The 57,671-nt window shown below is 29.2% G+C and carries 49 protein-coding genes and 7 tRNA genes (1 of these 56 running past the window's edge); 49 read left to right on the forward strand and 7 right to left on the reverse strand.

The window, feature by feature from the left end; translation table 11 throughout:
* The first annotated feature begins 655 nt into the window (after positions 1–655).
* Both CLTEP_RS05615 and CLTEP_RS05620 read left to right on the forward strand, forming a co-directional pair.
* A complete protein-coding gene (locus CLTEP_RS05615; RefSeq protein ID WP_066823882.1) occupies positions 656–1,528 on the forward strand; it encodes a DUF4351 domain-containing protein in 873 nt (290 codons plus the stop codon).
* Between the two features lie 138 nt (positions 1,529–1,666).
* A complete protein-coding gene (locus CLTEP_RS05620; RefSeq protein ID WP_066823884.1) occupies positions 1,667–2,911 on the forward strand; it encodes a Fic family protein in 1,245 nt (414 codons plus the stop codon).
* Between the two features lie 405 nt (positions 2,912–3,316).
* Here CLTEP_RS05620 and CLTEP_RS05625 read toward each other — a convergent pair whose 3' ends face one another.
* The gene (locus CLTEP_RS05625; protein WP_066823887.1) at positions 3,317–4,171 is read right to left on the reverse strand and encodes a CPBP family intramembrane glutamic endopeptidase; all 855 of its coding nucleotides are present in this window, start codon (positions 4,169–4,171) and stop codon (positions 3,317–3,319) included.
* Positions 4,172–4,969: 798 nt separating this feature from the next.
* On the opposite strand from CLTEP_RS05625, the gene CLTEP_RS05630 reads away from it, so the two are divergent.
* The 12 genes from CLTEP_RS05630 (at position 4,970) to CLTEP_RS05685 (ending at position 18,548) form a co-directional block, all read left to right on the forward strand.
* Positions 4,970–5,920 (forward strand): ABC transporter ATP-binding protein, encoded by a 951-nt coding sequence (locus tag CLTEP_RS05630; protein WP_066823889.1) that lies wholly within the window; start codon positions 4,970–4,972, stop codon positions 5,918–5,920.
* A complete protein-coding gene (locus CLTEP_RS05635) occupies positions 5,907–6,689 on the forward strand; it encodes an ABC transporter permease (RefSeq protein WP_066823892.1) in 783 nt (260 codons plus the stop codon). The genes CLTEP_RS05630 and CLTEP_RS05635 overlap by 14 nt, the downstream gene beginning before the upstream one ends.
* Positions 6,689–7,453 (forward strand): ABC transporter permease, encoded by a 765-nt coding sequence (locus CLTEP_RS05640; protein ID WP_066823895.1) that lies wholly within the window; start codon positions 6,689–6,691, stop codon positions 7,451–7,453. Before CLTEP_RS05635 ends, CLTEP_RS05640 begins: the two co-directional genes overlap by 1 nt.
* 387 nt (positions 7,454–7,840) lie before the next feature.
* On the forward strand, positions 7,841–9,334 hold the full coding sequence (gene glpK, locus CLTEP_RS05645; protein WP_066823897.1) for a glycerol kinase GlpK: 1,494 nt from the start codon (positions 7,841–7,843) through the stop codon (positions 9,332–9,334).
* A 222-nt stretch (positions 9,335–9,556) separates the two neighbouring features.
* Positions 9,557–10,261 (forward strand): MIP/aquaporin family protein, encoded by a 705-nt coding sequence (locus CLTEP_RS05650; RefSeq protein ID WP_066823900.1) that lies wholly within the window; start codon positions 9,557–9,559, stop codon positions 10,259–10,261.
* Positions 10,262–10,351: 90 nt separating this feature from the next.
* A complete protein-coding gene (locus CLTEP_RS05655; RefSeq protein WP_066823901.1) occupies positions 10,352–11,785 on the forward strand; it encodes an NAD(P)/FAD-dependent oxidoreductase in 1,434 nt (477 codons plus the stop codon).
* A gap of 22 nt (positions 11,786–11,807) precedes the next feature.
* Complete coding sequence (locus CLTEP_RS05660; RefSeq protein ID WP_066823902.1) at positions 11,808–13,064, forward strand: NAD(P)/FAD-dependent oxidoreductase; 1,257 nt, start codon at positions 11,808–11,810, stop codon at positions 13,062–13,064.
* A 23-nt stretch (positions 13,065–13,087) separates the two neighbouring features.
* On the forward strand, positions 13,088–13,456 hold the full coding sequence (locus CLTEP_RS05665; protein WP_066823904.1) for a DUF1667 domain-containing protein: 369 nt from the start codon (positions 13,088–13,090) through the stop codon (positions 13,454–13,456).
* 25 nt (positions 13,457–13,481) lie between these two features.
* Positions 13,482–14,042, forward strand: a complete 561-nt coding sequence (locus tag CLTEP_RS05670; protein ID WP_066823911.1) for a glycerol-3-phosphate responsive antiterminator — start codon at positions 13,482–13,484, stop codon at positions 14,040–14,042.
* Positions 14,043–14,364: 322 nt separating this feature from the next.
* A complete protein-coding gene (locus CLTEP_RS05675) occupies positions 14,365–15,225 on the forward strand; it encodes a DegV family protein (RefSeq protein WP_066823914.1) in 861 nt (286 codons plus the stop codon).
* 191 nt (positions 15,226–15,416) lie between these two features.
* On the forward strand, positions 15,417–17,030 hold the full coding sequence (locus tag CLTEP_RS05680) for an LCP family protein (RefSeq protein ID WP_066823918.1): 1,614 nt from the start codon (positions 15,417–15,419) through the stop codon (positions 17,028–17,030).
* 39 nt (positions 17,031–17,069) lie between these two features.
* A complete protein-coding gene (locus tag CLTEP_RS05685; RefSeq protein ID WP_066823920.1) occupies positions 17,070–18,548 on the forward strand; it encodes an LCP family protein in 1,479 nt (492 codons plus the stop codon).
* Here CLTEP_RS05685 and CLTEP_RS05690 read toward each other — a convergent pair.
* Positions 18,545–19,798 carry an MFS transporter gene (locus CLTEP_RS05690; protein WP_161938350.1) on the reverse strand — a complete coding sequence of 418 codons (1,254 nt, stop codon included), beginning with the start codon at positions 19,796–19,798 and terminating at the stop codon, positions 18,545–18,547. The genes CLTEP_RS05685 and CLTEP_RS05690 overlap by 4 nt on opposite strands.
* A gap of 204 nt (positions 19,799–20,002) precedes the next feature.
* Between CLTEP_RS05690 and CLTEP_RS05695 the strand changes: the two genes are divergently transcribed.
* From CLTEP_RS05695 to CLTEP_RS05720, 6 genes are all read left to right on the forward strand, one after another.
* The gene (locus CLTEP_RS05695; protein ID WP_066823923.1) at positions 20,003–20,641 is read left to right on the forward strand and encodes an NfeD family protein; all 639 of its coding nucleotides are present in this window, start codon (positions 20,003–20,005) and stop codon (positions 20,639–20,641) included.
* Between the two features lie 2 nt (positions 20,642–20,643).
* Positions 20,644–22,074: a flotillin family protein gene (locus CLTEP_RS05700; protein WP_201786596.1), complete on the forward strand. Its 1,431-nt coding sequence runs from the start codon at positions 20,644–20,646 to the stop codon at positions 22,072–22,074.
* Between the two features lie 153 nt (positions 22,075–22,227).
* The gene (locus tag CLTEP_RS05705; RefSeq protein ID WP_066823927.1) at positions 22,228–23,193 is read left to right on the forward strand and encodes a 3'-5' exoribonuclease YhaM family protein; all 966 of its coding nucleotides are present in this window, start codon (positions 22,228–22,230) and stop codon (positions 23,191–23,193) included.
* A gap of 13 nt (positions 23,194–23,206) precedes the next feature.
* The gene (locus CLTEP_RS05710) at positions 23,207–23,419 is read left to right on the forward strand and encodes a DUF3006 domain-containing protein (RefSeq protein WP_066823929.1); all 213 of its coding nucleotides are present in this window, start codon (positions 23,207–23,209) and stop codon (positions 23,417–23,419) included.
* 221 nt (positions 23,420–23,640) lie between these two features.
* The gene (locus tag CLTEP_RS05715) at positions 23,641–25,068 is read left to right on the forward strand and encodes an NAD(P)/FAD-dependent oxidoreductase (RefSeq protein WP_066823932.1); all 1,428 of its coding nucleotides are present in this window, start codon (positions 23,641–23,643) and stop codon (positions 25,066–25,068) included.
* Between the two features lie 80 nt (positions 25,069–25,148).
* Positions 25,149–26,435: an adenylosuccinate synthase gene (locus tag CLTEP_RS05720; RefSeq protein ID WP_066823935.1), complete on the forward strand. Its 1,287-nt coding sequence runs from the start codon at positions 25,149–25,151 to the stop codon at positions 26,433–26,435.
* Between the two features lie 119 nt (positions 26,436–26,554).
* Here CLTEP_RS05720 and CLTEP_RS05725 read toward each other — a convergent pair whose 3' ends face one another.
* Positions 26,555–27,790, reverse strand: coding sequence for a BaiN/RdsA family NAD(P)/FAD-dependent oxidoreductase (locus tag CLTEP_RS05725; protein WP_066823938.1), 1,236 nt, complete (start codon positions 27,788–27,790; stop codon positions 26,555–26,557).
* A 355-nt stretch (positions 27,791–28,145) separates the two neighbouring features.
* On the opposite strand from CLTEP_RS05725, the gene CLTEP_RS05730 reads away from it, so the two are divergent.
* The 7 genes from CLTEP_RS05730 (at position 28,146) to CLTEP_RS05760 (ending at position 29,031) form a co-directional block, all read left to right on the forward strand.
* Positions 28,146–28,220 (forward strand) — tRNA-Glu (locus CLTEP_RS05730).
* A 6-nt stretch (positions 28,221–28,226) separates the two neighbouring features.
* A tRNA-Val gene (locus CLTEP_RS05735) sits at positions 28,227–28,302 on the forward strand.
* 157 nt (positions 28,303–28,459) lie between these two features.
* A tRNA-Asp gene (locus tag CLTEP_RS05740) sits at positions 28,460–28,536 on the forward strand.
* Positions 28,537–28,559: 23 nt separating this feature from the next.
* Positions 28,560–28,634 (forward strand) — tRNA-Glu (locus tag CLTEP_RS05745).
* A gap of 6 nt (positions 28,635–28,640) precedes the next feature.
* A tRNA-Val gene (locus CLTEP_RS05750) sits at positions 28,641–28,716 on the forward strand.
* 157 nt (positions 28,717–28,873) lie between these two features.
* Positions 28,874–28,950 (forward strand) — tRNA-Asp (locus CLTEP_RS05755).
* Positions 28,951–28,955: 5 nt separating this feature from the next.
* Positions 28,956–29,031, forward strand: a tRNA-Thr gene (locus CLTEP_RS05760).
* Positions 29,032–29,065: 34 nt separating this feature from the next.
* On the opposite strand, the gene CLTEP_RS05765 is transcribed toward CLTEP_RS05760, so the two are convergent.
* Both CLTEP_RS05765 and CLTEP_RS05770 read right to left on the reverse strand, forming a co-directional pair.
* Complete coding sequence (locus CLTEP_RS05765; protein ID WP_066823941.1) at positions 29,066–30,049, reverse strand: ATP-binding protein; 984 nt, start codon at positions 30,047–30,049, stop codon at positions 29,066–29,068.
* Positions 30,042–31,028, reverse strand: a complete 987-nt coding sequence (locus tag CLTEP_RS05770) for a DnaD domain protein (RefSeq protein WP_066823943.1) — start codon at positions 31,026–31,028, stop codon at positions 30,042–30,044. The genes CLTEP_RS05765 and CLTEP_RS05770 overlap by 8 nt, the downstream gene beginning before the upstream one ends.
* A gap of 265 nt (positions 31,029–31,293) precedes the next feature.
* On the opposite strand from CLTEP_RS05770, the gene CLTEP_RS05775 reads away from it, so the two are divergent.
* The 7 genes from CLTEP_RS05775 to CLTEP_RS05805 all read left to right on the forward strand — a co-directional run bounded on the left by CLTEP_RS05775 (position 31,294) and on the right by CLTEP_RS05805 (position 39,080).
* On the forward strand, positions 31,294–31,506 hold the full coding sequence (locus CLTEP_RS05775) for a hypothetical protein (protein WP_066823945.1): 213 nt from the start codon (positions 31,294–31,296) through the stop codon (positions 31,504–31,506).
* A gap of 88 nt (positions 31,507–31,594) precedes the next feature.
* Positions 31,595–32,287 (forward strand): response regulator transcription factor, encoded by a 693-nt coding sequence (locus CLTEP_RS05780; RefSeq protein WP_066823947.1) that lies wholly within the window; start codon positions 31,595–31,597, stop codon positions 32,285–32,287.
* 1 nt (position 32,288) lies between these two features.
* The gene (locus CLTEP_RS05785; RefSeq protein ID WP_066823948.1) at positions 32,289–33,545 is read left to right on the forward strand and encodes a sensor histidine kinase; all 1,257 of its coding nucleotides are present in this window, start codon (positions 32,289–32,291) and stop codon (positions 33,543–33,545) included.
* Between the two features lie 62 nt (positions 33,546–33,607).
* Positions 33,608–34,270, forward strand: a complete 663-nt coding sequence (locus CLTEP_RS05790) for an ABC transporter ATP-binding protein (RefSeq protein ID WP_066823949.1) — start codon at positions 33,608–33,610, stop codon at positions 34,268–34,270.
* A 16-nt stretch (positions 34,271–34,286) separates the two neighbouring features.
* The gene (locus tag CLTEP_RS05795; protein ID WP_066823950.1) at positions 34,287–36,752 is read left to right on the forward strand and encodes an ABC transporter permease; all 2,466 of its coding nucleotides are present in this window, start codon (positions 34,287–34,289) and stop codon (positions 36,750–36,752) included.
* 26 nt (positions 36,753–36,778) lie between these two features.
* Positions 36,779–38,485: an ABC-ATPase domain-containing protein gene (locus CLTEP_RS05800; protein WP_066823953.1), complete on the forward strand. Its 1,707-nt coding sequence runs from the start codon at positions 36,779–36,781 to the stop codon at positions 38,483–38,485.
* 73 nt (positions 38,486–38,558) lie between these two features.
* The gene (locus CLTEP_RS05805) at positions 38,559–39,080 is read left to right on the forward strand and encodes a ferritin-like domain-containing protein (RefSeq protein WP_066823956.1); all 522 of its coding nucleotides are present in this window, start codon (positions 38,559–38,561) and stop codon (positions 39,078–39,080) included.
* Between the two features lie 41 nt (positions 39,081–39,121).
* Here CLTEP_RS05805 and CLTEP_RS05810 read toward each other — a convergent pair whose 3' ends face one another.
* Positions 39,122–39,472 carry a hypothetical protein gene (locus tag CLTEP_RS05810; RefSeq protein ID WP_066823959.1) on the reverse strand — a complete coding sequence of 117 codons (351 nt, stop codon included), beginning with the start codon at positions 39,470–39,472 and terminating at the stop codon, positions 39,122–39,124.
* A gap of 225 nt (positions 39,473–39,697) precedes the next feature.
* Here CLTEP_RS05810 and CLTEP_RS05815 point away from each other — a divergent pair, with 225 nt between their 5' ends.
* From CLTEP_RS05815 to CLTEP_RS05870, 12 genes are all read left to right on the forward strand, one after another.
* Positions 39,698–40,150 (forward strand): MarR family winged helix-turn-helix transcriptional regulator, encoded by a 453-nt coding sequence (locus CLTEP_RS05815; RefSeq protein ID WP_066823962.1) that lies wholly within the window; start codon positions 39,698–39,700, stop codon positions 40,148–40,150.
* A gap of 20 nt (positions 40,151–40,170) precedes the next feature.
* Positions 40,171–41,154, forward strand: a complete 984-nt coding sequence (locus CLTEP_RS05820; protein ID WP_066823965.1) for a beta-ketoacyl-ACP synthase III — start codon at positions 40,171–40,173, stop codon at positions 41,152–41,154.
* A gap of 39 nt (positions 41,155–41,193) precedes the next feature.
* Complete coding sequence (acpP, locus tag CLTEP_RS05825) at positions 41,194–41,424, forward strand: acyl carrier protein (protein ID WP_066823968.1); 231 nt, start codon at positions 41,194–41,196, stop codon at positions 41,422–41,424.
* A gap of 84 nt (positions 41,425–41,508) precedes the next feature.
* Positions 41,509–42,444, forward strand: coding sequence for an enoyl-[acyl-carrier-protein] reductase FabK (fabK, locus tag CLTEP_RS05830; RefSeq protein WP_066823971.1), 936 nt, complete (start codon positions 41,509–41,511; stop codon positions 42,442–42,444).
* A gap of 20 nt (positions 42,445–42,464) precedes the next feature.
* Positions 42,465–43,406, forward strand: a complete 942-nt coding sequence (fabD, locus tag CLTEP_RS05835; RefSeq protein WP_066824039.1) for an ACP S-malonyltransferase — start codon at positions 42,465–42,467, stop codon at positions 43,404–43,406.
* A 14-nt stretch (positions 43,407–43,420) separates the two neighbouring features.
* On the forward strand, positions 43,421–44,161 hold the full coding sequence (gene fabG, locus CLTEP_RS05840) for a 3-oxoacyl-[acyl-carrier-protein] reductase (RefSeq protein WP_201786597.1): 741 nt from the start codon (positions 43,421–43,423) through the stop codon (positions 44,159–44,161).
* A gap of 133 nt (positions 44,162–44,294) precedes the next feature.
* The gene (gene fabF / locus CLTEP_RS05845) at positions 44,295–45,536 is read left to right on the forward strand and encodes a beta-ketoacyl-ACP synthase II (protein ID WP_066823977.1); all 1,242 of its coding nucleotides are present in this window, start codon (positions 44,295–44,297) and stop codon (positions 45,534–45,536) included.
* A 2-nt stretch (positions 45,537–45,538) separates the two neighbouring features.
* Positions 45,539–46,012: an acetyl-CoA carboxylase biotin carboxyl carrier protein gene (gene accB / locus CLTEP_RS05850; RefSeq protein ID WP_066823981.1), complete on the forward strand. Its 474-nt coding sequence runs from the start codon at positions 45,539–45,541 to the stop codon at positions 46,010–46,012.
* 56 nt (positions 46,013–46,068) lie between these two features.
* Positions 46,069–46,521, forward strand: a complete 453-nt coding sequence (fabZ, locus tag CLTEP_RS05855; RefSeq protein WP_066823984.1) for a 3-hydroxyacyl-ACP dehydratase FabZ — start codon at positions 46,069–46,071, stop codon at positions 46,519–46,521.
* Between the two features lie 65 nt (positions 46,522–46,586).
* Positions 46,587–47,930 (forward strand): acetyl-CoA carboxylase biotin carboxylase subunit, encoded by a 1,344-nt coding sequence (locus CLTEP_RS05860; RefSeq protein WP_066823987.1) that lies wholly within the window; start codon positions 46,587–46,589, stop codon positions 47,928–47,930.
* A gap of 15 nt (positions 47,931–47,945) precedes the next feature.
* Complete coding sequence (gene accD, locus CLTEP_RS05865; protein WP_066823990.1) at positions 47,946–48,809, forward strand: acetyl-CoA carboxylase, carboxyltransferase subunit beta; 864 nt, start codon at positions 47,946–47,948, stop codon at positions 48,807–48,809.
* An 11-nt stretch (positions 48,810–48,820) separates the two neighbouring features.
* Positions 48,821–49,771: an acetyl-CoA carboxylase carboxyltransferase subunit alpha gene (locus CLTEP_RS05870; protein ID WP_066823993.1), complete on the forward strand. Its 951-nt coding sequence runs from the start codon at positions 48,821–48,823 to the stop codon at positions 49,769–49,771.
* A gap of 198 nt (positions 49,772–49,969) precedes the next feature.
* Here the strand turns inward: CLTEP_RS05870 and CLTEP_RS05875 are convergent, their stop codons facing one another.
* Complete coding sequence (locus CLTEP_RS05875; protein WP_066823996.1) at positions 49,970–50,206, reverse strand: alpha/beta-type small acid-soluble spore protein; 237 nt, start codon at positions 50,204–50,206, stop codon at positions 49,970–49,972.
* Between the two features lie 351 nt (positions 50,207–50,557).
* Here CLTEP_RS05875 and CLTEP_RS05880 point away from each other — a divergent pair, with 351 nt between their 5' ends.
* The 3 genes from CLTEP_RS05880 to CLTEP_RS05890 form a co-directional block, all read left to right on the forward strand.
* Positions 50,558–51,421, forward strand: coding sequence for a methionyl aminopeptidase (locus CLTEP_RS05880; protein ID WP_066824042.1), 864 nt, complete (start codon positions 50,558–50,560; stop codon positions 51,419–51,421).
* Between the two features lie 363 nt (positions 51,422–51,784).
* Entirely contained in the window at positions 51,785–57,193 is a 5,409-nt protein-coding gene (locus CLTEP_RS05885) for a diguanylate cyclase (protein ID WP_066823998.1), read from the forward strand.
* 207 nt (positions 57,194–57,400) lie between these two features.
* Positions 57,401–57,671 carry the start of a CehA/McbA family metallohydrolase gene (locus tag CLTEP_RS05890; RefSeq protein WP_084364687.1) on the forward strand. Its footprint extends 1,055 nt past the window's final position, so the window shows 271 of its 1,326 coding nt (coding positions 1–271); its start codon is at positions 57,401–57,403; its stop codon lies off the right edge, out of view.

Consider the following 57,671-nt stretch of genomic DNA (forward strand, 5'->3'; position numbering starts at 1 on the left):
CTGCGTTCCCAATTTGGGTACGCAGGTTATATTCCTTCTTTTTTTAATATATAAGTTGATTATATATCTTTTGAGTTTCCCGATTTAAAATCACTAAAACACTTACTATAAGTCAATTGAATATTAAGGTTTACATAGGTGGCGGAATTTTTACTGATACCTATTATAAAATGTGAAAGATTAAAGAATTTATTATTTTATTCTTAAATTTTAAAATCAGTCCACCAAAAAAACCACCGTAAAAGAGCAAAAATTAAATATATCAGAGTTATAACAAATGAAATACTATATTCAAAATACAGGTATATCAATACTTTATAGGATTGCAAATTTATCTAAGTTTATGTTAATGTGATATGGTTTATAATTCGTAATCAGTAGGTCAGGGGTTCAAATCCCCTCGGGAGCACCAAAGATTTATAAAATATTTAATATCAATGGTTCAGGCTGATTTTAGTCTGAGCCTTTTTTAGCTTTTAAAATTGTTTAAAGGTAAGAAATTAAACTACAAAGTTAATAAGAAAGCATAAGCAGATGAGCATGATTGATAAGCTGATTTAAGGTAGAGAATTATATGATCTAAAGCAAAGATTGTAATTTTTTCGTTATAATGTGGTAAAATTATAGTATACTAAATAAAAAAGGTGGAAAACAGATGGTTAAAAGAAAAATGAAAAATGTTGAAGATGCTGTTATGAAAAGTATTTTGGATGTTTTTAAAGAGGATGCACTGAAGTTTTTTGGAATAGATTCTAAAATAATAACTGCTGCAAGAACTGAATTAAAAGATTTGCAGATTAACACATCATTTATGGATTATACCTTTTTACTGGATGATGGTTCATTTATACACTTTGAATTTCAAACCACAAAAAATAGGCAAGATTTATCAAGATTTTTAGCATATGATGCTGTACTTCATTACAAAGAAAATAGACATGTTAATACAATTGTTGTGTATTCGTCAGGTATTAAGAATGCAAAAACAAGTATTGATCTAGGTTCTATTAAATATTCAGTTCAAGCATTCTATATGGATAGAATTGATGGTGATGAGCAGTATGAACATTTAAAAAATAAGATAGATCAGGGTGAAGCATTAACAAGACTGGATTTATTGGCATTGGTGTTTTTACCTATAATGCACAGTGAAAAAGATAAAAATGAACGTATTATAGAATCAATAAAATTGGCAAAAGAAATAAAAGATAAAGAAAATCAGATGAATTCATTGGCACTACTGTATGCCTTTTCAGAAAAATTTATTGATGATAAAAATATTGATAAGGTTAAGGAGGTTTTTAGAATGACTGAACTTGGAAAGTTGTTAAAAGAAGAAGGTATTGAAGAAGGCAGAAAACGAGAATTAGTAAGAACATCTATAAGATTACTAACAAAGAAATTTGGCATATTACCTGAGGATGTAAAGGAAAAATTAGAGAAGGCAGAAATAACGGAACTAGAAATAATAGTTGACAGTATATTAGATTTTAACAAGCTTGAAGAAGTAAATAAATATTTGAAGTAAGAAGTCTGTCAAGGGCTTCTTTTTTAGTGTGTATTATTTTAGTATTGCATTCGGTAATTAAATAGTATAAAATTAGTAGAAAAATAGTATTTTTTTATTTTGTTTGGACATATTATAAATAAAGGTGGTGAGCGTATCATGAAAGAATTAATCGATAAAGCCAATGAACGCTATTTTACTAAAAAAGAACTTAAATATAGAATACCTAGAGAAATTAATATTGATAAATTTTGGGGTAAGCTGCAGGAAGAGAGAAAGAAAACTGCTATTTATATTCCATTAAAAGATCAAAACGATAATTTTTTTTATTTTAATATAACTGATAATATAAAAAATAATATGTCCATCATTGAAGATACAGCAACAAGAGATATATTTAAATCAATGCCTTATGATGTAGAAATTTCTGTTATTGCAGATTCGTTAATTGATGAGGCATATAATTCTAGTGTAATTGAAGGAGCTTTTTCTACAAAAAAACGAACTAAAGAATTAGTAGAAAATGATTCAATTCCTAGAAATAAAAGTGAACAAATGATATTAAACAATTATTATGCATTGCAGTATATTTTAAATAATATAGATAATCCATTAAATGAAGAAATAATTTTGGATATTTATAGAATATTAACTAAAAATACATTAAATAAAGATGAAATAGTGGATAAATATAGAAATGATTTTGTTGGTGTATGGGATAGAAAACAAAATTGCTTTTCTTATAAAGCTCCACATCATAGTAAAGTGCAAGAATTAATGAATTCTTTATTATCATTTATTCATAATAATACTGATATTCATCCATTAATTAAAGCTTGTATTATACATTTTTATTTTGTATATATTCATCCATTTTTTGATGGTAATGGAAGAACTGCAAGGGCGATAAGTTACATGTATTTATTGCAAGAAGGATATGATTTTTTTAGATTTTTTTCTATTTCTAGTATGATAAAAGATGAAAGAAAAAAATATTATGAGGCAATAGAAAATACGGAAATATATGATAGTGATATGACTTATTTTGTTGATTATTATTTAACCATGATTGTTAAATCAATGAAAAATGTAATTGATAAATTTGAAAAAGAGTATGGAAAAAGATTAATAAGAGATATTTTGGATAAGGTGGGAATAACATTAAGCAAACGCCAATATAAGGTTATAAACTTTTTTATAGCTGCTAATAAGAATATAATCACAATTGATGAGTATAAAAAGAAAAACAAAATTTCTTATGAAACAGCAAGAACTGATTTAAACCAGCTTACATTATTAGGATTTTTTCAAAAAACTAAGATTGGGAAAAAATATGTTTATAAATTTAACAAAGTAAATGAAATAATTAAAAACATTCAAGCATATTATGGTGATTTTTATTAATTTATAATTTAGTCCGTAAAAACACTCTACCTTGTGCCTGTGGATGTAATGGTTTAAAATAATAACCATAAAAACCTTATAAAACAATATTTGATATAAATCAAAATTATAGTATAAAACTTGTATACTAAGTATAAAATCGTGTAAGATAAAAATAAAAAATGAGGTACTGTTACTAAACAAAACATCCAAAAACAAATAATCAAGGTACAGGGTGTTTATCAAAAGCTATCTAACATTGATGTTGATTGCATCACATATTGATAAGGAGGGAAAGTGCTATACTACTCAGGTGTAAATGCCAATATAATTTTGGTTCTTTCCATACTTAGTTGAATTTATTCTGTTTTGTTGTATAAAATTAAGCTAGTATTTAAATGCGCATAAATATTTGATAATTTTCAACTAACTTTGGAAAGAACCATTCTTGGATTTTCTCTTCATTGAAAACAATGTAAAAACTATAACCGTAATATATCCTAATACTGCAACTATTGATGATTCTATTCCAAATTTTCCTCCTGTCAAAATAAATGATTTTGATAATAATTTATATGAGAAAATAGCATGTTGATTATATGAAACATTGATATCTAATATGTTACCTATCATAATTACATTCCAAATTCCATGAACAATAGCACTACACCAAATTGAACCACTTTCATATACAATTAACGAAAACATGATGCCAACGCTTGTTCCTGCTACAAAAAGTAACAATATGTCAATTATATTCATATGCATTCCAATGGCATGTAGGAGTCCGAAAATAATGGAAGGAATAATTATGGCAATCACTTTTCCCCATCGTTTTTCCAAGGCTTCCATTATTAAACCTCTAAAGACCATTTCCTCAGTTACACCAGCGCCCAAACCAGTGGTAAAAATAGCACGTATCACTATATTTACTAAATGTGCAGTATTCATATTATTCTTTACTAATTCGCCCGAAGTACACAATAATACTGATGAAACTATAACAGGCAATAAAATAGCACATAAAATCCAACGAATTTTGATTTTAGACTTGTTAATATGACATTCTTTTAAAGAAATATGTAATAGCTTATTACAAGACAATTTAATCAAATTATATGAAATTGAAACATAAGATACTCCGAATAGAATTGCTTTTATCCCGGTAGGCAATGGTAAAGCATATACAAGGTTGCTTATTCCCTGTGCCAATACTAATATTAAAATTCCTAAAAATATAGCTAATATTGCTTTTTTTGTAGTGAAAATTTCTTTATCCATGTCTATCCCCCTTTTTAATTAATGTGTAAAATTTCACCTTAAAATGTTCTATTATAACATATTTTCCTTAATAATACGTCTTTAATGCAACATTAATTATATCACATTTTCTATATTTATATAAATTATTTCATATAATTACACGTAAAAAAGATAACTTTTGGATTTATTCAGCGTTCGTTATATATCAAGGTGTTAAAGCTATTTAATACGGGGGTATTTTTTGCATAGGGACACATTTTTAGGGTAATATTTGGATTGGGTATTAAAAGTAACATAACAGAAAATTAATGTAATTTATTTCAAGGTTACATTTATGTATAATTATGTTAAATATCAATTGATAAATTATAAGTAAAATGGTATAATTTAAAATTAATGATAGCATTTTAAAATTTACTTGTTGTTTTTGTTAAATTGACTAACAATGTAACAGAAGGTTAGCAAAATGAACGAAATAAAGAAATTTTTTCAAATTTCTAAATTTTTGAACAATGAAGAGATGATGATACTAAAGACAAAAACATTTGAATAACGGAAGAAGTAATTCGGGAGGAAACTATTGTAAAGATATTTGTTAATAGTATATGATGTTTATAATTTGATTTTAGAATAAGCCCATAATATAGATTAATTATGGACTTATTTTATCGATTCTATAAGATTTCCATTTCTATAAGTGGGAGATTGAAGCGTTTTGCTTCAGGTGGAATAGAGTCTCCATCTGAAGTACCGATGTTTTGCTTTAGTAAAACGAGTTCACTAAAATTCATGTATGTGCTATATAGGAGGGAATATATGTCATATATTAATATAAAAAAATTAGAAAAAGTTTATCATGTTAGGGGTACTTCAGAAAAGATTACGGCTATAAAAGGAATTGATTTAAGTATAGAAAAAGGTGAAATTGTTGGTTTAGTAGGATTAAATGGTGCTGGTAAGACGACTTTAATAAAGATGGTATGTGGCATAATAAAACCTACGGCAGGTGAAATTACAATAGGTAAGTATATTCCTTACGATAGAAAACGAGAATTCTTAAGAAGTATAGGGTTAGTTATGGGTCAAAGGACACAATTATGGTGGGATATAAATCCACTTAATAGTTTTAAAATAGAAAAAGAAATTTATAAGATTTCTGATATAGATTATAATAACAGGATAGAGTATATGACTTCATTATTGGATATAAAAGATAAATTACATACACCTGTAAGACAATTGTCACTTGGACAAAGAATGAAAATGGAATTAGTCCTTTGTTTAATACATAAACCTTCTTTATTGTTATTAGATGAACCAACTATTGGACTTGATATAATGAGTCAAGTAAGTTTGAGAAAATTTATATATGAATATAACAAAAAAATGGGAAATACTGTACTTATAACAAGTCATAATATGAAAGATATAGATGAAATTTGTGATAGGCTTATATTGCTAGATAAAGGCAAAATAATATTTAACGCTCCCAAATATAAACTTTATGAAAAATATAAAGATATAAATATATTGTGCATAAAAACAAATAAAAAAATAGATACATGTGGATATAAATTTATAACAAATGAAGATTATAAAAGTCAAATTATAGTAGAAAAAAGTTGCGTGGAAAAATGTATTTCTGATCTTAAGAAAAAAAATAAAATAGATAAGTATTCTATAAATGACGTAAATCTAGAAATTATTATTAGAATGATATATGGAGATTCTTTTAATCAGGATGGTGTTAAACATGAAGACATTTAAAGGAATTTTACTAAATACTTTTATAGAAAGAAAAATATATATGTTTAATACAGTTATGTCCGTATTATTAGGATTTATTCCTGTATTAGTAATGATATTTCTATGGAATGCAATATATAAAAGTGGACTAAAGATAGATGATTTTAATAAAAATAGCATAATAACATATTTCTTTTTGGTATATATAGTGTCTAATATTACAGAAGCATCTAATATAGCTAGAAAAATTAGTGGAGACATACGAAGTGGAGCTATAAATAATATATTGATAAAACCTATTAATCATTTAAAATATACTTTTTTATTATATTTGTCAGATAAAATAATTGATACAATAATAACAATTATTCCATCAATTGTTTTTGCTTTTCTTGCTAGAAAATATATAACAATAAATTTACATAAAATGGTACCGTTTTTGTTGGCTCTAATAATAGGGTGTATACTTAACTTTTTAATATATTATATAATTGGACTAAGTTCTTTCTGGAGTATAAATAATGGAGGTATAATACAACTATGGAATAATTTAATAGCAATAGTATCAGGAAATAAGTTTCCTATATCATTTTTACCTATATTTTTTCAGAAAATACTTATATTATTACCGTTTGAATATACGGTGTATTTGCCTATATCTATATTATTAGGGAAAACATTAAGTGTTACTACAATTATGATAGAATTTTGTTGGATAATAGTAATGTATATATTATCAAAAATAATATGGAAGAAAGGGGTAGCATTAAATGAAGGAGTTGGTATGTAATGGTATATAATAGGCTATTAAAAACTAATTTCTATCGTGAAATGACATATAAAAGTAATTTTTTTACATTTATGATTGTAAACCTTGTAGGATATTTAGGAGATGTTTTATTTTACATATTGATATATAATTTTGTGGATTGCATAAATGGGTGGACAAAATATCATATGTTAGGGTTAATTGCAACAGTTTGGATAATAGATAGTCTAAATGGGGGTATGTTTCATATGAATGTACTTAGAATTCCAAGGTATGTACAGACATATGATTTAGATTTTATGCTTATTAAGCCAATAAACTCAAGATGGTATATGTCAATGAAATTTGTGAGTTACGGATTATTATTGGGTGTTCCTTTTGGTTCAGCACTTTTAATATATAGTATGGTGAAGGTAGGAATAAGGATATCTGTGTTTAAGATAATCTTATATGTGATAGCTTTGTTTTCAGGAACTTTAATTATGCATAATATATTTTTTATGATTACTATTTTATCTATAAAACATGTTAAAGTAAATGCATTAATGAGCGTTTTTTGGAGCATATTAGAGGTTGGTAAATATCCTGAATTTATATATCCATCAAAAATTAGAAAGATTTTTGTGTTTATAGTTCCGGCTATAGTTATATATAATTATCCAATAAATATACTTGTAAATGAATTTAATATACTAAACGTGTGTATACTATTTAGTATAGCAATTTTATTTACACTTATTACCCAATTTACGTGGAAGTATTTCTTAAAATATTATTACAAATAGAAAATGGTAATATATTATATAAATAATCATAAATATAATAATGAAGTATACTAAAAGACAGCTATGCACTATAAAATTGTAATGATATTCTTGAAAAACGGTTTAATTTAATGTATACTGAATATAGTGTATTGTTTTTAATTAATAATATATGCTAATTGATAAAAAATAAACAAATTAATATGATTATAAACTAAGGTTGAGAAGAGAGAGCCGCATTAATTTCAAGTATTATGACTTGAGTTATGTGGTTTTTTGTTTTTATGCCAGATGAAAATTCAGAAAATTATGAAAAAGATGATAAAAAATTAACAATGTTAAAGTAATAATTAAAATATAATGAAATAAATTTATCATGATTAATTAATTTTTATGGGGGGAGAATATATGGGAAAGTATATCATGGCATTAGATCAAGGAACTACTAGTTCAAGATGTATTCTATTCAATAAAAAAGGAGAAATAGTAAGTGTTGCTCAGAAAGAATTTAAGCAGATTTATCCTAAGGCTGGCTGGGTAGAACATGATCCTATGGAAATATGGTCTTCACAGTTTAGTGTTGCAGCTGAAGCAGTAGCCAAAATACATGCTTCTGCAAATGATATAGCTGGTATAGGCATCACGAATCAAAGAGAAACAACTATTGTTTGGGATAAGACAACGGGTAAACCTGTATATAATGCTATTGTATGGCAATGCAGAAGAACTGCATCTATGTGTGATGAATTGAGAGAAAGGGGACTTGCTGAAACTATTAGAGAAAAAACTGGTTTGATATTAGATGCTTATTTTTCAGGCACAAAGATAAAATGGATTTTGGATAATGTAGATGGTGCGAGAGAAAAAGCAGAAAAAGGTGAGCTTTTATTTGGAAATGTAGATTCATGGCTTATATGGAATTTGACAAAAGGTAAGGTTCATATAACTGACTATACAAATGCATCAAGAACAATGTTATTTAATATTCATGATTTAAGATGGGATGATGAATTATTAGAGGCTTTAGATATACCTAAGTCAATGCTTCCAGAGGTTAAACCATCTAGTCACATATATGGTAACACTGATAAAGTTTTATTTGGTGCTGAGATTCCAATAGCAGGTATAGCAGGGGATCAACAGGCTGCTTTGTTTGGTCAAACATGTTTTGCACCGGGTACTGCTAAGAATACTTATGGAACTGGTTGCTTTATGCTAATGAATACAGGTGAAAAGCCTATAATGTCTAAAAAAGGTCTTTTAACTACTATTGCATGGGGTGTTGATGGTAAAGTAGAATATGCACTTGAAGGAAGTGTTTTTATAGCAGGGGCAGCTATTCAATGGTTAAGAGATGAATTAAGAATGATAAAAAATGCAGCTGAATCTGAAAAATATGCTACTGCGGTAGAAGATACTAATGGAGTATATATGGTTCCAGCATTTGTAGGACTAGGAGCACCTTATTGGGATCAATATGCTAGAGGCACAATTGTTGGACTTACTAGAGGAGCTAAAAAGGAGCATTTAATAAGAGCAACATTAGAATCACTAGCATTCCAAACATATGATGTATTGAAAGCTATGCAAGAAGATTCAGGAATTGAGCTCAAAAAATTAAAAGTTGACGGGGGAGCATGTGCTAATAATTTCTTAATGCAGTTCCAATCTGATGTATTAGGTGTACAGGTTGATAGACCAAAAGTCATTGAAACTACTGCGCTTGGTGCTGCATATCTAGCAGGACTTGCAGTTGGATATTGGAAAGATAAAGAGGAAATAGAAAAGAATTGGGAAATAGATAAGTCGTTTGAGAGTCAAATAGATTCTGATAAGAGAGAAGAATTGTTGAATGGATGGCATAAAGCTATTGAAAGATCTAAAGCGTGGTATGAAGAATAATCGGCATAAGAGTATTCAAATGAGCATCAGATATTAAAGAAATGAAAGTGAACTCGTGTTTAGCTAAAGCAAAACATAGGGACTTTGGGTGGAAAATCTATTTTGACTAAAGTAAAAGGCTTCAATCTCCTAATTATAGAAGTAGGAGATTGAAGAAATGATGAAATATTTAAATTAGCATTAAATATTTAAAAATGCAAATAAATTTGAGGGGGAAAGAGTATGTCAGAGTATTTGGCTGAGTATTTAGGTACTTTAATGTTGGTATTATTAGGGGACGGAGTAGTAGCAAATGTTGTTCTTAATAAAACAAAAGGCCAGAATTCAGGGTGGATTGTAATTACAACTGGTTGGGCTTTGGCAGTTGCAATACCTGTTTTCATTTTTGGTCCAATAAGTGGAGCACATATAAATCCAGCAGTTACAATAGCTATGGCATCAATAGGAAATTTTGCATGGAGTAAAGTGCCAGGATTTATTGCTGCTCAGATGGCAGGAGCATTTACAGGAGCAATACTTGTATGGTTGCATTATAGACCTCACTTTGATGCTACTCCTGATAAGGCTGCTAAATTAGGAGTATTTTGTACAGCACCGGCAATTCGTGACTGGAGCTCAAATATGATAGGTGAATTTATAGGGACTTTTGTATTGGTTTTTGGTATACTAGGAGTAGCAAATACTAAAATGGCAGGTGGAATATCTCCACTTGTAGTAGGAGCAATTGTTTTTGTAGTTGGATTAACACTGGGAGGAACAACAGGATATGCTATCAATCCAGCCAGAGACTTGGGTCCACGTTTAGCTCATGCTGTTTTACCTATAAAAGATAAAGGAAGTTCAGACTGGGGATATTCATGGCTCCCAGTTGTAATGCCTATTCTTGGAGGACTTGTAGGAGCATTAATTTATAACATTATTTTCTAAAAATCAGAAATTAGGCGAGAATAAGAGAGCCATAGCATAAGGGAATAATTCCTTAATGTTATGGCTTTTTTGCATATAAGGAGGTATAATATGTACGATATTACAATTATTGGGACAGGAGTTATTGGATGTAACATAGCAAGGGAGCTTTCAAGGTACAATCTAAATATATGTGTACTAGAAAGAAATTCAGATATTGCAGAAGGGACAACTAAAGCAAATAGTGCCATAATTCATGCGGGTCATGATGCCGAGCCGGGTACGTTGAAAGGAAAATTAAATGCTAGAGGTAATAGTATGTTCGATAAATTGTCTAAAGAATTAGATTTCCCTTTTAAGAGAAATGGTTCTCTTGTTTTATGTTTTGATGAAAATGAAAAAGATAAGCTTTTAGAACTTAAAGAAAGAGGAGAAAAAAATGGAGTTCCTGGTTTGGAAATTTTGGAAAAGGAACAAGTATTAAAAAGAGAGCCTTACTTATCAGAAAAAGTTGTTGCAGCTCTTTATGCACCAACTGGAGGAATTGTGTGTCCATATGAAATGACAATTGCTTTAGCAGAAAATGCTTATACAAATGGTGTAGAATTTTATTTTAATACTTTTGTTAATGATATAGAGAAAAAGAATGATTATTTTATAGTTAAAACAAAGAACAAATATATTGAAACTAAGATTGTAATAAATGCTGCGGGTTTATATGCAGATAAAATAAATAATATGGTTAGTGAAAATAAAATTAATATAATTCCACGTAGAGGAGAATATTGCTTATTTGATAAGTCGGTTGGTAATATGGCTAAATGTACATTATTTCAGTTACCTACTGAATTAGGTAAGGGCGTACTAGTAACTCCTACTGTGGATGGAAATTTGTTAATTGGACCTAATAGAATAGAAATTGGTGATAAAGAAGATGTAGCAACTACTCAAGAAGGAATAAGCGAAATTTTAAATAAAGCTAAGCTAACTTTAAAAGAAATTCCAATGAGGCAGCTTATAACTTCCTTTGCAGGACTTAGAGCACATTCTTCGGAAGATGATTTTATAATTGGGGAAGCAGAAGATGCTAAAAACTTTATTAATGTTGCTGGAATTGAATCACCGGGATTATCAAGTGCACCTGCTATTGCTGAAATGGTGGTTAATATTGTTAAAGATAAATTAAATCCAGAATTGAATAAGAAATTCAATCCAATAAGAAAAGGAATACCAAAATTTAGAGAAATGAGCAATGAAGAAAGGAAAGAATTAATAAATCAAGATGCATCATATGGAAGAATAATATGTAGATGTGAAACGGTTACAGAGGGTGAAATAATCAATGCTATAAAAAGACCACTTGGAGCAAGAACATTAGATGGAGTAAAAAGAAGAACAAGGGCAGGAATGGGAAGATGTCAATCAGGTTTTTGCTCAACGAAAATAGCCGATATACTTTCAAGAGAATTAAATATTTCTAGAATGGATATTGTCAAAAACGAACAAGAATCAAAAATTTTAATAGGGAAGAATAAGACATTATAATATTAGAATGGAGGAAGCTGTTATGCTTAATTATGATATTGTAATCATAGGTGGTGGTCCTGCGGGTCTTGCAGCTGCTATAAAGGCAAAAGAAGATGGAGTAGATAATATATTAATATTGGAAAGAGATAATGTTTTAGGTGGAATTCTTAATCAATGCATACACAATGGATTTGGGCTTCATACATTCAAGGAGGAGTTAACAGGACCTGAATATGCTCAAAGATTTATTGATAAAGTAATTGATATGGAAATACCATACAAGTTAAATACAATGGTAATAAATATAAATTCAGATAAAACAATAATTGCTGTAAATGAAGAAGAAGGATTATTAGAAATCAAAGCAAAAGCAATAATACTAGCTATGGGATGTAGAGAAAGGCCTAGAGGTGCTATTAATATACCAGGAGATAGGGGAGCTGGAATATTCACAGCAGGAACAGCTCAAAAATTTGTTAATATAGATGGATTAATGCCAGGACGTGAAGTAGTTGTGCTCGGTTCTGGAGATATTGGTCTTATTATGGCTAGAAGAATGACATTAGAGGGGGCAAAAGTAAAAGCTGTTGTAGAATTGATGCCATATTCTAGTGGACTAAAAAGGAATATTGTGCAGTGTTTAGATGATTTTAATATTCCATTAAAATTTTCTCATACTGTAATAAATATAAAAGGTAAGTATAGAGTAGAGGGTGTAACCATAGCTAAAGTTGATGAAAATAGAAAACCAATAAAGGGTACTGAAGAATATATAAAATGCGATACACTTTTGCTTTCTGTGGGTCTTATTCCAGAAAACGAGTTATCTAGAAATGCAGGTATTATGCTATCAAATATCACAGGAGGACCTATTGTTAATGAAAGTTTACAAACAAATGTAGAGGGTGTATTTGCATGTGGAAATGTTTTGCATGTACATGATTTAGTTGACTTTGTAACAATTGAAAGCTATAATGCTGGGAAAAGTGCGGCAAAATATGTTAAAGGTCAAAGATTCTCTAATGAAGGTAGCATAAAAATCGAAGCTAAAGATGGAGTTAGATACACTGTACCTAAAAGCATCAATATTGACAATGTAGAAAAAATGGTTGAATTGAGATTTAGAGTTTCAGATGTATATAAAGATAGCTATGTTTCAGTATACTTTGATGATGTTAGAGAAATTTATAAAAAGAAAAAAATACTTACTCCAGGTGAAATGGAAACGGTTATTATTACGAATGAAATGCTAAAGAAATATACGGATACTAGAAAAATTACAGTTAGAATAGAATAATTGTATTCTTGGAGGTGATAAAATTGAGTAATAAGGTAGAATTAACATGTATAGGTTGTCCAATAGGATGCCAGTTAGAAGTAGAAATAGAAGATAAAAAAATTATAAAAGTAAAAGGAAATTCATGTATAAGAGGAGAAATATATGCTAAGAAGGAATGTACTAATCCTACAAGAATAGTTACATCTTCGGTGTGTGTTGAGAATGGAGTTATTGATGTAGTTTCTGTTAAAACTGAAAAAGATGTACCTAAAAACAAGATTTTTAAAGTTGTTGATGAATTAAAAGATGTTGCAGTTAAAGCACCAGTAAAGATAGGGGAAATTATTGTGGAAAATGTTGCTAATACTGGTGTGAATATTGTAGCAACTAAAAATGTTGAGGCAAGGTGACGCTGAAAGAAGGAGTGTAGCTATAGTGAATTTAAAAGACATGATTGTAGAAAATCCAGTAATTGCAGCAATTAGAAATGATGAAGAATTAGAAAAAGTGTTATCTAGTGATGTATCAATTGTTTTTATTCTTTATGGAACTATAACAAATGTATCGGATATATGTAATAAGTTAAAGTATAAAGGTAAAATTATTTTTATTCATATTGATTTTATAGATGGTATAAAAGCAAATGCAGCGAGCATTAAGTTTTTAAAAGATAGCTTGCCAGTCGATGGTATTATAACAACCAAAGCGTCAAGCATAAAATATGTTAAGCAAAATGGTTTGTATGCAATACAGAGAATATTTCTTATAGATACGCTTTCGGTCGAAACAGGAATAAAAAGTGTTTATGAAACAAAACCGGATGCAATTGAAATAATGCCTGGTATTGCAAGCGATGCTATTAAGGATATAAAAAACAATGTTAGAATACCTATTATTGCTGGTGGTCTTGTAAAAACAAAAAAAGATGTAATTAATGCTCTTTCATCTGGGGCAGTTGCAGTTTCAACGTCAAAATCAGTATTGTGGGATTTATAAAAGGTATAAGGTATTTTCAAAAAAATAAGGCATTTGAAAGAAAATAACAAGTCAAAGATGCGAAGTATATTTTGTGAACTGTTATTTTCTTAAATGCCTAATATTTGAGAATAATTATTTGTGATAAAAGCTATATTTAGTAATAATATATAGCTTTTATTTTTTTTAGCTTATAATGTATGAAAAAAATGTTGAAATAGATAATATATTGTAGTAATATATTCGTATGATTTGACGTGGTATAGAAAACTATATATTAATGTATACTTATAATATGGTTAAGAAAGATAAATGAAATCGATATATTTAAGGAGGCAAGTAAATGGCCGTTAGAATAATTACAGATAGCACATCGTATCTTCCAGAAAGCCAAATTAAAAAATATGACATAATAATATCTTCATTAAGTGTTGTATTTGAAAATGAAAGTATTAAGGAGATTGACATAGATAATAGTTCCTTTTATGAGAGACTGGAAAACAGTACAACCATACCTAAATCTTCTCAGCCCTCAATCAGTGAACTTTATGATATTTTCGAGAAAGAAGTGAAAGCAAAGAATGATATAGTTGGAATATTTATATCTTCTGAAATGAGTGGTACATATTCTTCAGCTTGTATGGTAAAGAATATGATATTAGATGAATATCCAGATGCATCTATTGAAATTGTTGATTCAAGGTCAAATTGCATGCAACTTGGTTATACAGTTATATCTGCAGCTAAAGCGGCGCAAGAAGGAAAAAATATTAGTGAAGTTGTTTGTATTGCACAAAAAACAATAAGAAGCAGTAAGTTCCTTTTTATTCCAAATACATTAGAATATTTAAAAAAGGGTGGTAGAATAGGGAATGCAAGTGCGTTAATAGGTTCTTTATTGAAGATAAAACCAATATTAACTGTATCAAAAGGTAAAACAGATATTGTTACCAAAGTGAGAACAAAAAAGAAAGCCCTTCAGACAATAATAGATATATTTATTAAAGACGGCAAAGAGTATGGTTTAGAAAAGGTAATAGTGCATCATATTAATGATAGAGAAGGTGCAATGGAATTTGCAGATCAAATCAAAAAAATAATTGGGAAACAGGTTCAGATAAGTAATATAGGCCCTGTTATTGGAGCACATGTTGGACCAGGTGCATTAGGAATAGTGTATTGTACAAACAATGAAATGGTATAAATAATGATATGATAATTTTTGAATAATATAGACCCTCATATTTTATTGTGAGGGTCTATATACATATATTAACCAAATAATGCATAATTTAACTTAGAATTTATGAGAGTAATTTGTTGAAGCTAGTTATTAAAAAGGTATATAATGAATAGGTATGATATAGTACATTACAAGCAGAGGGGGAACAGATTTTGACGAAAAAAAAGAAAGGTGCTTTGGTGGTATCTGTAATAATAATTGTTGTACTGATTTCAGGTTTTTTATATGCTTTTTATTCTTACGAAAAGTATAGTCATGTCATCAAAAAAAATAATATAAAATTAAAAGGTGATATTAACACAAAATCGGATGAAAAAGGTGATGAAAATTCTAAAAAAGAAAAAGATAAATATAAAGAAATTGATGGTATATCAAATATTCTACTGGTAGGTATTGATGCAAGAACGCTTAATGAACCTTCAAGATCAGATGCAATAATGATTTTAACATTAGATAATGTACATAAAAAAATAAAACTAACATCGATAATGAGGGACACATATGTAGAAATACCTAAGCATGGAGAGCAAAAAATAACACATGCTTTTGCCTATGGAGGAATAGATTTATTAAAGGACACTATTGAAAGGAATTTTAAAATTAAAATTGATAACTTTGCAATTATTAATTTTGATGGATTTAAGGAATTGATAGATAGTATTGGCGGCTTAGAGATTAATGTAAAAGATAGTGAATTAAGAGAATTAAACAGATGTATATTGTTAGAAATACAAGATAATCCAAAGTTAAAATTAAAAGACGCACACTATTTAAAGAAATCTGGCTTGCAACTTTTAAATGGGCAACAAGTACTTGCATATTCAAGAATGAGGCATATAGGAAATGGATGCTATGATAGATCTAAAAGACAGAGATATGTTGTTAATTTAATTGCTGATAAATTAAGGGATACTTCATTGCTCAAATATCCAACTGTTGCTCAAAAATTGCTTAAATGTGTAAGAACTGATCTGCAGTTTACTGAGGCACTAAATGTTGCATATACGGCATATAAAATAGGAGATTTTAACATAGAACAATTGCAAATACCAGCTGATAAGTTAAGTTATGGGCGAATTTATAAGGATAAAGGATGGGTATTGCTAATAGATAAGGAACAAAATACTGATGTTCTTCATAAATTTATTTTCGATGATATTAAGTATGATCCTTCGAAATATAGGACTTTTATATATAGTAAATCAAAATATTATTATAAGCCACCAGTGGAAAAGAAAAAGATTGATGAAGATAAAAAACAGGATAATACAGATAAAAATGATGCGGGCAAACAAAAAGATGTTAATAATCAAGATATTAATAATCAAAACGATACAGACAAATCAAAAGAAAATAATGAAAAAGATACTATAGATAATTCTAAACATAATAATAAACAAGAAGATAATATTAAGAATGATGATTCTACTAATAGTGAAACAAAAGATGAACAAGATAATCAAAACAAATTAAATGATAATGATAAGCAAACAAAACAAACAGAAGAAGATGATCAAACGGAAGAAAATAAACAAACTGATCAAGATAAACAAACAGAGCAAGATAATCAAAACACTGAACAAAATAAGAATAAGAATAGCCAAAACGATAAAAGCAATGATAATGCAAAAAATAAAGATAAGCAAAGTGATATAGTAGATTTAGATGATAAAAGTTTTTATGAAGATGCTACTTCGAATGATAAAGTAAATACTAAAGCTAGTAGTGATAATAATACGGATGAAAAATCAAGCGATAAACAATAGTTTATCTTAAGGAGTTGGTTACGAAAAGGAGAGATATAAGTGTCTAAAAGTAAAAAGATTATTTTAGGAATAATAATAGCATGTATTACGGCAGTCGTGTTTGCAGGGGTTTCTTACTATTCTTATGTTTATTATTCCTATAAGAAAACTAGTTATGTTGAGGAAAAAGAACAAAATCAAAGTAACGACAATGAAAACAATAAAGAGATAAATAATAGAGATAAAAAAGTAGATAATAGCAATGAAAATGACAATAAAGAGAGCAATAAAAATAATGATAAAGAAGAATTAAAATATAAAGAGGTTGAAGGAATAACAAATATATTGTTAGTTGGGACAGATGCTAGAGATTATACTAAAAAGTCAAGAGCAGATACTATAATGATTTTAACAATAGATGATATTCACAAAAAAATAAAATTAACTTCCATAATGAGGGATACATATGTATCAATTCCGGGGCATGGTGAACAAAAAATAAATCACTCATTTGCATACGGCAAAGCATCGTTGTTAATGAAGACTATAGAATCGAATTTCAATATTAAGTTGGATAAATATGCTGTAATAAATTTCTTTGGATTTAAAGATTTAGTAGATACGATAGGTGGATTAGATATAAATGTAAGTGAAGCTGAAAGGAAAGAATTAAACAGATGTATAATAGGATTAGAAAATTATAAAAAGGATTTCTTTGGAGAGAAACCTCACTACTTAAAAAAATCTGGTTTGCAGCATTTGGATGGACAACAGGTTTTAGCGTATGCTAGAATGAGGCACATAGAAAGAGGTTGCTATTCAAGAGATGAAAGGCAAAGAAAAGTTGTTAATATGATTGCTAAAAAATTAAAAAATATATCTATACTAAAATATCCTGAAGTGCTTTCAAAATTATTTCCTTGTGTTAAGACTAATATAGAATTTACTGAGGCACTCAATTTAGGATATACTATATACAAAATAGGAGATTTGAACATAAAACAACTTCAAGTTCCAGCAACAAAATTAAGTCATGGAATGATATATAAGAATAAAGGATGGGTTTTACTTATAGATAAAACTCAAAATACAAATATGATTCATAACTTTATTTTCAAAGATATTCCCTATGATGCTTCTAAATATAAAATGTTTGACTATGTTAAATCAAGATATTATTATAAACCTCAAATTAAGGATAATAGCAAGAAAATATCAACCAAAATTAATGACAGTATTACTGATAATACGAGTGGCAAGAGTATTATTAAAGATAGTAAAAAGAATAGTAAAAAGGATGATAAAAAAGATAACGATATTAGGAATGCCAATAAGACTGATAACAAAAATGATAATAAAACTGATGAAAAAATCAATAATAAAGATAAAAACGATACTGTGTTTGATTTGGATGATAAAGAATTTTATACCAATGGTGTCCAAAATAATAGTGATACCAATAATGGAAATGAGCTAATAAATGATAAAAATGATAAAAATGATAAAAAAAATACCGAGGACACAAAAAACCCTGATTAATCAGGGTTTTTTGTGTGTAAATATAAGAATCTGTTAATCACTATTATAAATATACCTATAAATAGGAATAAAGCATAAATAGAGTACTTATCAGCTATATATCCAAACAAAGGAGCTAAAACAATAGAAAAAAGGGATTTCAACTGACTGTCAACTGACATAACTGTTGCTCTTTCATGCTTGCTCATATTATCACCACATACAGCAACAACTAAAGGCCTTCTAGCATCTTTTAGAAGGTATAGAATGAAGAAAATAATGATGATTATAATAGTAAAATTGTTTTTAATTGCAGCAAATAATGCAAAACAAGCAATTCCCATTATATCGAAAAAAATGTTCATTAATTTACTAGAGTTATATTTATTATTCAGTCTATAAACATTTCTTGAAGCTATTGAGCTAAATATATAAAATACACCATATATTATTCCAAGATAAATTTTCATAATAGCATCTTTATTAAAATCATTAAAATATGAAATAGTAAATACAAGTAAAGTGGATTTTAAAATAGGCTGTATATAATCCTTTATAGTTTTAAATATTCCATTATATAATGATGAACTTAAAAGAACTTTAGTCAATAATTTATTGGTAAAAATGCTCTTTAGCTGAATAGGAATTTGCTTTAAAAATTCAGCAATACTTAAGCTGGTTTTACGTCTTTCATCTAAGCTATTTGGGTATGACCAAATTAATAAGAAATCAAGAATGTACGGTACAATGCAAAGCAAAAATATCCATCTTATTGTGGGAAGATTCAAAACAAAAATTATTGATAAAAATGCTGATATAGAAGAACCAATTAGAGAAAATGAGCGAGTTCTACCATATACAAATGTTTTATACTCAAACCATTCTTTTTGTTCTAAGTATGAGTAAATCATTGCTTTGTGTGTTCCAGAACGAAATGCTTCTCCTAATCCAAAGAAAATCATTGCTAAAGATAGCAAATAAAAATTTGTACCTATAAAAAATAAAACAAATGAAATAATATAAAATGTAAAACATATCATAAGTTCTTTTTTTCTCCCATAATTATCGGCAAAAATACCAGAGGGAATTTCAAAAATATAAGTAATGATTTCCTTTATTGAAAACAAAAGACCAATTTTAAAGAGATTTAATCCTAATGATAAAAGATAAATCCATAAATAAGGTTCAAAAAATCTTAGATTTTTTAATAAACCATAAAAACAAAATTTCCATATTTGACTATCTTTTTTGATTTGGTTGTAAATGGTCAAAGTATCACCTCTTTTCATATTCAAGAATATTTTATCACATTTTAGTACTAAAGAATATTTTTCATGATAAAAAGTAAATAAAAATAAGTAATAAAAACAATATTATTTTAATAAAATTTTAAAGGAAAAATTATGATTATATAGAAATAAATAATATAAATTATATAATGGTTAAAGGAGAGATCGGTTAAAGGGGAGATGTATATGTCATCTTGGTGGAACAACCTTACAGGGTTTCAAAGGTTTTTTTGGGGAATGGCAATTCCGTTTACAGTATTGTTCATTATTGAAATGATTATCATGGCTATGGGAATTGATAATAGTGGCGATTTTGATGGTGATTTGAGTAGTAGTGGAGATGTAGATAATGGAATTGATATAGACATTGATGATAATTCGGACATGAAGATTCCTTTGAATTTTAGATTATTTACTATTAGAAATTTTATTATTTTTGGTGCCATTTTTTCTTGGGCAGGTATTGTAGGTATTAAAAACAATTACAGTAAGTTTAAAACATTAGTTTTTGCGTTTTCACTTGCATTTGTAGTTGTTTTGATATTATCAATAATTTTCTGTTTATTGTTAAAGGCAACTCAAAGTGGAACTATGGACTTAAAGAATGCAATAGGCAGTGAAGGAGAAGTATATTTTACTATTCCTGAAAATGGAAAGGGGGAAGGTAAGATACAAGTGATTATTCAAGGAGCACTTAGAGAATTGGAGGCGATAAGTAACAAGGGGGAGATTAGAACAGGCGAAAAGGTAAGGGTGATAGGTATCAATGAGAAAAATAAATTGATAGTTGAACCAATAATATTAATTGATGAAGGGGAGATATAATAATGGGTGGAATAGTATTAATTACTATTATTGCAGTTGCGATTTTTATAACTGTTATAGCATTGCTTTCAAGATACAAGAGATGTCCTTCTGACAAAATACTTGTTATTTACGGTAAGACTGGTAAAAGCAGAGAAGGTGTAGCTAGATCTGCTAGATGTATTCACGGTGGAGCTGCGTTTGTTTGCCCAATAATTCAGAGTTATGAGTTCTTAGATTTGACTCCAATGTCCATTGAAGTAAATCTTACTAATGCATTGAGTAAGCAGCACATAAGAGTCGATGTTCCATCGAGATTTACTGTTGGTATTTCTGTAGAAGAAGGTATTATGACTAATGCTGCAGAAAGATTATTAGGGCTTAAAACTAGTCAAATTCAGGATTTAGCAAAAGATATCATTTTTGGTCAGCTTAGATTGGTTATAGCTACCATGGATATTGAAGAGATAAATTCTGATAGAGATAAGTTTTTAGCAAATGTAACAAGTAATGTTGAAGCTGAACTTAAGAAAATAGGTCTTAAACTTATAAATGTAAATATTACTGATATTAATGATGAATCAGGATATATTGAAGCTTTAGGTAAAGAGGCTGCAGCTAAAGCAATTAATGATGCTAAGAAGAGTGTTGCTGAAAAGAATAGAGACGGTGCTATTGGTGAAGCTGAGGCTAAAAGAGAAGAAAGAATTAGAGTATCTGAAGCTAATTCTAAGGCTGTTGAGGGTGAAAACATTGCAAAAATTACAGTTGCTAATTCAGAAGCAGAAAGAAGATTAAAACAAGCAGAAGCAGAAAGAAAAGCAGTTGCAGCAGAAAAAGTTCAAGCTGCTAAAGCATTGGAAGAAGCATATGCTGCTGAAATGGAATCTGAAAAAGCTCGTGCAGAGAGAGAAAGAGCAACTAAATATGCGGATGTTGTAGTACATGCTGAAATTGAAAAACAAAGAGTTGAAATTGAAGCAGAGGCTGAGGCAGAAAAAATAAGACGACATGCAAAAGGTGAAGCAGATGCTATATTAGCTAAAATGGAAGCAGAAGCAAAAGGTGCTATGGAAATACTTTCAAAACAAGCTGAAGGTTTTGAGAAACTTGTTAAAGCAGCAGGCAATAATTCTAAAGATGCAGTTATGCTTATGATTGCAGACAAATTACCTGAGATTGCTAAAATTCAAGCAGAAGCTATTAAAAATATTAAATTTGATAAGATTACTGTTTGGGACACTATGGGTGGTAAAGGAGATGGTACTTCATCAACAGCTAATTTCTTGTCTGGTATGATGAAAACTATTCCTCCTATGGAAGATGTATTTAAAATGACAGGAATGGAATTGCCAAATTATTTTAAAGGAAAAGTTGATAACAATGAAAAAGAGGAGTATAATGAAGTCAAGGTGGCTTCAGTTGTTGAGGATGATGTAAAAGATAATAAATAAAAATATATTTGCAATTATAATTTAATCCCCCTGGGTAAGCTAGGGGGATTAAATTATGATTTTGACAAAATAACTCGAAGTTACTTTAAAAGTTTGATATAATAAGTTAGGGGAAAGACAATATTCAACTAATCCTGTAAGAGGAGGATTAAAATGGAAAATAAGACAATACATCAATTTAATAAAGGTGATAAAATCCAAGGATACTTTCTTATTAAAGATGTAAGTTGTAAAATTACAAATGGAAGCAATAATAAATTTTTAGATATTAATTTAGTTGATAAAACAGGAGAAATAAATGCAAAACTCTGGAATTGCAATGAAGATCAAGAAAATATGTTTAATGATAACATGCTTGTTAAAATTAGAGGAAATATATTAGAGTGGAAAGGAAAATTACAACTTAAGATAGAACTTATAAGACCAATAACAGATGAAGATGATATTAATATTGAAGATTATGTTCCTACTGCTCCTGAAAACCCAAGGATAATGTATGATTTAATATTAAAGTATGTTGATAGGATTAAAAATAATGATATTAGAAACATTGTTGTGGCAATTTTAGATGAAATAGGACCTAGTATTATGTATTATCCTGCTGCAAAATCTAATCATCATGCAATAAGGTCTGGATTATTGTATCATATGTCTACAATGTTAAAAGCAGGGGATAGATTGAGTGAAGTATATGATTTTATTGATAAAGATTTATTGTTTGCGGGTATAATATTGCATGATATTGCTAAAATAGATGAAATGGATTCGAGTGAACTTGGAATTGTAAGTGAGTATACTGTGGAAGGGCAGTTATTAGGACATATCGTAATGGGAGTTAGAAAAGTGGAAATTGCTGCTCAAAAAGTAAAAGCAGATAAAGAAATTTCAATGTTGCTTCAGCATATGATATTGACACATCATTATGAGCCTGAATATGGAAGTCCTAAGAAGCCTATGATACCTGAAGCAGAGCTTTTACATTATCTTGACATAATGGATGCGAGAATGTATGATATGAAAAAAGCTTTGAAGGATGTTGAAACTGGAAGTTTTTCTGATAGAATTTGGTCTTTAGATAATTTGAGTGTGTACAAAAGTAAAATTGATAATATTAAATAAAGGTGTGGTGATTATGAAAGGTATTATTGATAGATTTGAAGGACAATTTGCTATAGTCGAATTGGATGATGGCGAAATTGTAAACGTACCTAAAATAAGAATGCCTTCTGATGCTGAAGAAGGTATGGTTATAGATATAGATGAAACTATAACTATCAATTATAAAGAAACAGAAATTAGAAAAACGGAAAATGATTCTTTAGCAAAAGAACTATGGGAAGACTAGAATTAGAAGCAAATCATTTAAAGTACAATGGTTTGCTTCTAATTCATTTTGGAGATTGTGCTTTTGAGTTTTATTCTATGTATATTATTTTTGCAAAATTAGAAGTGATCATTTGATATTATGCAAAAACACGAATTATTTAAATGGAATTCATAAAAATATTCGTATTTTTATTGACTAGTATTAGGGGGTCTGATATTATATATACGGAGGGGATTGCTTTGAAAAATTATTATGATGTTATAATTGTAGGTGCAGGTCCTGCAGGTATTTTTACAGCTTTAGAAATTACTAAATTAAAACCTGATTTAAGTGTTTTGATTGTCGATAAAGGAAGAAATATTGAAAAAAGAGTATGTCCTGCGAGAAAGACTGGAAAATGCGTAAAATGTAATCCTTGTGGAATAACTTTTGGTTGGTCTGGAGCAGGAGCTTTTTCTGATGGTAAGCTTTCTTTAAGTCCAGAAGTTGGCGGCAGAATATTGGATTATTATTCAGAAGATGAATCAATAAAATTAATTCAATATTGTGATGATATATATTTGAAATTTGGGGCAAATGAAACTGTTCATGGTTTAAATAATGAGAGAGTAGAAGAAATTAAATATGAAGCAAGTAAGCATAATATAAGACTTATAGAATGCCCAGTTAGGCACTTAGGAACTGAGTTAGCTTATGAAGTTTTAAAGAAAATGTACTACCATTTAATAGAGAATACCAAAACTGAATTTTATGAGCTTGCTGAAGTTGATAAAATTCTTGTAGAGAATAATAAAGCTGTTGGTATTATAATAAATAACAAAGAAGGACAAATTAAAGTAGAAGGTGGTTTTGTAATAGCAGCTCCAGGAAGAGGAGGGGCTGAATGGTTATCAAAGGAAGCTAAGAGATTGAATGTAAGCGTTAAGAATAATGCGGTTGATATTGGAGTTAGAGTTGAAGTACCGAATTCAATAATGGATCATTTAACTAAAGATTTATATGAAGCTAAATTGGTTTATTATTCAGATACATTTGATAATAAAGTTAGAACGTTTTGTATGAATCCAGGTGGCGTTGTTTCAGAAGAGCATTATGATGATAACGGTAAAGAATTTGCAGTTGTTAATGGACATAGTTATTCTCAAAAAGGATTAAGAACAGAAAATACTAATTTCGCAGTTCTGGTATCTACAACATTTACAGAACCATTTAATCAGCCTATAGAGTATGGAAAATCTATTGCTAAGCTTGGCAATATGCTTACAGGTGGAGGAATTATGGTTCAAAGGTTGGGTGATTTGATAAAGGGCAGAAGAACAAATGCTTCAAGATTGAAAAAATCGACTACAATTCCAACTTTGAAATCAGCAATTCCAGGTGATTTGAGTTTTGCTCTTCCACAAAGGCATTTAACTTCTATTATTGAAGCACTTAAAGCATTTGATAGTATAGCGCCTGGATTATATAGCAAAAATACTTTATTATATGGTGTAGAGGTTAAGTTTTATTCAAGTAAATTTGAAACTAACAATTCTTTTGAAACTGAGATTGAAAATTTATATACAATAGGTGATGGTGCAGGAATTACTAGAGGATTGATGCAAGCATCAGTTACCGGTGTTGTAGTTGCAAGAGATATTGCAGATAAAATTTCTAAAAACGATTAATTATTGGTGTTTGTTTGCAAAGATAAGTTTTTATTGATATCTATAGATTATAAATTTGTACAGGAAAGAGAGGAATTTTTATGGCAGCATATATTGTTTTAGGAGCACAATGGGGAGATGAAGGAAAGGGTAAAATGACAGATTACCTTGCAGAAGAAGCTGATGTAGTAGTAAGATTTCAAGGAGGAAATAATGCAGGGCATACTGTTGTTGTAGGAGAGAAAGAGTATAAACTTCATCTTATACCATCAGGTATTCTTTACGATAATAAATTGAATATTTTAGGTAATGGTGTTGTTATAGATCCAAAAGCATTATTTGAAGAAATAGATTATTTAAAAGGATTAGGAATAGAAGTTACTCCAGATAAATTTATAATTAGTGATAGGGCGCAGGTGATAATGCCATATCATAAAGTATTGGATGGATTAAAGGAAAAAGCTAGGGGAAAAAATGATATTGGAACAACAGGAAAAGGTATTGGTCCATGTTATACTGATAAGGCGGAGAGAAGTGGTATAAGAATTTGCGATTTATTGCATAAAGATGTTCTTAAAGAAAAGATTGAAAATAATCTATTTATTAAAAACAAATTAATCAGTGAAGTACTAGATGGTAAGGAATTAAATATTGACGAAATATACAATGAATACTTAGAATATGGAGAAAAAATAAGACCTTTTGTAAAAGATACATCTGTTGAGATATTTAACAAAATTAAGGAAAACAAAAATGTATTATTTGAAGGTGCTCAAGGTATGCTTCTTGACATAGACTATGGTTCATATCCTTATGTAACATCATCAAATACTATAGCAGGTGGAGTTTGCACTGGTGCTGGCGTTGGACCTACAATGATTACAAATGTTGTTGGAATAGGAAAAGCATATACAACAAGAGTGGGAAAAGGACCATTTCCAACTGAATTGTTCGATGAAATGGGTGAACATATAAGAACGGTAGGACATGAGTATGGTGTTACTACAGGTAGGGCAAGAAGATGTGGATGGCTTGATTTAGTTATATTAAAATCTACTGCAAGAATTTGTGGTTTAACAAGTTTTGCCATAACAAAAATTGATACACTTGCAGGTATCGATAAGGTAAAGATGTGCGTTGGATATAAACTTGATGGAAAAGTTATTGATTATTTCCCAGCAAGTTTAGAAGATGTAGCTAAATGTGAACCTATATACGAGGAATTTGATGGATGGGATGATAGTGTTGCAGAGGCAAGAAGCTATGATGAACTTCCAGAAAATGCAAAGAAATATTTAAAGAGAATTGAAGAATTTACTGGAACAAAGATTTCAATTGTGTCAGTAGGTCCAAAGAGAAGTCAAACAATAAGAATATCCGAAATATAGTTGTAGATGGTGTTTAGTAAGTAAAAAAAGGGCTGTCGCATTACCAATTAAAAATTGCTAATGTGCAGCTCTTTTTTAGGCTATATTTTTGAAGAAAATATAGCTGGTTTAATGTAAATTTAGTTTTTATGGCAGGCACTTTTTGCTGCTATAAATCCTGAACTCCAAGCCCATTGGAGATTAAATCCACCACAATCGCCATCTACGTCAAGTATTTCACCTGCAAAATAAAGATTTTTTACGATTTTAGATTCAAGAGTTTTAGGATTGATTTCTAGGGTGTCAACGCCTCCAGCAGTTACTTGAGAATTGTTGAAAGATTTAGTTCCTATGACATCAAATGACCATTCTTTAAGTAATCGCAATATGTTATTCTGTTCTTTCCAAGTGATATCGTAACATGGTTTATGTATATCATTTATTCCAGCTTCCTTCAAAAGTATAGGAATAATTTTCTTGTTTATTATTCCTATAAATGAATTATGTATGCTTCTATATCCGAAAGTTCCCCAGTGATTTTCTAGAAAGTCTTTTAATTTGTCATATTCAAATTCAGGCAATAAGTCGACTTTCAGTGTAATATTGTCATTTTTAAGTGAATGATAAGATGCTATTCTGCTTAGTTGAAAAACGGGTATACCTGATATACCGTAATCTGTAAATAGTATTTCTCCATATTCTTTTCTTATTAAAGTGTTATTTATGAATATGGATACTGAACCGTTAAATTTTATTCCAGATAAAGCTTTTAATTTGTTATAGTTTAGTTTTATTTGAACTAATGATGGAATAGGGTCAATTATTTTATGTCCAAGTTGTTTTGCTAACTTATATCCTGAACCGTCAGAACCGGTTTTAGGATAAGATTTTCCTCCAGTGCATAGAATTAGTTTTTTACATTCAAATATATTTCCATCATGAGTATGCAAGTTAAACAAGCTATCTTTAATAGCTATTTCAAACACTTTAGAGTTTGTATATACGGGTATTGATTTGTCTTCTAAGGACAGTCTGAATATATCTAATACAGAAGATGCTTGAAGTGACATAGGATACATTTTACCTTCATCTAATGTGATTAAATGAAGTCCGAGTGTATTAAAAAAGTTAATGGTATCCTTGACGGTGAAATTATTGAGAACAAACTCAGGAAAATTTTTATTATTACAATGATATCTATTTATATTGATATTTATATTTGATATATTGCAGCGACCATTTCCAGTGGAAAGTATTTTTTTGCCGATTCTATCTGTACTTTCTAAAATAGCCACATCGATTCCCATATCTTTTGCAGTGATAGCTGATATTATTCCTGATGCACCACCACCAATAATTATTAATTCATGCTTCAATATAATCGTTTCCTTTCTCATATTATTTTTGTTAGTATTGCTAATATTAATTATAATTATTTTAAGAAAAAGTAGCAATGAATATTGATGAATTCTATGTATTAGTGCTTGGAAAATATTAATTGAATAAAAAAATAAAAAAATGTGTTGACATGAGGGCTATTTTTATGTATGATATAGCTTGTCGGGTTGATTGGTGTGTGAAAATCTTAAAATAATAATCCAATCATGTATTGACAGAAGCAAATCTCGTGTGATAAAATTAAAACCTGTGAGGGAGCAAATAGTTCCTTAATTAAGTATGAAGTGTTGACATAGATGGGTTAAAAAGTATTGCATGTGATGGAGTAAACATGGCTCCTTGGTCAAGCGGTTAAGACATCGCCCTTTCACGGCGGTAACAGGGGTTCGATTCCCCTAGGAGTCACCATAATGTGGGCGCATAGCTCAGCTGGGAGAGCACTTGCCTTACAAGCAAGGGGTCACAGGTTCGAGCCCTGTTGTGCCCACCACTTTAAATAAGGTACCAGGTACTAGGAATAAACAAGTTTTTCTCCTAGCACTTAGCATGAATTCTGGTAGCTAGTTGCTAAATCGCGAGTTTGTTTTGGAGACTAGTGATTAGAGGTTAGCACCTAGACCTAGCACCTAAATCTTATATAATAACGCGGCCCGGTGGCTCAGATGGTTAGAGTGCCGGCCTGTCACGCCGGAGGTCGAGGGTTCGATCCCCTTCCGGGTCGCCAAAGTATTTGTCAAGAGTAAATATGGCTCCTTGGTCAAGCGGTTAAGACATCGCCCTTTCACGGCGGTAACAGGGGTTCGATTCCCCTAGGAGTCACCATAATGTGGGCGCATAGCTCAGCTGGGAGAGCACTTGCCTTACAAGCAAGGGGTCACAGGTTCGAACCCTGTTGTGCCCACCACTTTAAATGAGGTACCAAGTACTAGGAATAAGCAAGTTTTTCTCCTAGCACTTAGCATGAATTCTAGTAGCTAGTTGCTAAATCGCGAGTTTGTTTTGGAGACTGGTGATTAGAGAGTGGTACTTAGATTTAGCACTTAAATCTTGTATAATAACGCGGCCCGGTGGCTCAGATGGTTAGAGTGCCGGCCTGTCACGCCGGAGGTCGAGGGTTCGATCCCCTTCCGGGTCGCCAAATATGCTGGCATGGCTCAATTGGTAGAGCAGCTGACTTGTAATCAGCAGGTTGTAGGTTCAAGTCCTATTGCCAGCTCCATAAAAAAGTCCTAAACTTATAGTTTAGGACTTTTTTATGTGCTAATTTTGTTGAAATTATTTTTTATTCTGATATCATCACCATAGAATTTGCAAATTGTAAAATTGCCCAATAACCTTGATGACATTCTTTCGGAATATAAATCCAAAATATCTTCTAGCGAAAAATTTGTTGATATTATCATTTTCTTTTTTTTAATCAACTTCTTGTTTATAAAATTAAAAAAATCAGATTTTGATGAGCTTGTCATTGGTTCTGAACCTAAGTCATCAATTATAAGTAAATCACAGTCCATAATGAGTTTTTCTATGTTAAAAGCATTATTAAACTTTATTTCTCTCAAATCGTTTATTAAACTTTCTGCAGTTCTATATACTACTAGATTTCCACTATCTAATAATTCTTTTGCAATGCAGTGACTTAAAAAAGTTTTGCCAGTACCGGATGTACCGTAAAACAGTAAATTTTCATTAGAATGATTAAAATTTTTAACGAATGAGTGAGCAATATTAAGATTTTTTTTCATATTTTGTCTAGGGCTATCAATACCATCTGATATTCTATGAGTATCATAGTATTCGATATTAAAGTTTGAGAAATTATTTTGCTCTAGTAAATCTTTTAAATCTGAATCTTCATAGTAGAGTTGTACTAATTTTTTGTAGTAACAAGAACATTTTTTTGTTCCTATAAATCCAGTATCTTTACATTTATTGCAATGATAATGAATATTTAAATAATCCATAGGGTATTTGTGAGCCACTAGCAATTCAGTTTTCCTAATTCTTAAATCAGTTATTTCTTTTTTTAAATTTGATAGATATTCTTCTCTTTTTTCTACATTTTTAAAGGCTAAAAGAGCAACTTCAATGCAAAGATTTCCTATTTTGCGTTCTATATCTAGAACTTCAGGAATGATTTTTTTGATTTCTTCTCTCCGTTCTCTTAAATTATTTTCTTCATATTCTCGTATTTCTTCATACATTTTTAATATTTTAGTTTGATAACCTTTAATCATGTTTATCCCATCCTAATAATTTCTTTTCTAATTCGGTAAAATTATAGCTTCTTTGATGATAATTAGTAAAGCTATCTTTTTGTCTTGAATTTTTATATGATGATTTATGTTTATATATTGATTTTTGTTTATCTTTCTTTTCTATTTCTTCTACAGATCTTAAATTATCTTTGAACCAATTGTTTAAAATTGCATCTATATATTTAAAATCAGCTTTATTGATTCTTTCAAAAGTTATGTCACATGCTTTATAAATTACATCTAAAGAAAATTTATAAACGTTTATCCATTTTAGCAATAACTTTTCTTGAGGTTTCATAACATCAGAGTTGTTGATACCTAAATAATTTAAAATCTTTCTTATTTTTATCCAGTTGTCTTCATGTTTTTTAATAAAAATCTGAGCATCATTGACATCATTGATATTTGAGTCATGCCATGATAGTGCTATTTTTTCAATATATCTGTAATCGACCTTACCTTTTGAAGCACAGTATTGAATTAAAAGTAGAATTAATTCAGGTGAAAAATTGAAATCTTTATGCCAACTGAGATACATGGTTATCTCTTTAGAAGAAAGTGAACGACCTAAAAGTTTTTCTATATCATGTAACATATCTTTAAGAGAAGTATTGTTTAATTCTTCAAGAATATTTATATTTTCATTACTGTCTTCTTCTAAAGAACTAATATCAATAAATTCTATACTATAATTTCCCTTAGAATCAATAGGTTTCATTTTAATTAAACCTTGTTCACTCCAATAATTCCATGCATTTAGTACATCTGATTCAAGAAGTTGTAATTTGCTTGAAATCATATCAGATGAAACACCGAGTTCTCCTGATAAACAATATTTTAAACCAAGTAAATATACTTTTATATATTCACCTCTTGCTTTTGGCATAAATCTGTCTATAAAAATGTTGCTTACAGGAGTATATTTATTATACTTATTATAAAATGTGAAAGTGCTCATAATATGCACCCTTTCTATATAAATGAAATTTAATTTTTACACTTTTAATTTTTACATAGAAAACAAAAGTGCATAGTAATTAATATCAATGATTGTAACAAGTATTATATAGCATGATTGATTAAAAATCAAATTGAATAGAGTGCATTATAAATTTTAAATTATAAATTTAAAAAGGATTTTAGACTAATAATGTTGAATGAGATAATATTATGGTATAATTAGATACGTAAGTATAAATAAGGAATAGCACAGGAGGAATTATATGGAATTATATGTACTAATAAGTTCACTAGCTGATATATTTTGCAATATTGCTTTAGTTGGAACTGTTATAACCATATTACTATTTATAGTTACTTTGATATTTAACATTTCTTCAATGAAGAAAATAGTCCTTTATTTTTGTGGAATGTTTACAATAATATGGATTTTACAAGTAGGATGTAATGTTTATTTGTTGATTAATTTGACTTAATAAGAACTAAAGAAATTGGACATGCAAAGAAGCATGTCTAATTTAATAATTTTATATAAATTATTTTGCCTAGTGGGGAGGGTAAAAAATGTATAAAATTCTTGTTGTTGAAGATGATGAATCATTAGGTAGGGGATTACAATTTGCACTTCAGAAAGAAGGATTTGAAGTTAATTTAGCGAGAACACTATCAGAAGGTAAAAGTTATTTTTATTCTACAAAAAACGATTTGATTTTGTTAGATGTAATGCTTCCTGATGGAAATGGTTTTGAATTTTGTAAAGAAATAAGGAAAGAATCTGATATAGCGATTATATTTTTAACGGCATGTGATGAAGAGGTAAATGTTGTACTTGGGTTAGATATTGGGGCAGATGATTATATAACAAAGCCATTTAGAGTAAGGGAATTGATATCGAGAATTAAAGCTATTTTAAGAAGAAGTGAAAAGATAAACAAAATGCATACAAATTCTATAAAATGTAATGACTTAGTGTTTTATTCTTTTGAAAGAAAATTAATTAAAAATGGAAAAGAAATTATGTTAACTACAATGGAATATAAGTTAATCGATATGTTTTTGAATAATCCTATGAGAATATTGAGTAGAAATAATATTTTAGAAAAATTGTGGGATTTAAATGGTGAATTCGTTGATGATAATACACTTTCAGTATATATTAGAAGACTTAGAGAAAAAATTGAGGATGATGCTTCACATCCACAGTACATAACTACAGTTAGAGGAATAGGATATAAATGGAACAAGAGGTGTAGTTAACATGAAGAATTCAGTTATAAAAAATCCAGAATTTAAAAACATTTTTATTAGTGCGAGTATTATTTTTATAGGTATTAATTTTATTTATATATTGAGTATGTATTTTACTTGGACAGGTCTTAATAGAAAAATAATAATGAAAAATTTATGCTATATAGGAAAAGCTGTGAGTAAGAACCCAGAATTAGAGAGTGATATCATGGAATCAATATTAAATGATGCGGATGATAGGTACATAGAATTGGGAAAATCTATTGCGTCTAAATATGGTTATAAACCCAACATAAAATTAAACATCGCTCCTATTATTTATGATTATTATAAGATGAATATTGCATATAATATTATTTTTTTTATAGCCATTATAGCGGCTTTATACATAATTCTTTATAAAAACTTCAAAGTATTATATGATAAGTTGAGTTATTTGTGTATATCAACTGAAAAGATAGTAGATGGAAATTTCAAAGTCAAATTGTTTAAGGAAAAAGAGGGAGAACTATCAAAGTTAAATTTTGAATTTAATAGAATGTCAAAATGTTTGCAATTGACACTAGAGGAATTACGAGAAGAGAAGAAACTGTTGAAAAATATGATATCTGACATTTCACATCAATTAAAAACTCCTCTTACATCTTTGAAGATGTTTAATGAATTACTATTAGATGGTGCAGATGAACAGACAGATGTTAGACGTGAATTCTTGGGGAAAAGTTTAGTTCAGATAGATAGAATGGAGTGGCTCATACACACATTATTGAAAATGGCAAGATTGGAGACTGGTGTAATTGAACTAAACAAGGAAGAGAGTGATTTGTGTGAAGCTATTAAAGAAGAAATAATGTCACTAAATATGAAGATAAAAATGAAAAACATTCAAGTTATTACTAATGGGCTAGATAAGCCACTTTACTTAAAATTCGATAAAAAATGGATGGGTGAGGCTATTAGAAATGTGATTAATAATGCAGTAGTGTATACTCCAAATTACGGAACAATAACTATTTCAGCAGAGAAGAAAGAAGGCATAATAAGAATAATTATTGAAGATACAGGTATAGGTATATCGAAAGAAGATTTACCACATATATTTAGTAGATTTTATCAGGGAAAGAATAGTAAAACTATGTCACAAAATGGAAGTGGAGTTGGATTGTCTTTAACTAAATTAATAATTGAAAAGCATAATGGAGTTATTGAGGTAAATAGTTTTTTAGGTGAAGGCAGTACATTTAAGTTTATATTACCAATGGAGTGAACTAGTTTTTTAAAGTAAAACATTGAGACTTTGTATAAATATTGATGTTTTGGAGTGAAAATATGAATATATTAAGGACTTGTAATTTAACTAAGATATATGGAAAAGGTGCAGCAAAAGTAGAGGCAATTAAAAATGTTAATATTTCGGTTGAAGCTGGAGAATTTGTAGCTATAATGGGACCAAGCGGTTCGGGCAAGAGTACATTGCTTCATATGATAGGTGGATTGGACAAGTCCACATCAGGAAATGTTTTTATAGATGATGAAGATATATATTTACTTAAAGAAGAAGAACTATCTATTTTCAGGAGAAGAAATGTAGGATTTATTTTTCAGTTTTGCGATCTCATACCTTCACTTACAGTTGAAGAAAATATACTGCTTCCATTATTGCTTGATAATAAACATTGGGATAGAAAATATTTTGATGAAATCGTTAATTTGCTTGGAATAAGTGAAAAATGCAATAGTCTTCCTAATACATTGTCAGGAGGACAAAAGCAAAGAACATCAATAGCAAGGGCGTTAATGTCAAAACCATTGATTATTTTAGCGGATGAACCAACTGGTAATTTAGATACTAAAAATAGTGAAAATGTATTAGACTTACTTCAACTTACCGTTAAAAGATATCATCAGACATTGATTATGATAACACATGATCAGTATATTGCAAAACGTGCTGATAGAATTATAAACATTATAGATGGACAGGTTATCTAAAAAAGGTGATGGTAAAATGGATAATTATTTATGCATAATGCTGAAATTCATAGTAAGAGAAAATAAAAGAACATTACTAAAATGTTGTAGTATTTTTTTATCATCATTGCTTATAACAGCTATATTTTTTATAGTTATAAATATAAAGAATAGTCAAATAGAGCAAGCAAAGAAAGTAAGTGGTGATTATCACGTAGAAATTAGAAATATTAACGTTAACAAAATAAATGTATTAAAAAATCATATAAATGTTGATGAAATTGGTATAAAAAAAGAACTTGTAACTTCTCAACTAACTCAAAATATGATTTTTGTTGATATAGGTTATTATGATGAGAATGCATTAAAAATGCTTAATGCACAAATAATAAAGGGCAGATTACCTAAAAATGAAAATGAGATTGTTTTAGAGGAGTCTGTAGTAAAGCGATTATGTTTAGATGAAAAATTGGATCAGATTGTATGTTTGTTCTTTCCAAAACAGAAGTATGTTACTCAATATGGAGGCATATCAGAGAGAGAAATGTCTATTTATTACAAATTGGTAGGGATATTAAAAGATAGGCCTCAAGAAAAGGTGACAATAAATACACTCGGTTTGGTATCAGCGGATTCAATTGATAATTTTAATCTTGCAGATATAAATTATGATATATATGTAAGAATTAAAGATAATTTATCTATATATAATGCTATTGATGAAATAAAGAATGATTTAAATATTAGTAAAAAAGATATTTATTACAATACTGAGCTAATAAATAAGGTAAATGTGGATGTATACAAAAATACACATTTAATAGTGTGTTTAATTGCTATACTTGTTGCTTCAGGATTAATGCTTAATATTTTTAATATTTCAGACATAGGTACTTTTAGAAAAATTGGATTGCTTTATTCTATTGGTATGACATATAAGCAAATTAGGCGGATTTTCTTAATTGAGATATTAATTCTATCTATGATGAGCATACCATTTGGAGTATTAGTAGGTACAGAGATATCAAAATTATTGGTAGTTAAATTATTACATTTTCAAAACGGTATATCATGTGTAAAAATAGATGGAAGATTTATAGGTATAAGTGTAGTAGCTAGTTTTGTTTCAATAATGCTTGCAATAATTATACCCATTATAAAGATAAGATCATATTCAATAGCCGATTTGTTGAAACTTAATATGTGCATTGAAGAACACAAATATTATGATGAAAAAACTATAAAAAATAGCGTTATGAATTTATTTGGAATAAATACGAAAATTGCATATAGAAATGTGTGGAGAAATAGAAGAAGAGCAATTTTGACAATAGTATCTTTAAGTTCTGCAATTATGTTATTTATTATGATAAGTTCTGTTTGCTATAGTTTTAATCCAATTGAAATTGCAAGAAAATATAATGTTTCTGATTATATTATAAAAGGATTTGAAAATACAGGGTATTTGATGAATGATTATTCTAAAATAGCTTCGCTAAAAGGTGTAGAAAAGATATATAGAACCCATATGGATACTATTTATGTAAAAGTAAAAGTAAGCAATAACTTCAAGGGAGAAAGTGAAGTAAATACATTTGAGTATAAAAGAATTAATAGACATAATCAATATACATTGTTTAAGGGTAATCTTTATGGATACACTAATGAAACATTAAAGTTAGCAAAAGATGATATTATTAGTGGCTATATTAATATAGATAACATGAAAAATAGCAATATTGTTATAATGGTTAAAGATGATTATTCGAATGATTTAGATTTAAAAGTTGGAGATGATATTGTTATACTAAACAATGACAAAAAATTAAAGTGCAAGATAGGAGCTATTGTTTCATATCTTCCTATAAGAATACTTGGTGAAAGCAATGGGCCGAGTTTTGTTGTTCATGAAAATATTTATAGTAAATTTATAGGAGCTAAAACATATAGTCAATTTAATATAGATATTATTGATGATGCGGATAAGCAAACACTGGAAGTACTTAGCAATAATTTTAATAGCATTGCTCATAATATCACTGATGGTTCTGTTGTTTCTTTTAGAGAAGAAATAAAAAAATACGAAGGCTATAAAAGACAAATAAATATTTTATTTTTGAGTTTAATGACAATTATTATTGGAGTTGGTATATTCAGTATTATGAATACAGTAAATATAAATATGACTTTAAGAATTAAGGAATTTGCGTTGTTTAGGACGTATGGTATGACAAAAGGACAACTGAGGAAAACAGTAATTATGGAAGGGATTATATATGGAGTTTTTAGTTCGTTTTGGGGAACTGTAATGGGGGTTATTTTTTCAAAGATTGTGTTTATATTTATGAGCAAGTATTTTCCGTATGTGCCGTGGAGTATATGGTTAAAATCAATTGTCTATGCATGTATAGGGTGTGTTTCATTGAGTATATTATCGTCTATTATACCGTTAATTAATTTTCATAAAGTTAGAGTAGTTGATGTAATAAGAAATGATAGATAATATTTTGTTTATGGAGTGAAGAAAGCATGAAAAACAAGTTTGATTTATTAAATGAATTAAAAAGAATAAATGGTAAAGGGTATAAAGCATATAAAGATATTCAAGGAATGTATGAGTTTGATAAGTATATTCTCAGTATAGATTATGTTCAGGGGGATCCTTTTGCGTCACCTTCGAGAATTAGAGTTATTATAAAACAAAAATATGCAGGATTTCCGTATGAATTATTTGATAAGGAGCATAAAAAAATAGCAGTTGTAGATCATTTAACACGTTTATTTTATAGTAATTTAATAAAATATTATAACAGAATCAGTGGTTCTGGGAAAAGTGGATTGATAAGCATAGATGTGTGTGGTCAAGAGATTTTGGATAGAACATCAATTTTTATAAATAAGGAAAAAGTGGAAGTTAGGTTAGAAATAGGTCTTCCTGCGTCAGGGAGAAGAATATTGGCTGATAGAGCAGAAGATATGTTATTGACTGTTTTACCTAGTATAATTGAAAAAACTTTATTTTATAACAATATAAACAAAAAAGCATTGATTAAGCATATTCAGTTAATTGAAGATCAAGTGTTCATAAGAGAGCAATTAAAACAAAAAAAATTGATTGCATTTATAGCAGATGGAGCAATATTGCCTAGAGAAAGTGGAGTATCAGATAAACCTATGAAAAAGGGAAGTATACCTTTTAAGTCACCTGAATCGCTTAAAAAGAGTTTTGACTTACCTAATAGAGGAGAAATCATAGGAATGGCAATACCAGAAGGCGTTACATTAATAGTAGGTGGAGGATATCATGGTAAATCTACACTGCTTAAAGCATTGGAATTGGGTGTATATAATCATATAGAAGGGGATGGGCGTGAGTTTGTAATTACTGAAGAAACAGCTGTTAAAATAAGAGCGGAAGATGGAAGAAGAATTGAAAAAGTTAATATTACACCATTTATAACTAATCTACCAAATGGCAAGGATACATATAAGTTTTGTACTGAGAATGCCAGTGGAAGCACCTCACAGGCTGCAAATATAATGGAAGCAATAGAGATAAACTCAAAAGTATTGCTTATTGATGAAGATACAAGTGCTACAAATTTTATGATAAGAGATAAAAAAATGCAGAGATTGGTTAACAGAGATAAAGAGCCTATTACTCCCTTTATTGATAGGGTAAGGAGCTTGTACAATAAAAATAATATTTCTACTATTGTAGTTGTAGGTAGTTCTGGAGAGTATTTTAATAAGGCTGATACTGTTATAATGATGGATGAGTATATACCTAAGGATGTTACAGACATAGCAAAAAAGATAGCTAATAATACGTACGAAATGGTACATGATAGCAATGATGATAGCTATTCAATTAATAACAGCCGTGTGGTTCTAAAATCAAGTTTTTCTAAAGAGTATAAAGGAGTAAAATTAAAAACTAGAGGATTGAACACAATTATATACAATAAAGATTCTATTGAATTGAATTATGTTGAACAGCTAGTACATAGTAGTCAAACAAAGTGCATTGCTAATATTATTTATTATATTATGAACAATATAGTAGATAATAAGAAAAATATGAGTGAAATTGTTAATGAAGTTTATTCTTTAATTAAGAAAAATGGTTTAGAAGTGGTTTCAAGTTATAAAGGACACCCAGGGAATATGGCATTACCAAGAAAATTTGAAATAGCAGCAACTTTAAATAGATTTAGGAATTTGCATATTAAGTAATTCAAAATAATGGTACAAAATATCAATAAATGAATAAAATAATAGTGTATTAATTTATTGATGAGGGAGTTATATGAGTTATACAACAAAAGGCATACCACAAGGTAGAGCATATTATTGGCTTAATAAAGTTAGGGAGTCTGCTATTGGAGAGCTCGTTGCTATAAACGAGTACAGAGATCACATATCAAAGTCAAATGTGGAGGAAATAAACGATTTGTGGCGGCATATAATGAGAGAAGAAAAAAGACATTATGGTATGTTTTTAGAAATTATAAGAATGTATGATATGCAAGAAATGAATAAATTCATCAAAGTAAAAGAGCATGGTACCTGTATTGAAAAAGAAAAAGTACATTGTTATAAAATTGATAGTAAAGAATGCATACTTAACCTTTTAAGAACTGACATAAAAGGTGAACTTGAAGCTATTATACTATATGAGCAGCAGATGGTGGAAATACCTGAATTGAGAGTTAGAGAAGTTTACAGGCATATTGTTGGTGATGAAAAAAAACATGTTGAGGAATTAACAGCAATGCTTATGAAATACGATAGAGATAATTATGGTGCTATAGAAAAATTTAATATTTAAAATTCTGGGCGAGTAATCTACTCGCCTTAATTTGTATTCGCTCAAGTGGATTTTGATGAATATTTAGGTTGGACAGATGACACGAACCAGTTATTGTTAGAATCTTTTTCTAGGAAAAAGTATATTATTTCATTTCTTCCTGTATATGCTGTGTATCTGTATATATCAAATCTATATCCATATCCATCATAGAATTTTTTGGTGTTTTTGATTTTTATTTTTTCGGCAGCAGATTGTCCATCTCTTTGCTTAACAAAATCATAAATAGCTTTACCAGGACCAGAAGAAACATCAGTGATAATGACATTTTTATAATTAATGTACTCAAATATTCCAATTAATATTAAAATAAAACAAATAAAAAGAAATAATGTTGAATGGTTTTTTTTCATATGATTACCTCCTATAGCATATACTTCATTGACTATATAATTATATCACAAATTAACAGAAAATTTTAATAGTTCTAATAATATTTTTGTAATTAATATTTTTCGATATTTTGAGAAGACTATGAGTTATATTGAAAAATATTGACAAAAATTTTTTAATATTGTATACTTTGATTATCAAAATAATTGATTATCAAAATAAATACTGTTTAAGTGGTGAATTAAATGACTAAAAGTGTTAGTGTATTAAATGAATTATTAATAGAATTGTTCAATGATATATTAATTATTGAACAAAACACATTAAAAGATGGAAAATTTAAAGATATATCTATTACAGAGATACATACCATTGAAGCGATTGGAATGTACAAAAGCAGGACTATGTCCGAAATTGCACAGGATTTAAATATTACAGTTGGTACATTAACGATAGCTATTAATAATTTGGTTAGAAAAGGGTATGCTGTAAGAGAGAGAAGTGAAAAAGACAGAAGAGTTGTTATGGTTAGTCTAACAAGAAAAGGTAAACTTGCATATAGACTGCACGAAAAATTTCATTCTGATATGATTAAATACACAATAGAGGGATTGAATGAGACAGAGGAAGCTATATTGATTAATTCTTTGGAGAAATTAAACAATTACCTAAAACAGAAATACAATTTGAAAGATTAAAAGAAAGAAGGCATTATGATATGGGTTATGCTAAGATTATTGGGGTTGGTAAATACCTTCCAGATAATGTTGTAACGAATGAATATTTAAGTACCATAGTTGAAACAAATGATGAATGGATAAGTACAAGAACGGGAATGAAGGAAAGAAGAATCACTACTGGTGAGGATACAACGGATTTAGCTGTGGAAGCTGCTAAAAATGCATTATATAATGCAGGAATATCTGCTGAGGAAATTGATTTGATTATTGTTGCTACAACTTCTCCGGATTCGTTGATTCCATGTATGGCATGTAGAGTTCAGGAACAAATAGGAGCAGTAAATGCTGCTGCATTTGATTTGACAGCTGCATGTTCAGGACTTATATATGGATTAAACATAGGAAAGAATTTTATATGTTCTGGTCAATTTAAAAAAGTACTAGTGATTGGTTCAGAAGTATTATCAAAGATAGTGGATTGGACTGATAGAAATACATGTGTGCTCTTTGGAGATGGAGCTTCAGCTCTAGTTATTGCAGAGAGTGAAGACATTGACGGAATAAAGAGCGTACATATTGGAGCAGATGGTAGTAAGGGAAAGTATCTTACTTGTTCAGCTTTAAAATTGGAAAATATTTTTGTTAATGATGATAAAGAATACGATAATAAAATAAGAATGAATGGTAAGGAAATTTTTAAATTTGCTGTTAACATAATTAGCGACAGTATAAGGCAAATTCTTGATGAAAATAATCTATCAATGGATGATATAAAGTATGTTGTATGTCATCAAGCGAATTCTAGAATTATCGAATTTGCGGCTAAAAGGTTAAATGCAGATGTTAAAAAATTTTATATGGACATGGATAAGTTCGGAAATACATCTAGTGCTAGCATAGGGATAGCATTAGATGATATTGTAAAAGATGGTATGCTTAATAAAGGTGATAAAGTAATTATTGCTGGCTTTGGTGGAGGTTTGACTTGGGGTAGTGCACTTATTGAGTGGGCAATAGAGTAGAAATATAGATATTAATTAAATTTACAGGAGGAATTTAAAATGATTCTTGAAAAAGTAAAAAACATAATAGTTGATCAATTAGGAGTAGATGAAGAAGAGGTAAAATTAGAGGCAAATTTAATTGATGATTTAGGAGTAGATTCATTGGAAATATTTGAAATAGTAATGTCTTTAGAAGATGAGTTTGGCATTGAAATACCTAATGAAGATATAGAAGGTATTAAAACTGTTAAGGAAATTGTTGATTATATCGAAAGAAGAACAAAATAGATACTTGATATGAAATGCGTGGTATACAAGATTTTTGTATGCCATTTTTAAGAATTTTCAAGAGAATGTGAAGGAGAGAGAAACATGTTTAAGTCGGAAATGTGTGAATTATTAAATATAGAGTATCCAATAATTCAGGGTGCAATGGCATGGATTGCTGACAGCAGTCTTGCATCAGCAGTTTCAAATGCAGGAGGATTAGGTATTATTGCTGCGGGTACAGCACCGGTTGATATGGTACGAGAAGAGATAATTAAGGCTAAACAATTGACAGATAAACCTTTTGGAGTAAATATAATGCTTTTGAGTGAAAATGCAGATGAGGTTGCAAAATTGGTTTGCGAACTCGGAGTAAAGGTTGTTACGACTGGTGCAGGAAATCCAGGTAAATATATTGATATGTGGAAAGAGCATGATATTAAGGTTATTCCTGTTGTTGCGTCTGTTGCACTTGCAAAAAGAATGGAAAGAGCTGGAGTTGATGCTATTGTTGCTGAAGGATGTGAATCTGGAGGTCACGTTGGAGAACTTACTACAATGGCTTTAGTTCCTCAAGTAGTTGATGCTGTCAATATTCCAGTTATAGCTGCTGGAGGGGTTGGAGATGGTAGAGGTATTTCGGCTGCATTTATGCTAGGTGCAAGTGGAGTACAGGTTGGTACTAGATTTTTAGTTGCAGAGGAATGTACAGTACATGATAAATACAAGGAAAAAATTATAAAAGCTAAGGATATAGATACTATAGTTACAGGAAGACCTACGGGACATCCAGTTAGAGTTATTAGAAATAAGCTTACAAGAAGGATGCAAAAATTAGAAAAAGAAGGCTTTTCATTGGAAAAATTTAATGAATTGGGTACAGGTGCATTAAGAAGAGCAGTAAAAGATGGAGATATAGATATGGGGTCAGTAATGGCGGGACAAATCGCTGGACTTGTGAATAAAAAACAGACATGCAAAGAAATTATTGAACAAATGTTTAAAGAGGCATATGAAAATATAGAGAAATTTAAAAAATGATTGGAATGGAGTTGAATACTATGGGGAAAATAGCATTTATTTTTTCCGGACAGGGTGCTCAATATGTAGGCATGGGAAAAGAACTTTATGATAATATAGATAGTTCAAAGGAAGTATTTGATATTGCAGATAGAGAACTTAATATGCCAATAAGCAATTTATGCTTTGAAGGCAGCGAAGAAGAACTTAATTTGACTGAAAATACTCAACCAGCTATTCTTACAACAAGTATAGCTGCACTCAAAGCGATTGAAGAACGCGGAATTAAGTGTGATATTACAGCAGGTTTAAGCCTTGGAGAATATTCTGCTTTAGTATGCAGTGGAGCATTAACATTTAGTGATGCAGTAAAGCTTGTTAAAAAAAGAGGTAAATTTATGCAAGAGGCTGTACCTGAAGGGGTAGGGACAATGGCGGCTATCATTGGATTAGAAGCAGATAGTGTAGTAGAGGCATGTAGAAGAGCAGAAATATATGGTTTTGTAAAAGTTGCAAACTTTAATTGTCCCAAACAGATTGTTATAGCAGGAGAAATAAAAGCTGTTGAGAATGCTTGTGAAATAGCTAAAGAACTAGGTGCAAAAAGAGCTATAATGTTAAATTTAAGTGCACCATTCCATACAGAAATGTTAAAACCAGCAGCTGAAAAACTTGAGAACGAACTAAAATATATAGATATTAGTGATTTAAATATACCTGTTATGACAAATGTTACAGGTACTTATATAGAAAATAAGAATGATATCAAAGAAATTTTAAAGAAACAGGTTATGAGTGCTGTACTTTGGGAAAAAATAATAAGAAACATGGTTAATGATGGAGTTGATACATTTATCGAAATAGGTCCAGGAAAAGTATTGAGCGGATTTGTTAAAAAAGTTGATAGAAAGCTTACTGTATTTAATGTTGAAGATATTAAATCTTTAGAAAAGACAGTAGAAGGGCTGAAAGGTAGAGAATAAAGGAGTGTGAAATTGTGTTTAAGGATAAAGTAGTGATTGTCACAGGTGCCAGTAGAGGTATAGGAAGAGCGATAGCATTAAAATTTGCCAAACTTGGAGCAAACATAGTAGTTAATTATAGAAATAGTGTTGAAGCAGTAGAAAAGGTCAAAACTGAAATAGAAGAATTGGGTGGTAAGGCATTAATTGTTCAAGGAGATGTTTCTAATTTTGAAGATGCTAAATTTATAATTGATAGAGCAGTAGAGGAATTTGGGAAAATAGATATACTCGTAAATAATGCAGGTATAACTAAAGATGGATTGCTTTTAAGGATGAAAGAAGATGATTTTGATAAGGTGATTAATGTAAATTTAAAAGGTGCATTTAATTGTATAAGACACGTTACACCAATAATGATGAAACAGAGAAATGGTAAAATAATTAATATTTCTTCTGTTATAGGTATTTGTGGAAATGCGGGTCAAGTGAATTATTCTGCGGCAAAGGCGGGAATAATAGGAATGACAAAGTCAACAGCAAAGGAACTTGCTTCAAGGGGAATTACAGTAAACGCAATAGCACCTGGATATATAGTAACAGATATGACTGAAGTTCTACCTGAAAAAGTAAAAAAGAATATGGAATCAATCATTCCTTTAAAAAGGCTAGGCAAGCCTGAAGATGTAGCAAATTTAGCAGCATTTTTAGCATCTGATGATGCAGCATATATAACAGGTCAAGTTATCAATGTAGATGGTGGAATGGTAATGTAGGTAAGGCATATTGAAAAATAACTATTCAGTAGTGTATTTAATTTGTTATTTTTTTAAATGATTTATAGATAGTGAGAATTTTGCAAAATTGATAAACATGATAAATATAACATAGAATAGAAGGGGAATTTTTATGAGTAATAGAGTTGTGATAACAGGAATAGGAGTAGTTTCTCCTATAGGTAACAATATAGAAGAATTTTGGAATGGAATAAGAGAAGGGAAATGTGGTATAGATAATATATCAGCATTTGATGCTTCAAATTTTAAGGTGAAAGTAGCTGGAGAAGTTAAAGATTTTAATCCAGAGGTTGCGCTTGATAAGAGGGAAGCAAGGAGAATGGATAGATACTGTCAGCTTGCTATGGTTGCGGCTAAAGAGGCAGTTGAGGATTCTAAATTAGATATTGATAGTGTCAACAAGGAAAGATTTGGAGTAATTATTGGTTCAGGAATCGGTGGATTAAGCACTATGGAAAAGGAGCATGAAAAGCTTTTAAATAAGGGGCCGAATAGAGTTTCGCCTTTTATGATACCTATGCTTATTGGTAATATGGCTTCAGGAAATGTAGCTATTAAGTATGGTGCAAAGGGAATTTGTACAGCTGTTGTTACTGCATGTGCGACAGGAACAAATGCAGTAGGAGATGCATATAGAGCAATTAAATATGGTTTAGCTGACATCATGATAACAGGGGGAGCGGAAGCAGCTGTAACACCATTAGCTGTTGCAGGATTTACGAGCCTTACTGCATTGAGCAAAAGTGAAGATCCAAAGAGAGCATCCATACCTTTTGATAAAGATAGAGATGGCTTTGTTATGGGTGAGGGTGCAGGAATACTCATTTTAGAATCATTAGACAATGCACTAGCTAGAGGAGCTAAAATATATGCAGAAATTATTGGCTATGGTGAAACTTGTGATGCTCACCATATAACTGCACCTGCACCAGGTGGTGAAGGTGGTGCAAGAGCTATGAAATTGGCTATTCAAGAGGGTGGCATACAACCAGAAGATGTATCATATATTAATGCACATGGAACAAGTACGTATTACAACGATAAATATGAAACAGAAGCAATTAAGACAGTTCTTGGTAAGCATGCTTATGAAATACCTGTGAATTCTACTAAATCAATGACAGGACATCTTCTTGGTGCAACTGGGGCAGTAGAAGCTATAGTGTGTGCAAAATCATTACAGGAAGGATTTGTTCATGCAACAGTTGGATTAAGGGAACCAGATGAGGGTTGTGATTTGGATTATGTAATGAATGAAGGTAGAGATGTTGATATTAAATATGCATTATCAAATTCTCTTGGATTTGGAGGTCATAATGCAACATTATTATTTAGAAAGTGGGAAGGTAAATAATTATGGATTATAAGGCTATTCAGGAATTAATAAAAACATTGAGTCAATCTAATGTTACAACACTTGAAATAGAATCAGATGGTGTTCGTATTAAGATGTGCAAAGATGAGAACAAGAGAAAAAGCAATAATGAAGTTGAATTTATTAAACAAGATGAAAAAATTGAGAATGTGAGCGATGATGCATCAACAAGTATACCAAAGGAAAATGAAATAGTTGTTGATGATAAGAATATTGAAATAGTTAAATCACCAATTGTAGGAACTTTTTATGAATCATCTGCACCAGGGAAAGAGCCATTTGTGAAAGTGGGTTCTAAAGTTAATGTGGGAGATACTCTTTGCATAATTGAAGCTATGAAGCTCATGAATGAAATCACAAGTGAAGTAAATGGTGAAATTGTTGAAATACTAGTTGAAAATGAAGATATGGTTGAGTATGGTCAGCCGATATTTAAGATAAACACAAAGAGCTAGCAACTGGTATTCTTGTATTGCTATCCAACAAAAAAAGATTAGATAGGAGTAGATATATGAATAATGGTGTTGAAAAAATAAGTTTAGATATTAAAGAAATTATGGAAATAATTCCTCATAGATACCCTTTTTTGTTTGTTGATAGGATTGAAGAATTGGAACCAGGTAAAAGGGCAGTAGGATATAAAAATATAACAATGAATGAATATTTTTTTCAAGGACATTTTCCAGATGAGCCTGTAGTTCCTGGAGTAATAATGATAGAGGCGTTAGCACAAGTTGGTGCAGTTGCATTACTTAGTATGGAAGAATTTAAAGGTAGAATTGCTTACTTTGGAGGAATTAATAAGGCAAAGTTTAGGAGAAAGGTTGTACCAGGGGATACTATAAGAATGGAAGTTGAAATAATAAAAATGAAAGGTCCAGCTGGTATAGGAAAAGCAATTGCAACAGTTAATGGAGAAAAAGCGGTATCTGCTGAATTAATGTTTGCGGTAGGAAAAGAATAATTTGATGGGAGGGAGTCAAATTGTGGCAAGTAGAGTGTTTAAGCTGCAATTTGACGATATAGTATATGTTCAAGAAGATATTAATTGCTAATAGGGGTGAAATTGCAGTTAGAATAATAAGAGCATGTCGTGAAATGGGAATTCAAACTGTAGCAGTTTACTCAGAAGCAGATAGGGACGCTATACATACTGACCTTGCAGATGAGGCTGTGTGTATTGGTTCACCAAAACCTAAGGATAGCTATCTTAATGAAAAGAATATAATAAGTGCAGCTGTGCTTACGGGTGCAGAAGCAATTCACCCTGGATTTGGTTTTTTATCAGAGAACAGTAAATTTGCAGAGATGTGTAAGGAGTGCAATATTGTTTTTATAGGTCCTGATGCTGAAGTAATTGATAAAATGGGTAATAAATCAAATGCTAGAAAAATAATGGCTAATGCAGGTGTTCCTATTATTAGAGGGTCAGAAGGTGTTGTTAAGGATGAAATTGATGGACTTAAAATTGCAGATGATATTGGATATCCTGTTATGATAAAAGCATCAGCAGGTGGTGGAGGAAGAGGAATCAGAATTGTTAGAAATAGAGAAGATTTTATAAATGAGTTTAGAACTGCAAAATCAGAAGCAAAGATTGCTTTTGGTGATGATGATATGTATATAGAAAAATTTATTGAAAATCCTAGACACGTAGAATTTCAAATACTTGCGGATAATTATGGAAATACTGTGTACTTAGGAGAGAGAGATTGTTCTATACAGAGAAGAAATCAGAAAATACTTGAAGAAGCTCCATGCCCTATTATGACAGAGGAATTAAGAAGAAATATGGGAAATGCGGCTGTTAGGGCAGCAAGAGCAGTAAACTATAAAAATGCTGGTACAATAGAGTTTCTGTTGGATAAAGATTTTAATTTCTATTTTATGGAAATGAATACTAGAATACAAGTAGAACATCCTATTACTGAAATGGTTACAGGTATTGATTTAGTAAAGGAGCAGATAAAAATAGCAAGTGGAGAAAAGTTAGAAATATCACAAGATGATATAAAAATACAAGGCCATGCAATTGAATGTAGAATTAATGCAGAAGATCCTGCTAGAGGCTTTATGCCATCACCGGGAACTATAGAACTTGTGCATATGCCAGGAGGATTGGGTGTAAGATTGGATGGTGCAATTTATCAGGGATATAAGATTCCACCAAATTATGATTCTATGCTTGCAAAATTGATTGTATATGGCAAAACACGTAATGAAGCTATTAATAGAATGAGAAGAGCATTGGGTGAGTTTATCGTTGAAGGTGTAAAAACTAATATTGAGTTTCACTACAATATTTTAAATAATGATAAATTTCTAAGTTCTGATATTGATACAGGGTTCATCAATAAAGAATTTGGACTATAATAGAGGTGATATACCGTGAAGTTGTCTAATATTTTTAAAAAGAATAGATATATAACTGTTAATAGGAATAATGCACCTGAAATAAACGAATTAAGTAAACCTAATATACCAAGTGGAATGTGGATAAAGTGTGATAGATGTAAAAAGATATTTTATAGAAAAGATATAGAAAATAATATGATGACATGTAAGGAATGCAATAAGCATTTTAGAATAGGTGCATGGGAAAGAATAAAAATTACTGTTGATGAAGGAAGTTTTGAAGAATTTGATAAATATATGACTTCAACTAATCCATTGGATTATCCAGGATATGATGAGAAGGTAAATAAGTTAAAGAATAAAACTAAGTTAAATGAAGCTGTTATTACAGGAAAAGGTAAGATAAAGGGAAATGATGTTATTATTGCTGTTATGGATCCTTCATTTATGATGGGAAGTATGGGTTCAGTAGTGGGTGAAAAGATAACAAGAGCTGTTGAAAAAGCGACAGAAGAAAAATTACCCATAGTGATTTTTACTGCTTCTGGTGGAGCAAGAATGCAGGAGGGAATGTTCTCTCTTATGCAGATGGCAAAGGTGAGTGCAGCTATTTCAAGGCATGATAAAGCTGGATTGTTATATATTACAGTACTTACAGACCCGACAACTGGAGGGGTTACTGCTAGTTTTGCTATGTTAGGTGATATAATTATTTCAGAGCCAGGTGCACTTATAGGATTTGCAGGCAAGAGAGTAATACAGCAGACTATTAAACAGGAACTTCCAAAAGAGTTTCAAAGTGCAGAATTTTTGCTTAAAAAAGGATTTATAGACAAGATAGTTGACAGAAAAGATATGAAGAATGTTTTAGCTATTTTATTAAGTCTGCATAAATAGGAGTGAAAGATATGGTTGCTTTGGATTTTGAGAAAAATCTTGAAAATTTAAAAGAAAAGATAGAAGAATTGAAGAAAATTTCAATTGAACAGAATATTGATTTATCTGATGAAATTAAAAAACTAGAGATTAAGCTTAACGATATGGAAAAAGAAGCATATAAGAATTTAAGTGCATGGGATAAAGTCAAAATATCAAGGTTACTAGAGAGGCCAACTGCACTTGATTATATAAAAAGAATATTTGATTCTTTCATTGAACTTCATGGTGATAGAAGCTATGCTGATGATACTTCTATTTTGTGTGGAATAGGGAGTTTTAAAGGTATACCAGTTACAATAGTTGCACAACAAAAAGGAAGAGATACTAATGAAAATATAAAAAGAAATTTTGGCATGCCTCATCCTGAAGGATATAGGAAAGCTTTAAGAATGATGAAACAAGCAGAAAAATTTAAAAGACCTATTATATGTTTTGTAGATACTCCAGGTGCTTTCCCGGGTATTGGTGCAGAAGAAAGAGGACAGGGTGAAGCGATTGCTAGAAATCTTATGGAAATGTCATCTTTGAAAACACCTATCATTTCTATTGTTATTGGAGAAGGTGGTAGCGGTGGGGCACTTGCTTTGGCTGTTGGGGATGAAATATGGATGCTCGAACATTCCGTATATTCAATACTATCTCCTGAAGGATTTGCAAGCATATTATTTAAAGATGCATCAAAAGCAGCTGAAGCAGCAGAATACATGAAAATAACTGCTCAAGATCTTTATAATTACGGTATAATAGACAAAATAATAAAAGAACCAATTGGTGGAGCACATAAAAATCCAGATGAAATGGCTAAAAATATTAAAATAAGTTTGCAAGAAGCAATAAAGAGACTTATTAATGAACCTATTGAATTGGTTGTAGAAAAAAGATATGAAAAATTTAGGAAAATGGGTAAAGTAGTTGAGTAAGTTAAAAAAAAGACATACAGTGAGAGAGATCCATTATTACTGTATGTCTAAAAATTTATGGAACTATATCTATTTATATATATTCTATATTTTATAGATATATCCTTTATTTTGTTAAAAAAATATAAAAAAAAATTAGAATTATATACCATATATAGGGTATATAGAAGAAAATTTATACAATATGTTATGCAAATACTATTTTTTATTTGCCATCTTTTTTTCTACTGAAGCTATCATTTCTTTGACCATTTGGCCACCTAAATTTCCGGCTCCTGCCATTTTACCAACTATTTTTGACGGAATATTTCCTTTGTATTCTTTATTTTTTGAGTATTCCTTTGTTTGACTTTCCATATTTAGTTCGCGAGCTACCTCCATTTTAAATTTATTTAGTTTTTCTTTTGCCTCGGGTACTACAGGTTTGTTAGACATAAAAATTCTCCTTTCTTAAATAATCTATATATTTATTTTTTACATAAAATAAAATAGAATACGGATAAATTCTTGTTAGAATAAAATGAATAATATTCAAGACCTATAATATTGTTGTATTAAGTGATATAATACTTGGTATAAAGTAAAAGTAAGAGTAAAAGTAAATATGTTTAATTATGTAATGAATAAATATTATGATAGTTATTTTGATTAATTCAGTATCACAAATTGATGTGCTAAGTTATTTGTGAACTATTGTAATGATATTGCATATTAAAGCAATATATATTTAATATGGAGGTGAATATTAGCTTAAATATCTATGGTGGTATTGTTAAGCTAGAAATGATGAAGAAATTATCTAGAAATGATTTATGTTGGTGTGGTAGTGGAAAAAAATATAAAAAATGTCATATGGAACAGGATGAATATTTAAGGAAATTAGGAAATGAATTAGGTTTCAAAATTCCGAGAGATATAATAAAAACAAAAGAACAGATTGAGGGTATTAGAAAAAGTGGGGAAGTGACAAAAGGAGCATTAGATTTAGTAGGTGAAAGAATAAAAGCTGGTGTTACTACGGATGAAATAAATACATGGGTACATGAATTTACCATTGAACATGGTGCGTATCCAGCACCATTAGGATATGGAGGATTTCCTAAGAGTGTATGTACATCAATAAATAATGTTGTTTGTCATGGTATTCCTGATGATACCGTATTAAAAGAAGGAGATATAATAAATGTTGATGTAACGTCAATATTAGATGGTTACTATGCAGATGCAAGCAGAATGTATATTATTGGAGAGGCTTCAGAAGAGGCTATTAATCTTGTTAATGATACGAAAATAGCAATGGAGAAGGGTATTGAGCAGGTTAAGCCCTTCAATACGGTAGGAGATATTGGATATGCAATTCAAAGCTTTGCTGAATTCAAGGGATATTCCGTTGTATATGAGTATGGAGGACATGGAGTAGGAGTAAAATTTCATGAAGAACCTTTTGTGGCACATGTAGGAAAAAGAGGAGAAGGAATGGTGTTGTTGCCAGGAATGGTGTTTACAATAGAACCAATGATAAATATTGGTAGACCAGAAACTAAGGTTCTTGAAGATGATTGGACTGCTGTAACAATTGATGGAAGTTTGTCTGCACAATGGGAACACACGATTTTAGTTACTGAAAACGGATATGATATATTAACTTAATGAGTGCAAAAAATGTCCTTAGGGGCATTTTTTTTATCCAGTAAATTCGTTTTGCTAAAGCAAAATATCGAGACTTCAGGTGGAGACTCTACTCCACCTGAAGCAAAAGCTTCAAACTTCCACTTATAGAAGTGGGAGTTTTGTAAAATCGATAAATTTGTTATGTTATTTATATAATAATTATGTAAAATAAAGAATATTTTACATTGAAATTAACCCTCAAAATATACAATATTTAAATTTTATCACTATATTTTACACAAAAAATTTGGTATAATTAAAACGAGTATGAATAAATTATATTTTTTAAAATCATGTGTATTGAGGTAATTTAAAATAATATTAAATTTTGGAAGTGATATAGTGAAGATTATTAATAATAGATATAGAATAATAAGAAAATTATCTCATAGTAAAGTCAAATCATCTTTTCTTGTATCAGATGTACTAAAAAATAGCAAAAGGGTAAAAATTGATATTTTAAATTCTGAATACATTCCAGAAAAATTAATAAATTTTTATGTGGAGTCTTTTATTAAGTTGAGCAATATAATTAGTTCTAATATAATTAGAGTATATGATTTTGGATTAGTAAAATTCATTGACAGCAAAGCACTAGAGAAGAAACAATATTTTTATACTTCTGAATATTTTGAAAAAAGCGAAAAACTTATAGACGTTGTAAATATAGAGGATAATGAGAATATTTTAGAATTTTTTGTTCAAATTTGTTATGCAATTAATTATCTTCATTTGAGAGGTATGTTTTATAATAGTATAAATACTGACAATATATTAATTATAAAGGATAATGGTACAAAAAGAGTTATGTTAAAAGATATGGCTTCGATTGAATTGGAAAAATATTTTTATTCTCAGGGAAAAGGAAATATTAAATATTCTAGCAAATCATCGATTTTGTATAATAATATGGCTAGTAATAGTACAGATATGTATCTTTTAGGCGAATCTATGTTTTATCTTTTATGCAAAAAAAATAATAGATTTGAAGAGACATATGCATATGATGAATTGATAGAAAAGATAGATGAGTTTGCGTTATACCATTGTGATAATGAATTTGATTTAAATATATTAAAAATAATAAGAAATATGGTTAAAGAGCCATCAGATAGACAATTTGAAAATATTGGACAAGTTATAGAAGAAATAAACAAAACATTTAATAAACAATATAAATATTATAAAAGGAATGAAATAGAGAGACTTACATTTAATTTTGAGTTAATAGGAAGAGAATATGAAAAATCGGAAGTAATAAAAACGTATGATATGATAAAAAATGGTGCAATATCTAGTAGTTTTATATTTATACATGGTGAAATGGGTATAGGAAAGACTAAATTATTGAAGAATATTGAATATACTTTAAGATTAGATGGTGCTAATATTTATTCGTCGTATGGTCTTAATATGGTAAATAAAGGTACGAATAAAGCTTTTATTGAAATTTTAAAGAAGATTATTATTGAGAGTAATAATATAAATTTGAGTAAATATGATTCAGAATTAATCAAATTTATTCCTGAATTGAGCAAAAGAAGAAATGTCATCCCATCAAAACCGTTAGATGGAAATAAAGAAAAGCTTAGATTGATAAACAGGAGTTCTGGATTTGTAAATGAAGTAATTTGCAATAGAAAAGTTGTTTTTATAATAGATAATTTTCATTTAGCAGATGAATTTACCATTGATTTTTTTAAATATCTATTGTTTCATGATTTGGGTAATTTTTTATTTGTTGTATCATATTGTGATGGTGAATGTTTATTAAATAAAGAATTTATCAGATTTATGAATGAGATTTTTCAAAAATCAAATTCAAAAAGAATCTTGTTAGAGGGATTGAATATTGGTCAAACATCAAAGATGATTCAGAACATTTTAAATATGCCTAAAGAACCAATGAAATTCACGGAAAGTATTTATGCCAAAACACGTGGTAATCCGCTGTTTGTTAAGGAAATTATAAAGAATTTATTCACAAAAAAAATTATTTATATTGATAAAAAAACGGGTCAGTGGTTTACAGATTATAAAAATGAAGAGTTGCCTATACCAATAAATATTGAGCAAGCGGTATTAGTTCAAATAAAAGAAACTGATGAGTTTTCATATAAAATTTTATCAATAATTTCCATATTCAACAAACCTGTTTCTATAAACATAATAAAAGAATTTATAGATGCAGATAAAGAAAAAATTGAAAAAACAGTTGAATGTTTAATGACTAAAGGAGTTTTATGTAAACATATTGAGGATAAAGGATTTGCATATGATTATTACAATATGATTTTAAAAAATGCAATATATAATAAGATTTGCATAGAGGATAGGAATAAAAACCATAAATTAGCTGCTGCTATACTTGAAAACCAGTATAAGGATGGTAGGGAAGAATACTTACAGGAATTGATATATCATTTAGAGCGGTCATATCAAAAACAAAAAATAATTGACTATTGCGTAAAAAATTCTCAAAAAATGTTAAAATTTAAAAATACAAGTGATGCCTTAAAAAATTTGGAAAAAGCATTGTCAATGTATGATAAGGAGTCGGTAGAGCAAAATAAAATAGATATAGTGTATTTAATAGCTAATATATATTTTGAAAATTCAGAATATGATTTAGCAATGACATATTTCAGAAATTTGATAGATATTTCTATAAATGTAGGTAATAAAATATATCAAATTTATGCTATGAATAAAATTGCAAAAATATATATGGATAGAAATAAATTTGATATAATGAAAGATATAATAAAAGAAGTGGAAAAATTATTACGAAATGTAAAATGTATAGAAGGATATATAGAATGGAGTTATTTACAAGCATATGTTTATTTAATCAATCAAGAATATAAAAAAGGTGAAGAATTATGTGAGAAATCTTTAAAATTATGCGGAAATAAATGTTATGAACTTAAAGGTAGACTTTATAATATTCTTGGTAATATTTATTTACAGAATTCTGAAACAGATAAAGCTATAATGTGTTTTAAGGCTAGTATTATAAATTTTGAAGTTGTTAAGCAAATAAAAGGAGTTATAATTGCATCGAATAACATTGGAGTAATATATGGCGATTTTTATCAAAATTTTGATGAGGCATTAAAATATTATTACAAAATACTTAAAATATGTATTGATAATAATTTTATATTATGGGAAACTAAAGTAAAAACAAACATTGCATCAATATATTTTAATAAAACGAATTATAAAATGGTAATAGAATATTTGGAAAATGTTATTGATGTGTGTGAAAAAAATAATTTTAAAGGATACTTGTTTAATGCCTATGTAGTTATTGCAAATACATATTTAAGAATTAATAAATTTGATAAGGCGTTCAAATATTATCAGATAAGCAGTGATGAAATGGATGAACAAATAGATAAGATAAGATTTTCTGGCGAATATAGAATAATGGAAGCAGAGTTGCATTTGAAATTTGGTGATATAAAAATAGCAAAGGAAAGTATTGGAAAAGCTTTAAATATATATAAGTATGAGAAGTCTATACTAAAAACTAAAGCTGAATTATTATTGTTTATAATTAATATTTTAGATGGTCAGGAAAATATAGATGATAATATCATTGTAGAGTTTAAAGATATATTAGGTAGATATTCAAATATTGAGAATAGGTTAGAAATTATATATGAGGTGTGTATTCATCTATATAAAAATAAAAAAAATGATTTATTATATAAAATTTTTAATTATGCTGAAAAATTAGATTGTGATATAAAACAAAAATGTATAAAAGCTAAACGATTATTTTTAAAGTCATTATTTGAAAAAAATGAATTAAAAAAATTAGAATTATTGATAAATGCATTAGACATGAGTAAAGATGATAAGTGTATTTGTTGGAACATATATGTTGATATGGGAGATTATTATTTTAGAAGAAGTAGATATTACTATGCACTAATTTATTATTTTGAAGCATGTCATGTAGCTAAAAGTTTATTATTATCTATTCCTGAGAATTATAGAGTTAATTTTGCTAAATTTAAATGTATTTCAGAACCATTTAATAAATTTATAAATGCAAAAAATTATATCAATAATTGTAGTTATTTGGATGTTTGTAATAAGGGGATAACTTCTTTAGGAGATATTAATGAATTATTTTCATTTGTTGACTACAATGATGTCATAAATGATGAAAAAATTATTTGTTTTGCTAGAAAATTATATAATTTATCTTTTTATGATGATGTTAGGGACATTAACGACGTATTAATATATTTGAATAATAATGATGTTAGTAATATTAATATGATAAATAAATATATGGCTTATATGACATTAGCGAGTACAAGTTTGATAATATTGGATGAAAATGATGAATTTAATGTAATTGCCTCAACTAGTGCAAATACAGTACTTGATAAAGATAAACTTAAAATAATAAATAAAGTTAAGGATACTTCGAATGTTTTGATGGTTTCTAAATTTTATAATAGTTTATATGAAGTAGGTATACTTCCTAAGGATATGAGTGCAGTTATGTGTTTGCCTATTATAATAAATGATGTATATGATGATTGCTTTGAAGATAATAGAAGAAAGAATATGTTTGATAGAGAAATTATTCAAGGATATATTTACATGGAGTCTAACAGAAGTTTAAATAATTTTACATATACTACGCTTAAAGAGTGTTTGATTGTAAGTAAATTAGTAGGCGTAATACTTGATAAAATCAAAATAAAAACAGATGCATCTATTGATAAATTAACTGGTACTTTGACTAGAAAATATTTGGAGTTAAATATAAAAGAAGTATTAGAAAAAGCTAATAATTATGGCGGAAAGTTTTCTATGATAATGTTTGATTTAGATGATTTTAAAAGTATAAATGATAATTTTGGTCATCAGACAGGAGATTTTGTTCTCTCTAAAATATGTGAAATAGTTAAAAAGAGTATTAGAAAATCTGATATATTAGGAAGATATGGAGGGGAAGAATTTATAGTGATACTTCCTAATACTGATATTGATGATGCAGAAATTGTTGCTGAAAAGTTAAGAAGTAATGTCCATAATTCGAGATTATTAGGTGATAAAAGGGAAATCACGATTAGCATGGGGTTGGTGAACTATCCTAGACATGCCCAATGGGGTAACGAGCTTATTGAAAAAGTTGATCAGGCATTATATGTTGCTAAAGAAAATGGTAAAAATCAATATAGAGTATGGAGCGATGAGTTTAAAGATACTATAAAGAGAAGTAATAAGCTTTCAGGAATTATTACTGGAAATTCGGTTCAAGATCAAAGAAATGTACTTACTATGATTGAATTGGTTAATTTAATTGATGAAGAACTTAGTAAAGATGAGAAAATATTTAAATTTTTGGGGAGGATTATTGAAACTACAGAGGCGGAAAAGGGAATGTTAGCAATTGTTAAAAACGGAAGAATAGAAAAAAAATATTGCAGAGAAATATTTAAGTCAAAGTACGTAGAAAATATAAATTATAATGAAAATATTATTAATTTTGTTATATCAAAAAAAGAAGGAACTTATCTAATTGATTGGGATAATATAACTAAATATAACAATATTACAGGTGTGCCCGACTGGAATTCAGTGATCTGTGTGCCAATTACCCAAAATAAAACAGTGCTTGGGGTGGTATATCTATGCGTATCTACAGCTCAAAAGGAATTCAATTTTGGTGATTTTAATTTTGTTAATATACTCTCTGAGCTTGCTATACCGATTATTTAATTGATAAGGTATTGGTGAAGGTGAATATGTTTTGCTAAAGAAAAACATAGGGACTTCAAGTGGAGGCTCTATTCCAACTGAAGTAAAATGCTTCAATTTCCCATTTATAGAAGTTCTAATATGTTTTTTTAAAAATAACTTAAGAAAATATTTTTAACATGAATATATATGTACTATGGATTAATTTTAAAGATAGGGGTATATATTATGAAAAAGAAGAAAGAAAAGCAGTTAAAGGATAAGAATATGGCAAAAAACAATATTAAAGATTTATATGAGTTAACACCTCAGAATATGTCTTCTGTTGTTAATAAAAAACCAGGAATAAGCATAAAATTCAACAGTATTTATGAAAATATAGATTTATATTCATTTAGAATGAGTATTGATGATAGAATTGTTTCTTCTGTAGTGAATAAGCAATATGCTATTTATAAACCTAGAAAAGATTTAAAACATGGTAAACATAGTGTTGAAG

It is taken from the genome of Clostridium tepidiprofundi DSM 19306 (assembly GCF_001594005.1).
Classification (GTDB): Bacteria; Bacillota; Clostridia; order Clostridiales; family Clostridiaceae; genus Clostridium_AC; species Clostridium_AC tepidiprofundi.

Excerpts from the sequence above, each read along its gene's own strand:
- CLTEP_RS05815 (WP_066823962.1), top strand. The coding sequence starts at position 39,698 with ATGACTAAAAGTGTTAGTGTATTAAATGAATTATTAATAGAATTGTTC.
- CLTEP_RS05870 (WP_066823993.1), top strand. The coding sequence starts at position 48,821 with ATGGTTGCTTTGGATTTTGAGAAAAATCTTGAAAATTTAAAAGAAAAG.
- CLTEP_RS05880 (WP_066824042.1), top strand. The coding sequence starts at position 50,558 with ATGAAGAAATTATCTAGAAATGATTTATGTTGGTGTGGTAGTGGAAAA.
- CLTEP_RS05640 (WP_066823895.1), top strand. The coding sequence starts at position 6,689 with ATGGTATATAATAGGCTATTAAAAACTAATTTCTATCGTGAAATGACA.
- CLTEP_RS05660 (WP_066823902.1), top strand. The coding sequence starts at position 11,808 with ATGCTTAATTATGATATTGTAATCATAGGTGGTGGTCCTGCGGGTCTT.
- CLTEP_RS05650 (WP_066823900.1), top strand. The coding sequence starts at position 9,557 with ATGTCAGAGTATTTGGCTGAGTATTTAGGTACTTTAATGTTGGTATTA.
- CLTEP_RS05765 (WP_066823941.1), bottom strand. The coding sequence starts at position 30,049 with ATGATTAAAGGTTATCAAACTAAAATATTAAAAATGTATGAAGAAATA.
- CLTEP_RS05785 (WP_066823948.1), top strand. The coding sequence starts at position 32,289 with ATGAAGAATTCAGTTATAAAAAATCCAGAATTTAAAAACATTTTTATT.
- CLTEP_RS05710 (WP_066823929.1), top strand. The coding sequence starts at position 23,207 with ATGAAAGGTATTATTGATAGATTTGAAGGACAATTTGCTATAGTCGAA.
- CLTEP_RS05695 (WP_066823923.1), top strand. The coding sequence starts at position 20,003 with ATGTCATCTTGGTGGAACAACCTTACAGGGTTTCAAAGGTTTTTTTGG.
- CLTEP_RS05675 (WP_066823914.1), top strand. The coding sequence starts at position 14,365 with ATGGCCGTTAGAATAATTACAGATAGCACATCGTATCTTCCAGAAAGC.
- glpK (WP_066823897.1), top strand. The coding sequence starts at position 7,841 with ATGGGAAAGTATATCATGGCATTAGATCAAGGAACTACTAGTTCAAGA.
- CLTEP_RS05810 (WP_066823959.1), bottom strand. The coding sequence starts at position 39,472 with ATGAAAAAAAACCATTCAACATTATTTCTTTTTATTTGTTTTATTTTA.
- CLTEP_RS05790 (WP_066823949.1), top strand. The coding sequence starts at position 33,608 with ATGAATATATTAAGGACTTGTAATTTAACTAAGATATATGGAAAAGGT.
- CLTEP_RS05700 (WP_201786596.1), top strand. The coding sequence starts at position 20,644 with ATGGGTGGAATAGTATTAATTACTATTATTGCAGTTGCGATTTTTATA.
- CLTEP_RS05805 (WP_066823956.1), top strand. The coding sequence starts at position 38,559 with ATGAGTTATACAACAAAAGGCATACCACAAGGTAGAGCATATTATTGG.
- CLTEP_RS05630 (WP_066823889.1), top strand. The coding sequence starts at position 4,970 with ATGTCATATATTAATATAAAAAAATTAGAAAAAGTTTATCATGTTAGG.
- fabK (WP_066823971.1), top strand. The coding sequence starts at position 41,509 with ATGTTTAAGTCGGAAATGTGTGAATTATTAAATATAGAGTATCCAATA.
- CLTEP_RS05860 (WP_066823987.1), top strand. The coding sequence starts at position 46,587 with ATGTTCAAGAAGATATTAATTGCTAATAGGGGTGAAATTGCAGTTAGA.
- CLTEP_RS05775 (WP_066823945.1), top strand. The coding sequence starts at position 31,294 with ATGGAATTATATGTACTAATAAGTTCACTAGCTGATATATTTTGCAAT.
- CLTEP_RS05655 (WP_066823901.1), top strand. The coding sequence starts at position 10,352 with ATGTACGATATTACAATTATTGGGACAGGAGTTATTGGATGTAACATA.
- CLTEP_RS05780 (WP_066823947.1), top strand. The coding sequence starts at position 31,595 with ATGTATAAAATTCTTGTTGTTGAAGATGATGAATCATTAGGTAGGGGA.
- CLTEP_RS05770 (WP_066823943.1), bottom strand. The coding sequence starts at position 31,028 with ATGAGCACTTTCACATTTTATAATAAGTATAATAAATATACTCCTGTA.
- fabF (WP_066823977.1), top strand. The coding sequence starts at position 44,295 with ATGAGTAATAGAGTTGTGATAACAGGAATAGGAGTAGTTTCTCCTATA.
- acpP (WP_066823968.1), top strand. The coding sequence starts at position 41,194 with ATGATTCTTGAAAAAGTAAAAAACATAATAGTTGATCAATTAGGAGTA.
- fabZ (WP_066823984.1), top strand. The coding sequence starts at position 46,069 with ATGAATAATGGTGTTGAAAAAATAAGTTTAGATATTAAAGAAATTATG.
- CLTEP_RS05820 (WP_066823965.1), top strand. The coding sequence starts at position 40,171 with ATGGGTTATGCTAAGATTATTGGGGTTGGTAAATACCTTCCAGATAAT.
- fabD (WP_066824039.1), top strand. The coding sequence starts at position 42,465 with ATGGGGAAAATAGCATTTATTTTTTCCGGACAGGGTGCTCAATATGTA.
- CLTEP_RS05705 (WP_066823927.1), top strand. The coding sequence starts at position 22,228 with ATGGAAAATAAGACAATACATCAATTTAATAAAGGTGATAAAATCCAA.
- CLTEP_RS05635 (WP_066823892.1), top strand. The coding sequence starts at position 5,907 with ATGAAGACATTTAAAGGAATTTTACTAAATACTTTTATAGAAAGAAAA.
- CLTEP_RS05800 (WP_066823953.1), top strand. The coding sequence starts at position 36,779 with ATGAAAAACAAGTTTGATTTATTAAATGAATTAAAAAGAATAAATGGT.
- CLTEP_RS05620 (WP_066823884.1), top strand. The coding sequence starts at position 1,667 with ATGAAAGAATTAATCGATAAAGCCAATGAACGCTATTTTACTAAAAAA.
- CLTEP_RS05720 (WP_066823935.1), top strand. The coding sequence starts at position 25,149 with ATGGCAGCATATATTGTTTTAGGAGCACAATGGGGAGATGAAGGAAAG.
- CLTEP_RS05875 (WP_066823996.1), bottom strand. The coding sequence starts at position 50,206 with ATGTCTAACAAACCTGTAGTACCCGAGGCAAAAGAAAAACTAAATAAA.
- CLTEP_RS05795 (WP_066823950.1), top strand. The coding sequence starts at position 34,287 with ATGGATAATTATTTATGCATAATGCTGAAATTCATAGTAAGAGAAAAT.
- CLTEP_RS05625 (WP_066823887.1), bottom strand. The coding sequence starts at position 4,171 with ATGGATAAAGAAATTTTCACTACAAAAAAAGCAATATTAGCTATATTT.
- accB (WP_066823981.1), top strand. The coding sequence starts at position 45,539 with ATGGATTATAAGGCTATTCAGGAATTAATAAAAACATTGAGTCAATCT.
- CLTEP_RS05615 (WP_066823882.1), top strand. The coding sequence starts at position 656 with ATGGTTAAAAGAAAAATGAAAAATGTTGAAGATGCTGTTATGAAAAGT.